The following is a 57,046-nucleotide window of genomic DNA, read 5'->3' as shown; positions in this document are numbered from 1 at the left end:
CCCGCTTCCTCGACTTCCTGCTGCGTCCGCGCAACATGGCGCGGCTCGCGCTCGGTGACTGGATGCTGCCGACCGGCACCGGCGCGCTGCGCGACCGGGCGCTGCACACCACCGAGCACGGCTGGGCGACCGGCACGGCCCTGGCCGCCCAACTGCGCCCGGCCCCCGCCCTGTCGGTGCGCGGCTACCCGGAGTGGAAGGACAAGGTGGCCACGCCCGCGCTCCAGGAGTACTACAGCGGTGCCATAGGAATGGAAGGACTCAGGAAGCGGCTGATCAAGGACGGGGGTCTGGTGCTCGCCCGGTACCAGCGCTAGGGCCCGGCTGGAACCCTGGCGGGGTCAACTCCCGTACGAGCGACACCCATTGCCACGGCGCCACCTCGGCCACCACCACGTCCCGCGCCAGCCCCGCCCGCCGGAACGCGGCGGCCAGCCGCCGGGCGGGACAGGCCCGCCGCAGTGACGCGTAGAGCGACCCGCCGACCCCCGAGAAGCCCAGCTCCACCAGGCGCGCGTACGCCGCCCGCTGGTCCGGGTCGGTCAGCAGCGGCCCCGGGCGCCGGGTCAGCCGCAGAATCCCGCCGTCCACCCCCGGCACCGGCCGGAAGGCGGTCCGCGCCACCCGCCCGCACAGCCGCCACTCCACCTCCGGCCAGGTCCGTACGGTCAGCAGACTCCACCGGCCGAAGTCCCCGGTGCGCTTACGGGCGTACTCCAGCTGGGTGAGCAAGGTGGCGGAGGTGAGCCCGGGCGCCCGCAGGGCCCAGCCGACGATCTCGGCGGTGCGCGCGTAGGGCACATTGCCCACCAGGGCGAACGGCTCGCGCGGCGGCGCGGCGGTCAGAAAGTCCTGGTGGACGACGCGCACCTGGGGATACGGGGTGAGCCGCCTCCGCAGCCCCGGGACGAGATGGCGGTCGATCTCGTAGCTGATCAGCGCACGGCAGCGCGGGGCCAGCGCCTCGGTGAGCGCCCCCTTGCCCGCGCCGACCTCCACCAGCAGATCGGCGGGGCCGGGGCGGGCGGCGCGGACGACCCGGGCGACGGCGCCGGGGTCGGTCAGGAAGTTCTGCCCGTACGCGCGCCGCGCCTCATCGCGCGCGGTACGGGGGTGATGGTGTCGGTTGCGGGCCACGGCCACGGTCCTTTCGGAGCCGGGCGGGCGGCGAGGGCACACGGACGAGCGGGCCCGGCCGCCCGTCCGGAATGTGTGATTCCTGGACTGGCGGGGGCCCTGGCCACGGGCACGCGAAAGCGGGTGAACGAAGACAAGCGGAGACTGAGGACGAGCGGTTGGACCGTGAAAGCAGCGGTCAGCGGCTCGGCGTCAGAAGGGGCGCGTCCGGTCCGGCCAGGGCACCGGGGCCGCGCCGCGGGCGGCGGATGAGCGGGACATACGCGAGCACACGCGCCGCCGCGGCACAGCCGCGGGTGGTGAGGCGGGTGAACACGCCGATGCCGGGACTGCCGCCCATCGGTGTACTCCTCCCGTGCGCGCGTACGCGAACGACACGTATGCGGATCTCCGCTGTTTCCCCGGCACCGTACGGACGGGTCGGCGCGGGCCGCAACGGGTTTTCCCGGCGGGCCCGCCGCCGTACGGTCGCCGCACAACGCGACCGGCCGCGCGGCTCATGAGGAAGCCGCGCGGCCGGTTCAGGTCACGGAAGACGGAAGACGGAAGACGGAAGGAGCGAGGGCGTCAGACCCCGGCGTGCCGGTGCCGGTCGTCCAGGCCCGCGCCGGGCACCGCACCCACCGGGACGGGGGCGGGCGGTGTGGCGAGCGCCGCCTCGTCGTGGGTCAGGTCGGGCAGCCACCGCAGCCACTTCGGCAGGTACCAGTTCCGCTCGCCCAGCAGGGCCATCACGGCGGGCAGCAGCACCCCGCGGATCACGGTGGCGTCGATGAGGACGGCGGCCGCCAGCCCCACGCCCATCTGCTTCATGGACTGCATCGACAGCGTTCCGAAGATGGCGAACACCGCGACCATGATGACGGCGGCGCTGGTGACCACGCCCGCCGTGGTGACCACGCCGTGCACCACCGCGTCCCGCGTGGTGCGCCCGGCCAGCCGCGCCTCGCGGATCCGGGAGACCACGAACACGTGGTAGTCCATGCTCAGCCCGAACAGGATCACGAAGAGGAACAGCGGCAGCCACGACACGATCGCGCCGACGCCCTCCGCCCCGACCAGCCCCGCGCCCCAGCCGTGCTGGAAGACGGCGGTGAGGATGCCGTACGCGGCGCCCACCGACAGCAGGTTGAGCACGATGGAGGTGACGGCGATGGTCAGCGACCGGAACGACATCAGCATCAGCAGGAAGGCGAACACGACGACGAAGGCGAAGACCGGCGCGATCGCCGAGCCGAGCTTGTCGTTGAAGTCCTTGTTGGCGGCGACGGAGCCGCCGATCGGCGCGTCCACCCCGTCCACCGTGCCGAGCGTCGCCGGACGCACCTCGTCCCGCAGGATGTTCAGGCTCTTCTCGGCCTTGCCCTCGTCCGAGCCGCCGGTCAGCGGGACCGACACGATGGCCAGGTTCTGCTTCTCGTGGAAGGCCACCGTGACCGGGCCCGTGGAGGCGCCCTTGGTGACGGCCTCGGTACGGAAGCGGGCGATGGCGCCACGTACGGGCGCGGCGTCGATGTCGTCGGCCTTGACCACGACCTGGGCCGGGTCCGGTCCGCCGGGGAACGCCTTGTCCATGTGCTGGTATGCCTGGACGATCGGCATGGAGTCGCCGAATTCCTGGTCCAGCGTCAGGTTCGCGGTGTTCATGCTGACCGCCGGAGCGGCGATGGCGATCAGCGCGCCACCGGCCAGCGCCAGCGACAGCTTCGGCCTGTGCAGCACCCGGCCGAGGACCGCGCGCCACACCCGGCTCTCGCCGTTGCCCTTCCGCTTGGCGCGGGACACGAACGGCAGCTTGCCCTTCTCGACCCGCTCGCCCAGCAGCGAGAGCAGCGCGGGCAGTACCGTCACCGAGCCGACCATCGCCACGGCCACCACCATCAGGGTGGCGAGGCCCATCGCCTGGAATTCGGTGAGGCCGGTGAAGAGCATGCCCGCCATCGCCACGATGACCGTGACACCGGAGACCAGGATGGCCCGGCCGGAGGTCGCCGCCGCGATCCGCAGCGCGGTCTCGGCGTCCCGCCCGGCGGCCCGCTCCTCGCGCTCCCGGCGCAGGTAGAACAGGCAGTAGTCGACGCCGACGGCCAGACCCACCAGCAGCATCACCGAGTTGGCGGTGTCGTTCATGGGCATCCAGTGGCTGACCACCGCCACCAGACCGGTGGTGGCCAGGAACGCGGTCATCGCGAGCGCCACCGGCAGCAGCGCGGCCACCAGCGCGCCGAAGGCGATCAGCAGGATGCCGAGTGCCACCGGTACCGCCGAGTACTCCGCCTGCGCGAAGTCGGAGCCGAACGCGTCGTCGAACGCCTTGTCCCCGCTCGCGTCGCCGAACTCCTCGATCCTCAGGGCCTGATGGTCCCGCTGCGTCTTCTCCACCGCGTCCAGCACGGGCTGGATGCGGTCCGAGGCGGACTCCGCGTCGCCGCGCAGGTCGAACCGGACCAGCGCGGACCGCCGGTCGGCCGAGATCGCCTTCGTCGCGTACGGGGACTTGACCTCGGTGGCCTCACCGGTGCCGCGCACCGCGGAGAGCACCGCTTCGACCGCGCCCCGGAACTCCGGGTCGTCCGCGCTCACTCCGCCGCTCAATGCCTGGATCAGCACGGTTTCCCCGGCTGGTTCGACGATGCCCGCGTCGTCCAGAATCTTCACGACCTGCCCGGACTCTCCCGGGCGCTCCTCACTGCTGGTCGAATCGACCCGGCCCGTCATCGACCCCACGGCCAGCGCGAGGACGACCAGCAACAGCCAGCCTCCGACCGCCGTCCAGCGGTGCCGGGCGCTCCAGCCTCCGGCACGGGCGGCCAGCCCCCGTGGCCTGTCCAGTCGTCCTGTGTCCCCCACGACGTCCCCTTTTTCCATGGTGGCGACCCCATGCCGCGACCTTGGGACGACGCTAGGGCGCGGGTGTGTCCGGGCCCATCCTGCTGGCCGGTGATCCGGGGGGCGGCGCTCTCCACCCCGGGGAGGGGGCTAGCCCTACCCTCCCGGTTCCAAGCCCCTTACAGGTAAAGGGACTTGTCGTGATCGGGCCACGATGACGTTGCATATGTCACACATGGACCAGGATCTTGAATTGCCCGGTTCGATCCGCCAGGGTTTCGTCTCAGCTCGGAGTGATCCGAACACGCTCCGGTGCCATCGCGACCGTGTGCGAAAGCACGCGTGCGTGAAATCCCCCCACAATCGCACGAGGAGGATCCCTCGTCATGGCAGTACACAAGCAGCGCAACGCGCGTCGACTCACTCTGGCGATAGCCGCGGCGGGTGCCGTCACCGCCGGTGCCTTCGTGGCCGTCCCGGCCGGGGCCGCCACCGCGAAGCCCGCCGAGGGCACCGTCTACGGAACCCAGGCCACCAACGCCGTCGACGGCAGCTACATCGTCATGCTCAAGGGCGGACAGACCGTCAAGGCCGCCGCCGAGGGCAAGGACCTGGCCCAGAGTTACGGCGGCAAGGTGAGCCGCAGCTACGACTCGGCCGTCAACGGCTTCTCCGCCACCGGCCTCAGCGAGACCGAGGCCAAGCGGCTGGCCGCCGACCCGTCGGTGGCCAAGGTCGTCCAGAACCACCGGTACTCCATCAAGACCACCCAGGCGGACCCGCCGTCCTGGGGCCTGGACCGGATCGACCAGGACGACACCAAGGGCGACAAGAAGTACACCTACCCGGACAGCGCGGGTGAGGGTGTCACGGCGTACGTCATCGACACCGGTGTCCGCGCCACGCACAAGGACTTCGACGGCCGCGTCACCTCCGGCTTCGACGCCATCGACAACGACGATGACGCCGACGACGGCAACGGCCACGGCACCCATGTCGCGGGCACCATCGCCGGTACCGACCACGGCGTGGCCAAGAAGGCCAAGGTCGTGGGCGTCAGAGTCCTGGACGACCAGGGTTCGGGCACGACCGAGCAGGTCGTGGCCGGTATCGACTGGGTCACCAAGAATCACAAGGGCCCGTCCGTCGCCAACATGAGCCTCGGCGGCACCCCGGACGAGGCCCTGGACGCGGCCGTGCAGAAGGCCATCGACTCCGGTGTCACCTTCGGTGTCGCGGCGGGCAACGAGTCCGCCGACGCGAGCGGGAGTTCGCCCGCCCGGGTCGAGGACGCGATCACCGTCGCCTCCAGCACCGACGCCGACGAGCAGTCCGACTTCTCCAACTTCGGCAAGGTCGTCGACATCTACGCCCCCGGCTCGGACATCACCTCCGACTGGAACACCGGCGACGACGCCACCAACACCATCTCCGGTACGTCGATGGCCACCCCGCACGTCGTGGGCGCCGCCGCCGTCTACCTGAGTGGCCACCAGGACGCCAAGCCCGCCGACGTGGCGAAGGCGCTCACCGACGGTGCCACCGCCGACAAGATCTCCAACCCGAGCGAGGGCACCCCGAACAAGCTGCTGAAGGTCGTCGAGTAAGTCTCATAAGACGCACCTGACACACCCGGCCGCCGCGCCCACCCCACTGGACGCGGCGGCCGGTCGCATTCACCGGGTACCGCGAGCAACTGGCTGACGCCTGGGGCCCGTTGTCCGAGTCGGCTGATAGAACATCGCGCACAGCTGTTCGGACGCGGAGCCTCGGGAGCGCGATCTTGTCGTACGTGGAACACGCCCAGACCTTCTACGGATTGCCGGTGCTGACCGTGCCGCCGTACACCCCCGCCACGCTGCTGCCCGAGGCGGCTTCGGTCGCGTGGCGGCTCGAGGCCGGGCCGTACTCGAACGACGAGGACTACGAGGTCTGCTGGGACCGCTTCACCAGCACGGTGGAGCTGGAGAAGGTACGGGCGCTGGTCCTCGGCCACGGCCTGCACTACCTGCCCGACGAGAGGATCATCGACCTCAGCTCCCGGCTGACCGGACTCGAAGCGCTCTTTCTCGGCGATCTGGAGTACGAGGAAGAGATGATCTCCTCGATCGACCAGGCCGATGTCGGGCCCCTCCTGGCGGCGTTCCCCGGGCTGCGGGAGCTGGTCGTCCGGGGCGGAGAGGGGCTGGACTTCCCCGTGACGGGGCACGCGGGGCTGCGTTCGCTGCGCATCGAGTCCGGCGGGCTGCCGCCCGGCGCGGCGGCGCATATCGCCGCCGCCGACCTGCCCGCGCTGGAGCGATTGGAGCTGTGGCTCGGGGACGACAACTACGGGGGCGGCACCACGGTCGAGGAGCTGGCCCCGCTCCTCGCGGGCGACGGCAAGCCCGCCCTGCGCCACCTCGGGCTGCAGAACAGCCCGATCCAGGACGAGCTGGCCGCCGCGCTGGCCTCCGCACCGATCGTGCCGCAGCTCAGCTCGCTGAGCCTGGCCATGGGCACGCTCTCCGACGAGGGCGCGGCGGCGCTGCTGGCCGGGCAGTCGCTCACCCACCTCGACGCACTCGACCTGTCCCACCACTTCCTCAGCGACGCCATGATGGTGCGGATATGGACGTCGCTGGAGCCCGCGGGGGTCCGGGTGAATCTGCGCGGGAGGCAGGAGGCGGAAGCGAAGGAGGAGTGGGGAGGGGACGGTCGCTACATCGCGGTGGGCGAGTGAACCCTCCGACCCGCCGTGTGCCGTATCCACTCCGCTCCCGAAAGGCCCGCTATGTCGAACCGCTCCGCATCCCAGGACTCGGAGGAGCGCCGGATCACCCGCCTTCGGGTGGGACGTGAAACCTCCCGGCTGAAGCCCGACCGGCCGGTGCCCTTCGGGCATGTGCTGTACGCCGCGGCCACCCTGGAACGCACCCCCGCCGACATCGTGTCGTGGCTGACCGCACTGGGCTACGCCGACATCGAGCTGCCCGGCACCCCGCTGCCCGCCACGGTGGACCCGGGCGACGCGATGCTGCTCAAGGCGGATACGTACAACGTCTCGTGGCTCGACACCGGCAAGCCCGTGCCCCTGCGGGACCTCCTCGCCGTGGCGGGGCGGCAGGGCCGGAGTCCCGCCGATGCCGCCCGGCGGCTGACCGCCTTCGGCTACACGGTCCCGGCGGGCCATCCGCTGCCCGAGTCCCCGGACACCCGGGACATCATGCTGGTCCGGACGGCTTCCGGGGGCAGTGGCGAGTGGCTGGACTGGGGCGCGGAGGCTACGGCGCATCATGTGCTCCAGGTGGCCGTCACATTGCGGTGCAACCCGCACGCCGTCGCCACCCGGCTGACCGCGCTCGGCATCCGGCTGCCGTACACGCCGGAACCCGGGGACGAGCGGATTCTCGAACACCTCGGCGCGCCCCTCGGGCACATCCTCACCGTCGCCCAGGAGACCGGCCGCCGCCCGGCGGACATCGTCGCCCGCCTGGCCGAGCTGGGGGTCCGCCACCAGGGCGCCGTGCCGGACCCCTGGGACGCGGACGATCTGCGCGTCCTCAGCCAGGAACTCGACGGCCGACAGCCCTGGTTGGAGCGGAACACGGTCGTGGGAGTGCAGTTGCGGCACATCCTCCGCGCAGCGCTCGCCACCGGGCGCACCCCCGCGGACATCACCGCGCGGCTGGCCGTGCTCGGGCATTGGCTGCACGAGAACGCGCGGGTGCCCGCCGTCGCGAAAGAGGAGGACATCCGGCTGCTGGAGACGGTCGAGCGCTCGTACCTGGACGGCGTCCACCTGGAACACGTCCTGCACAGCGCGAGCCTGACCGGACGGAGCCCGGCCGATGTCGCGTCGCGGCTGACCGCCCTGGGCTACCGGCTCCCCGACGAGGTGGACTACCCGGAAGTGTGTGCCGCGCTCAGGCGGTGAGCAGGACCCGCCGTGCCGCGCGGGACTCGTCGTAGCGGGTCAGCAGCAGGCGGGCCAGCTCGGGGGCCGGGCCGAGGACGTCGGCCAGGGTGTCCGCGCCCGCCGCCTCCGCGCCGTGCGCGATGCGGTCGGGGAGGCGGCCGGGGGCGATGACGTACGGGGCCACGGCCACCCGTTCGACGCCCTCGGCGCGCAGGGCGCGGACCGCGTCCTCGGTGCGGGGCAGGGAAGCGGAGGCGAACGCGGGTCGCACGGCGCACCATCCGGTGTGCCGCCACTCCCGCGCGATTTCAGCGATCACCGCGATCGCCTCCGGGTCGGTGGAGCCCGCCGAGGCCAGGACGATGCCGGTCCGGTGCCGGTCGGCGGGGCTCAGCCCGGCCTCGCGCAGCCGCCGTTCCAGGGCGTCCACGAGCAGCGGGGAGGGGCCCAGGACCTCGGCCTGGCGGACGGTCAGGCGGGGGTGGCGGGCCGTGGCCTCGCGCAGGACCGCCGGGATGTCGGCCTTCGCGTGGAAGGCGCGGGTCAGCAGGAGGGGGAGGGCGACGACGTCGTCCGCCCCCTCCGCGGCGAGCCGGTCCACGACCTGGCCCACCCGTGGTGCGTTGAACTCCAGGAAGGACGCTTCCACGCGCAGCCCCGGCCGCAGCGACCGCACGCGCGCACACAGCGCGCCGACGGTCGCCGCGTGGCGGGGATCGCGGCTGCCGTGGGCGACGACGAGGAGGGTCGGGGGAGACATCATGGGGTCCGTTCGGGGGTGGTTCAGGGCGCGTTCGCCAGCAGGCCCCGGCTGCGCAGCACCCGGCGCTCGATCGGCGCGAAGATCAGCAGCTCGATGCCGATGCCGACGACGAGGATGAGCAGGATCGCGGCGAGGACGAGGGACATGTCCTGGTCGACGCGGGCCTGGTCGAGGAGCTGGCCGAGACCGGTGCCCAGGTCGGGGGAGGTCGCGATGAGTTCGGCGGCCATCAGGGAGCGCCAGGAGAACGCCCAGCCCTGCTTGAGCCCCGCGATGTAGCCGGGCAGCGCGGCCGGGAGCAGGATGTGCCGGATCCCGGCGATGCCGGTGGCGCCGATCGTACGGCCCGCGCGCAGGTACAGCGGCGGGATCCGGTCGACGCCGGAGACCAGGCCGTTGGCGATGGAGGGGACCGCGCCGAGCAGCACCACCGCGTAGATGGTGGAGTCGGTCAGCCCGAACCAGATGATCGCGGCCGGCACCCAGGCCACCGACGGCAGCGACTGCAGCCCGGACAGGATCGGGCCGATGGCCGCCCGTACGAACTTGACGCGCGCGACCAGCAGGCCCAGCGGTGTACCGATGACCAGCGACGCGGCGAAGCCGAGCGCGCCACGCGAGATGCTGTTCCACACGTAGCCCAGCAGCGTGCCGTCCAGCCACTTCTCCTGCAGCGAGTGGCCGACGTCGACCGGGCTGGGCAGCTGGTAGTGCGGCTTCAGCTCCAGGACGTAGGCGAGCTGCCACAGCCCCAGCACGATCACGATGGCGACGACCGGCGGCAGCACCTTGTCGAGCAGGATCCGGCTGACCGGCACCCGGTCCTTGGCCCGGGTTTCCAGGGCGTCCAGGCCCGCTTCGAGCCCCGCCAGCTGGTCGGGGGCGTCCTCGGCGTCGGCCGGGGTCTTTACGGAGGCGTCCTGCTGAGCCTCAGTGCTGGCCATGTCGGCGGATCTCCCCACGGAGCTGTTCGGTGATTTCGACGGACAGGTCGGCGACGGCCGCGTCCTCGATCCGGCGCGGCTGCGGCATCTCGACGTCCCACTCGCGGGCGACGCGGCCGGGCCGGGAGGACATCAGGACCACGCGCTGGGCGAGCCGCACCGCCTCGCGCACGTTGTGCGTGACGAAGAGGACGGAGAGGTTGGTCTCCCTCCAGATGCGGGTCAGCTCGTCGTGCAGCACATCGCGGGTGATGGCGTCGAGCGCGGCGAACGGCTCGTCCATCAGCAGCAGCCGGCTGTCCTGCGCCAGCGCGCGGGCCATCGCGACCCGCTGCCGCATACCGCCGGACAGCTCGTGCACCCGCTTGCCGTACGCGCCCTTCAGCCGCACCAGCTCCAGCAGCCGCTCGGCCTCGTCGCGCCGCTCGGCGCGCGGCACCCCGCGCATGCGCAGCGCGAGTTCGATGTTCTTGCCCGCGGTGAGCCACGGGAAGAGCGCGTGCTCCTGGAACATCAGGGCCGGGCGTCCGCCGGGGACGTCGATGCTGCCGCCGGACGGCTTGTCGAGACCGGCGACGAGATTGAGGAGCGTGGACTTGCCACACCCCGAGGCGCCCAGGAGACAGACGAACTCGCCTGGGGCGACATCGAGCGTGATGTCGTCCAGCACCAGCTGCTGCGCGCCGGGGCGGCCGAACGACTTCGACACGTGGTCGAAGCGCGCGGCATAGGTACCCGTGCCATTCTTCTCGACGGGCTTCTGGGTGAGCGTAGCGGTCATGGCCGTCACCTCCTGAGGACTGGGTTTGCTGACGGGACCCAAGGTTTCCGGGTCCTACTTGCTGCCGAGCCCGGCGGAGTCGACCTCCGGCTTGCCCTGGGCCTTGAGCACCTTGTTGAGCAGCGTGAGGTCGTAGATGTCCTTCAGCCGGGGGTTCTCCAGCAGACCTGCCTTGACCGCGTGCTGCGCCTCGTCCTGGAGCGTGGAGGCCAGCGGGTCGTTGGTGACGTCGATGTTCTTGAACGCCGGGTCGAGCACGTTGGGGGGCAGATCGCTGCCGGTGATCTGCTTCAGCGAGGCGTTGATGTCCTGGGCGGCCTTGTCCGGGTTGGCCTTGATCCAGTCGTTGGTCTTCACCGAGCCGCGCAGCACGGCCTCGACGACCTTCGGGTGCTCCTTGAGGAACTGCTTGGAGACGATCATGTTCGTGATGACGAACTTGCCGTCCTTCCACAGCTTCTTCTCGTCCAGCAGCTCCTTGCCGCCCTGCGAGACGATCTTGGACGCGGTCGGCTCGGGCACCCACGCGCCGTCGATGCCGCCCGTCTTGAAGGTCGTCGGGATTTCCTTGTTGTCCTGCCGGAGGACGTTCACATCGCCCTTGCCGGTCTGTGCGTCGACCTTGTAGCCCTTCTCGGCAAGGTAGTTGAGAAGGGCCACGTCCTGCGTGTTGCCCTTCTGCGGTGTCGCGATGGTCTTGCCCTTGAGGTCATCGACGGACTTGATCTTGTCGGGGTTGACCACGAGCGATACGCCACCGGAGGTCGAACCCGAGATGATCTTGAGGTTCTGGCCGCCGGACTTGGTGTAGCCGTTGATGGCGGGGGACGGGCCGATCCAGCCGATGTCGATGGACTTCGCGTTGAGCGCCTCGATCTCGGAGGGGCCCGCGTTGAAGATGAACGGCTTGACCTTCGTGCCGCCCAGCTCCTTCTGGATCAGACCTTCCTGGCGGTCGACCATCGGGGTGGCGTGGGTGACGTTGGCGAAGTAGCCGACCTTCACGTCGTCGAGGCCGTCGACCTTCTTGCCCTTCGCGGCGACCTTCGGTCCGTCGTCGGTCTTCTTCGAGCCGTAGCCGCAGGCGCCGAGCGAGCCGATCAGCAGCGGGAGGACGGCGGAGGCCGCCAGCAGGCGGGTGGTACGGCGGCGCGATCGGGATATCGCGCGGGGAGCGGCAGACGGCACGGGAGGTGTTCCTCTCGGAGGGCCGGGCGGCCCGATGTCAGGGGACGCCCGGCAGTTCAGACGGTCTTCGGGGGGAGTGGTGCGAAAGAGCGGGGAGGGCGCGCGTCAGCGCACACATCGCCCGACTCCGCCCTGACCACTGCCCAGGGCGCCGCTGCCTACGCGGCCGCCCTCCTTCGCGAACGTCGAGAACACCTCACCGGCCATCGTCAGAAGTCCCAGCCCTCGTCGTCGCCCGTGGCCTCGCCGTCCGCCGCCGGTGCCTGCTCGGCGAACGAGTCGCCCGCCATGCCCGCGGTGAGCGTCGTGCCGTCCGCCGGGTCGATCAGCAGGAAGGACCCGGTGCGGCGGGAGGCGGCGTACGCGTCCAGCGCCAGCGGCTCCGACGTCCGCAGGACGACCCGGCCGATGTCGTTGGCGGCCAGCTCGCCCGGCGCCGGGTGGTGCGACAGATCGGCCAGCGTCAGCCGGGACGGGATGTCCTTGACGATCGCCTTCACGGTCCGGGTGGTGTGCTTGAGCAGCACCCGGTCCCCGACCCGCAGCGGCTGGTCGTGGAGGTGGCAGACGGTCGCCTCGACGTCCTGGGTGGGGGCGGGCGCGTGGGCGCTCGGGGCGAGCACGTCGCCGCGCGAGATGTCGAGGTCGTCGGCGAGCCGGATCGTCACCGACTGCGGCGCCCAGGCCAGGTCGGCGGACTGGCCCAGCGCGTCGATCTCGGTGATGGTGCTCGTACGGCCGGACGGCAGCACCGTCACCTCGTCCCCGACCCGCAGCACACCGGAGGCCACCTGGCCCGCGTAGCCGCGGTAGTCGGGGTGCTCGGCGCTCTGCGGACGGATCACGAACTGCACCGGGAAGCGCGCCGGGTCCTGCGACGGGTCGATGCCCACCGGCACCGTCTCCAGGTGCTCCAGCACCGTCGGGCCGCCGTACCAGTCCATGTTCGCGGACGCGGTCACCACGTTGTCCCCGGCCAGCGCCGAGATCGGGATCGCGGTGATCTCGGGGACGCCCAGCGAGGCCGCGTACGTCGTGAACTCCTCGGCTATCGCGGCGAACACCGGCTCCGCGTAATCCACCAGGTCCATCTTGTTGACGGCGAGGACCACATGCGGGACCCGCAGCAGTGCGGCGACCGCGGCGTGCCGCCGGGTCTGCTCCACCACGCCGTTGCGCGCGTCCACCAGGACGACCGCAAGCTCCGCGGTGGAGGCGCCGGTGACCATGTTGCGGGTGTACTGCACATGGCCCGGGGTGTCGGCGAGGATGAACCGCCGCCGCGGGGTGGCGAAGTAGCGGTACGCGACATCGATGGTGATGCCCTGCTCGCGCTCCGCCCGCAGCCCGTCGGTCAGCAGCGCCAGGTCCGGCGCCTCCTGGCCACGGCTGCGGGAGGCGTGCTCGACCGCCTCCAGCTGGTCGGCCAGAACCGACTTGGAGTCGTGCAGCAGCCGCCCGACCAGGGTCGACTTGCCGTCGTCCACCGAACCGGCGGTCGCGAAGCGCAGCTGGGAGGAGGCCGCGGACTGCTCCACCGCGGTCACCACGGCCTGTTCCTCGGCACTGAGATTGCTCGTCATGGCTAGAAGTACCCCTCGCGCTTCCGGTCCTCCATCGCGGCTTCCGACAGCTTGTCGTCGGCGCGCGTCGCGCCCCGCTCGGTCAGCCGGGACGCGGCGATCTCGTCGATGACCTGCTCGATCGTGACCGCGTCCGACTCGACGGCACCGGTGCAGGACATGTCGCCCACCGTGCGGTAGCGCACCTGGACCCGCTCCACCGTCTCGTCGTCCTTCGGGCCGCCCCAGTCACCGGGGGCCAGCCACATGCCGGCGCGCCGGAACACCTCGCGCTCGTGCGCGTAGTAGATCTGCGGAAGCTCGATCTTCTCGCGCTCGATGTACTGCCACACGTCCAGCTCGGTCCAGTTGGACAGCGGGAACACCCGGACGTGCTCACCGGGGGAGTGGCGGCCGTTGTACAGCTGCCACAGCTCGGGGCGCTGACGGCGCGGGTCCCAGCCGCCGAACTCGTCCCGCAGCGAGAACACCCGCTCCTTGGCGCGCGCCTTCTCCTCGTCCCGACGGCCGCCCCCGAAGACCGCGTCGAAGCGGCCCTTCTCGATGGCGTCCAGCAGCGGCACGGTCTGCAGCGGGTTGCGGGTGCCGTCCGGGCGCTCGCGCAGCCGCCCGTCGTCGATGAACTCCTGCACCGACGCCACGTGCAGCCGCAGCCCGTGCTCGGCGACCGTGCGGTCCCGGTACTCGATGACCTCGGGGAAGTTGTGCCCGGTGTCCACGTGCAGCAGCGAGAACGGCACCGGCGCGGGCGCGAAGGCCTTGAGCGCCAGGTGCAGCATGACGATGGAGTCCTTGCCGCCGGAGAACAGGATCACCGGCCGCTCGAACTCCCCCGCCACCTCGCGGAAGATGTGCACCGCCTCGGATTCCAGTGCGTCCAGGTGGGAGAGCGCGTAGAGGTCGCCCTCGTCCGAACCGGACCCGGTTCCATTGATCGGAGCCACGGTCGTCATGCCAGTCCCCTCTCGCTCAGAAGTGTCCGGAGTGCGGCTGCCGACTCCTGCACGCCCTGCTCGTGTGCCGCGATCCGCAGATCCGGGTCGGCCGGGGCCTCGTACGGGTCGTCCACCCCGGTCAGCCCCTTGATCTCGCCCGCCGCCTGCTTCGCGTACAGCCCCTTGACGTCGCGCTCGGAGCACACCTCGACCGGCGTCGCGACATGCACCTCGACGTACGCGGTGCCCTCGGTCTGGTGGCGCTTGCGCACCGCCTCCCGGCTGTCCGCGAACGGCGCGATCACCGGCACCAGCACCTTGACCCCGTTGGAGGCCAGCAGCTCGGCGACGAAGCCGATCCGCTGCACATTGGTGTGCCGGTCCTCGCGCGAGAAGCCGAGCCCGGCGGAGAGGAACTCGCGTATCTCGTCGCCGTCCAGCACCTCCACCCGGTGGCCCTCGCTGCGCAGCCGCTCCGCGAGCGCGTACGCGATCGTCGTCTTTCCGGCGCTCGGCAGACCGGTCAGCCACACGGTGGCCCCGGTGTGTATCGGCGCGCTCATCTCGTTCTCCTGGTCGACAGCCATCAGCCGTGCAGTCCGCATTCCGTCTTGTTGCTCCCCGCCCAGCGGCCCGACCGGGCGTCCTCGCCCTCCAGCACCCGACGGGTGCAGGGCGCGCAGCCGACGGAAGGATATCCGTCCATGAGCAGGGGGTTGGTCAGTACACCCTGTTCGGTGACGTACGTGTCCACGTCCGCCTGAGTCCAGCGCGCTATCGGCGATATCTTCACCTTTTGCCGTCGGTTGTCCCAGCTCACGACCGGTGTGTCGGCGCGGGACGGGGACTCGTCGCGGCGCAGTCCGGTGGCCCACGCGTCGTACGCCTTCAACCCCTCCTCAAGCGGCTGTACCTTGCGCAGCGCGCAGCACAGGTCGGGGTTCCGGTCGTGCAGCTTCGGTCCGTGCTCGGCGTCCTGCTCGGCCACTGTCTGACGCGGCGTCAGGCTGATGACGTTGACGTCCATCACGGCCGCCACCGCGTCCCGGGTGCCGATGGTCTCCGGGAAGTGGTATCCGGTGTCGAGGAACACCACGTCGACACCGGGGAACACCCGGGAGGCGAGATGGGCCACCACCGCGTCCTCCATCGAGGAGGTGACGCAGAACCGCGGCCCGAACGTGTCGGCCGCCCAGCGCAGGATGTCGAGCGCCGGGGCGTCCTCAAGGTCGCGGCCCGCCTGGGTGGCGAGCGCTTCGAGGTCGGTGTGCTGCTGAAGCTGGGTCATTTCGCTGTGTCCCCTTCTCCGGCTTGGTCGCGCCGCAAGCCCTTGGCGAGCAGCCCGAGGAACGCCAGACGGAACGCCCGATTGCAGGACGCGCATTCCCAGGACCCGTGGCCCTCCTCGGAGGGCCGCAGGTCCTCGTCCCCGCAGTACGGGCAGTAGAACGGCGCGGCGCGCTCGCTCATTTGAGAGCATCCTCACTGGCGCGACCGGCCCAGGTGGCGAACCGCTCGCCCTCCTCGCGCTCCTCCTCGAAGCGGCGCAGGACGCGCTCGACGTAGTCGGGCAGTTCGTCGGCGGTCACCTTCAGACCGCGCACCTTGCGGCCGAAGCCCGGCTCCAGGCCCAGCGCGCCGCCCAGGTGCACCTGGTAGCCCTCGACCTGCTCGCCGTTGTCGTCCATGACCAGCTGGCCCTTGAGGCCGATGTCCGCGACCTGGATGCGGGCGCAGGCGTTGGGGCAGCCGTTGAGGTTGATGGTGAGCGGCTCGTTGAACTCGGGCAGCCGCCGCTCCAGCTCGTCGATGAGCCAGGAGCCGCGCCCCTTGGTCTCGACGATCGCGAGCTTGCAGAACTCGATGCCGGTGCAGGCCATCGTGCCGCGCCGGAACGGGGACGGCTTGACCTGGAGGTCCAGCGCCTCCAGCCCGGAGACCAGCGACTCGACCTGCTCCTCGGTCACATCGAGCACGATCATCTTCTGCTCGACGGTGGTGGTCAGCCGCCCGGAGCCATGGGCCTCGGCCAGGTCGGCGATCTTGGTGAGGGTGGTGCCGTCCACCCGGCCGACGCGCGGGGCGAAGCCGACGTAGAAGCGGCCGTCCTGCTGGCGGTGGACGCCGATGTGGTCACGCCACCGCTGGACGGGGTCGGCGGGCGCCGGGCCGTCGGACAGCGGGCGCTTGAGGTACTCGTCCTCCAGCACCTGGCGGAACTTCTCGGGGCCCCAGTCGGCGACCAGGAACTTCAGCCGGGCGCGGGTGCGCAGCCGCCGGTAGCCGTAGTCGCGGAAGATCCCGACGACTCCGGCCCAGACCTCCGGGACGTCCTCCAGCGGCACCCAGGCGCCGAGCCGGACGCCGATCTTGGGGTTGGTGGACAGCCCGCCGCCGACCCACAGGTCGAAGCCGGGGCCGTGTTCGGGGTGGCGCACACCGACGAACGCGACGTCGTTGATCTCGTGCACGACGTCGAGCACCGGGGAGCCGGAGACCGCGGTCTTGAACTTGCGCGGCAGGTTGGAGAACTCCTTGCTGCCGATGTAGCGCCGGTGGATCTCGTCGATGGCGGAGGTGCCGTCGATGATCTCGTCCTCGGCGATCCCGGCGACCGGGGAGCCGATGATCACGCGGGGGGTGTCGCCGCACGCCTCGGTGGTGGACAGACCGACCGCTTCCAGCCGCTTCCAGATCTCGGGCACGTCCTCGATCCGGATCCAGTGGTACTGGACGTTCTGCCGGTCGGTGATGTCGGCGGTGCCGCGCGCGAACTCCTGCGAGATCTCGCCGACGACCCGCAGCTGCTCGGTGGTCAGCCGCCCGCCGTCGATCCGGACCCGCATCATGAAGTGCTCGTCGTCCAGCTCCTCCGGCTCCAGGATGGCGGTCTTGCCGCCGTCGATCCCGGGCTTGCGCTGGGTGTACAGACCCCACCAGCGCATCCGGCCGCGCAGGTCGGCGCCGTCGATGGAGTCGAAACCGCGATGGGCGTAGATCGTCTCAATGCGTGTCCGCACATTGAGACCGTCGTCGTCCTTCTTGGTCTGCTCGTTGCCGTTTAGCGGGGTGAAGTGACCCGCGGCCCACTGGCCTTCGCCGCGATGGCGTCCGGCCTTGCGGCGGGGCGTGGCTGCTGCGCGTTCCGGTGTGGCGGGCATGGCGGTGGTGTCCTTCTGAGCGGCTCGGTGCGGCGGATGATCTCGCGCGCACGCTCTGACCTGCGCAGGAGCGCAGGCGGGCACGGCGCTGCGGCGAATACCGGTGCGGGTGGTTACGACGGGGAAAGTGTCGAGGCGTGCGCGCTCGCCCACGTCATCGGGGGCGGCGGGAAGTGCGGTGGGGGCTGTCCGGGGGCCGGTACGGGCCCTGCTGAGTGCGCCCTGCTGAGTGCGTCAGCTCGCCGGACAGATCGCGCTGGACATGCGGCCGAGGTCGACGTGGCGTCGACTCACCAAGGCAATTCCAGCTCGAGACATGAGGGAAGCGTGGCACGCGCATCTTCGGCGAGTCCACCGTTGTCCACTATCCGGACGTCTCAGTCTCGTTCTGTGGGATGGTGTGGTGTTGGTCACCCCTCCGCCCCGGTCGTGACCTCCGCTTCGGTCCTGACGTCGAAGACCTTGAAGCCCCGGCGGCGGTAGTTGTCGAGCGCGTACGGCCCGTCCTTGCTGCACGTGTGCACCCACAGCCGCTTGGTCGGCGGCCTGCCGGGCCAGCGCTCGGCCAGGTCCCAGGCGCGGCGGGCGCCCCAGGTCAGCAGGTGCCCGCCGATGCGGCGGCCCCGGAAGGCGGGCAGCAGCCCGAAGTACGAGATCTCCACGACGCCCGCGTCCTGCGGGTCCAGCTCGATGTACCCGGCCGGGGTGCCGCGCTCGTACGCGACCCACGTCTCCATCCCGGGCCGGTCCAGGAACTCCAGCCACCGCTCGTGCGACCACTCCAGCCGGTCGGTCCAGTCGTTGTCCGAGCCGACCGCCGTGTAGAGGAAGCGGCTGAACGCCGGGCTCGGCACCTCGGCCCGGACGATCCGCACCCCCGCCTCGGCCCCGGGCTCCCGCGCCGGGCTGACGTCGGCGGACGCGGTCTGCTCCAGGGACCAGGTGGTCACGTCGATGGTCATGGGGAAAGCCAACCATGGATGCGGCCGTGGTGGGGGTGAGGGGTGCGCCGTGCAACGCGACGCAACCTTTGCCCTCCGGCGCGCCGGGCGCGGACACTGTCCGCAGCGGGCGGAGGGCGGTGCCGAGTCGGCGCGGCGTCCCCTCCGCCGACGCGTTCCGGCCGTGTGAGCCGGTGAGCGTGCAGGCCGCGCCGTACGTGACGGATACGGTTGGGGCGTGCAGCCAGCAGAAGACATCCCCAAGCCGTCCGGGCGGCTGAACAAGGCCCGCGCCATGTACCGCAATGTGTCCAAGCGCAGGATGGCCTGGCTGCTTCTCAAGGACACCATCAACTCCTGCATGGAGTACCGGGTCACCGGCCTCGCCGCCGAGGCCGCCTTCTTCACCCTGCTGTCGCTGCCGCCGCTGCTGCTCGGCCTCATCGGGCTGCTCGGCTACTTCGACGCGTGGACCGACACCGGCACGGTCGCCACCATCCGGCAGAACATCCTCGACGCGTCGGGCACCGTGCTCTCCGACCAGGGCGTCAAGGAGATCGCCCGGCCGCTCCTGGACGACGTCATCGAGGGCGGCCGCCCCGACGTCATCTCGCTGGGCTTCGGCATCGCGCTGTGGTCCGGCTCGCGCGCGGTGAACGTGTTCGTGGACACCATCACCATCATGTACGGGCTGGAGGGGCGCCGCGGGATCGTCCAGACCCGGCTGCTCGCCTTCCTCCTCTACCTGGTGGCCCTCATCATCGGGGCGGTGGCGCTGCCGCTGATGGTCATCGGCCCGGAGACCTTCGTGGACCTGGTGCCGTCCAGCGCCACCCTCGTACGGTTCCTGTACTGGCCCACCGTGATCCTGCTGTCCGTCGCCTTCCTCACCACGCTGTACCACGTGTCGGTGCCGGTGCGCTCGGCGTGGCGGGAGGACATCCCGGGGGCGCTCGTGGCGCTCACCATGTGGGTGCTCGGCAGCTTCTTTCTGCGGCTCTACCTCATCCACACCGTGGAGGGCCCGACGATCTACGGCTCGCTGGCGGCGCCCGTCGCCGTCCTGCTGTGGATCGGTGTGTCCGCCTTCGCCGTGCTCGTCGGCGCGGCCGTCAACGCCGCGATCGACCGGGTGTGGCCCTCGGTGGCCACCGCCGCGGGCCGCGCCCAGCGGGCGGCCTGGACCCGGGAACAGGCCGCCTTCGAGCGCGCCCGGGACCAGCGCACGGCCGACGACGGCTCCGCCGAGATCAGCCCGCCGTCGGAGTTCCCCGAGCGCTGGGCCCAGTTCCTGCCCCACGCGGACATACGGAGTCGGCTGCACCACCCCGGCAAGCGCGAGCCGAAGCGGGCGGAGGCTCCCGACCCCAAGTCCCCCGACCCCAAGTCCCCCGAGCCCCAGCCCGCCGAGGTGCGGAACTCCGAGGCCAGGCACCCGGAACCCCGCCACCCCGAGGTCAGCGCCGCGGAGGACGGCGCCACGCGGGACGGGGCACCCCCGGTGTAAAACCCGTCGCGCCCCGTATCGGCGGTCGCCGATACTTCGGCGCATGGTTCACTTCTCCGACTTCGACACCCGCGGATACCGCATGGTCGACGTCGCCACCGGCTATGGACAGTGGGTCGAGACCTACGAGCAGACCGTCGAGGACGTGATGGACCTCGCCCTCCTCGACGACCTCACCGAACCCCGCTGGCCCTCCGTCCGCCGCGCCGCCGACCTCGGCTGCGGCACCGGCCGCACCGCCGCCTGGCTGCGCCGCAACGGGGTGGCCGCCACCATCGACGGCGTCGACCTCACCCCTGAGATGCTCGCCCGCGCCCGCGCACGTGGCGCCCACGACCGCCTCACCGAAGGCGACGTCCGCGCCACCGGCCTCGACACGGGCGCGTACGACCTGGTCATCGCCTCGCTCATCGACGAACACCTGCCCGAGCTGCGCCCGTTCTACGACGAGGCCTGGCGCATCGCGGAGCCCGGCGCGGCGTGCGTGGTGGTGGCGTTCCACCCGCACTTCATCATGACGACGGGCATGCCGACCCACTTCACCAGCGACACCGGTGAGTCGGTGGCCATCAGCACCCATGTCCACTTGCTCAGCGAACACATCACGGCGGGCCTGGGCGCGGGCTGGACACTCGCCGAGATGCGGGAGGGCGTGGTGGACGAGCGCTGGCTCGCGGTCAAGCCGAAGTGGGAGCGATTCCGCCACCACCCGGTGTCGGTGGCGATGGTGTGGCGGAAGGGCACTTGACCTGGGCATATGCCGCTTCGGGACTACTGCAATCGGGGTGTATGGTCAGGCGCGCTTGGTGATCAAGGGTGTCCTGTCCCCGTAACTCCGCTCCCGCAGAGGGGTCTTGTGAGCAGTGCAAGGCGCGTTTCCGTCGTCATGGCTACCGCAGTCGTATTCGTCATGACACTTGCGTCGGCGGCTTCAGCCGCACCCTCGCAGTGGATGTGGTGAGCCGAGAAGCGCCCGCAACCGCTCCGCCTCGGCGCCCGCTCCCAGGCGCTCGTACAGGGTGATCGCCCGCCCGCCGTGGTGGCGGGCGCTCTCCTCGTCGGCGGCGGACAGCGCGGTGCGGGCCAGGCCCGCGAGCGCGTGGGCGCGGCCGAGCGGGAAGCCGGTGTCCTCGGCCAGGGCCAGCGCCTGCCGGTAGACCTCCGTGGCGGTGGCGAGGTGGCCCGAGCGGTGGTGGGCGTCGGCCGTGCCGATGAGCGCCCGCTGCCGTTCGTACGCGTTGTCGATGCTGCGGGCCGCCCGCTCCGCCAGGGCGAAGTGGCGCAACGCCTCGTCCGTGCGGCCGCTTTCGGCGTACGCGGTCCCCATGCTGATCAGCACGTTCGCCTCGCCGAGGGTGTCCCCGCCCGCCCGGTGGCTCTCCAGGGCGCGCCGGAAACACCGCAGCGCCAGGGCGGTGTTCCCGGTGGCCTGGTGGACGGCGCCGAGGTTGGTGTCGAGGATGGCCAGCTCCTGACGGCCGCCGAACTGCCGCACGAGGACGAGGGAGCGTTCGTAGTGTTCGCGGGCGTCGTCGTAGCGCCCTTGGAGGAACTGCAGCTCGCCCAGGTTGTTGAGCGCCTTGGCCTGCCCGGGGAGGTTGCCGAGCGCTTCGTGGACGCTGAGCATGACCCGTACCCGCTCCAGCGCCTCGCCGTACCGGCCCGCGAAGTGCAGCGCCGCGCCCTGGATGTTGAGGCAGTCCGCCTCCCCGCCTCGGTCGCCGACCTGCCGGTAGCGTGCGATGGCCCGGTCCAGGACCCGCAGGGCCGTTTCGCCGTGGCCCGCGGCGAGATGGGCGCGCCCGGACTGGAGGAGCGCGTCGGCGCAGCCGTGCGGGTCGCCGAGGCCACGGAAGAGGATCAGGGCTTCGGTGGCGCAGCCCTGGGCCTCGTCGTGGCGCTTCTGGGCCAGCACCTCCGCGCGTTCCACCAGGGTTCTGGCGAGGGCGGGCCGGTCGTCGCGGGTGCGCAGGACGGTCAGGGCGGCGCCGTACAGCTCGGTGGCGATGTCCCATGTCCCCCAGGTCTTCAGCGCGTTGGCGAGGATGTGCGGGAAGAGGGCGGCGTACGAAGGGGACCGGCCGGGCGCGGTGCGGGCCGCGGCCAGCAGGTTGGCCCGTTCGAGGGTGAGCCACACGACCGCCTCGTCGGCGTCGGCGAACTCGGGCGCGTACGGGGACTCCTGGAGCGGACCGGGCGGCGGGGGCCGACGGTGCGGATGGACGAGGCGGTCGGCGCGGTGCGCGGCGGTGAGGTGGTAGCCGAGCAGCCGCTCGACGGCCTCGTGGCGGGCGGATTCGGGCTCCTCCCGGGCGCATATCTGGAGGCCGAACGCGCGGCCGAGGTCGTGGAACCGGTAGCGGTCCTGCACGGATTCCTCCAGCAGATGGCTGTCCAGCAGCTCTTCGACCACCCGCCGGATCCGCGCGGGGCCCGTTCCGGCGAGCGCGGTGGCCGCGCGGAGGGTGATGTCGGGGCCGGTGTGCAGGGCGAGCCTGCGGAACAACCGCTGGGCGGGGGCGCTGAGTTCGGCGTACGAGAGCTGGAAGGCCGAGGCCACCGCGGGGTCGAACTCGTCCAGCGGGTCGGTGGCCTCCGCCAGCAGGTCGAGGAGATGGTGCAGATCCCAGGCGTCCCGGTGCCGGAAGCGGCTGGCGAGCAACTGGACGGCAAGGGGGTGGCAGCCGCACGCGGCCACCACCTGCCGCAGCGCCTCGGCGTCGGAGGCGGACGGGGCGGCGGCGAGCCGGGCGGGGCCCGCGATCCGGGTGAAGAGCGCGATGGCCTCCGCTTCGGAGAGGACGTCCAGATGGAGCGAGGTGGCGCCGTTCAGCCCGACCAGCCGGTTGCGGCTGGTGACGATCGCGCGGCAGTCGGGGGAGCCCGGCAGCAGCGGGCCGACCTGGGCGGCGTCCCGGGCGTTGTCGAGGATGACGAGCACCCGGTGGCGCGCGGTCCAGGCCCGCCACCGGGCCGCGCGCTGGTCGAGCGAGTCGGGGAGCGGGCCGGGCGCGCCGGACGCGTGCAGCAGGACCGCGAGCGCCTCGGCGGGGTCGCAGGGCTGCTGTCCGCCGTAGGCGTGGAGGTCCACGTAGAACTGCCCGGCCGGATACGCGCCGCTCAGCCCGTTCGCGGCGCGTATGGCGAGCGCCGTCTTGCCGACGCCGGGCATGCCGTGGATGAGGGTGAGGGGCAGCCAGCCGTCGTCCCCGTCGTCCCCATCGTCCCCGTCGTCCCCGGCGGTCGTGGTGGCCGGGGTGGCGGCACAGGCGGCCAGCAGGATGCGCAGTTCGCTCGTCCGCCCGGTGAACTCCCGGACGTCACGCGGAAGGGTGTTGCCGGGCTCGCGCACCGCCGGGGGCGGCGCGTGGGGCGCCATGGGGGGCGCCAGCGGGGGCGCTGCCGGGCTGTCGGCGTCCATCAGCGCACGGTCCTGATCGAGGATGCGCTGATGCAGTTCGCGCAGTTCCGCCCCGGGTTCGATGCCCTGCTCCTTGCGCAGCAGCCGCCGGGTGTCCCGGTAGACCATGAGCGCCTCGTCGTCCCGTCCGCAGCGGTAGAGCGCCAGCATCAGGGAGGCGATCACCTTCTGGGCGTACGGGTTCTGCGCGGCCAGCTCGCGCAGCTCGCCGATGAGATCCGCGTGCTGCCCCAACTCCAGCTGCAGCCGGATGCGTTGCTCCCGTACCCGCCGGTGGTCCTCGACCAGCCGGGTGCGGGCCGCCGCCGCCCAGGCCCCGGTGAACTCCGTCAGCGGCTCGCCCCGCCACAGCTCCTCGGCGGCCCGCAGCAGCCCCACGGCCCGTTCCCGCTCGCCGCGCGCTCCCGCCGCGCCCGCCTCGTTGCGCAGCCGCTGGAAGCACAGCAGATCGATGTCCTCCGGAGCGGCCCGCAGCCGGTACAGCCGGGGGGACGGCCGCTCGACCCCGGCCCGGTCCCCGATGGCCTCGCCGAGCCGTCCGCGAATCCGGGACAGATAGCTCTGCAGCGTGTCCAGGCCGCTCGGCGGCGGCTCACCGTCCCAGACCCGCTCCATCAGCGTGTCCGCGGTGACCGGCTCGCCACGGGCGTGGACCAGCACGGCGAGCACACAGCGCTCTTTCACCGAGCCGAGCGTGTGGCGGCGCTCGCGATGCCATAGTTCGAGGGGTCCCAGAGCAAGAAGTTTCACCGACGGCCCCCGATGGGTGTGCTTCTTCCCGCCGTTCCGGCGGCCCGCGCACGTTCGTACGGCACTCACTTCACTTTTGCCGTGAAGTCGGGGGTTGCGGACAGAGGCGCACGGGTGCGTGGCGGGCGCACGTCCTTGACCCTGTGATCAGCTCGTTCGGCACCGCAGGCGGCGTGCAGGAAATCTGCAACCCCCGCATCCAGTCCCCAGGGCACCCCCTCCTCCGGCGGCCGACCGGGTCGCCGACCGGAATCGGGCGCACGGCACGCGCCGGGAGCCCGAAGGGAAGACCGGGGGAAGTCGAACCGATGAGCGTGACCATGCTGGAAGCTCACCCACGCCATGTGCCGGTGCGTCCGGACGTCGAGTACTGGGCCACCCGGGAGATACGCCGGAGGGTCCTGGCCGTGGTGCACACGGTGACCGCCGGACAGCGGCTGCTGGACGCCATCCGGCTGCTGGAGGGCGACGTGCGGGTACAGGTGTTCTTCACGGCGGCGCCCGATGTGTTCAGCAACGGCGTCGCCGCGTTCCTGGACGGGCTGCGGGGGCTGGTGCTGCCCTGGAGCCAGGCGGTGCAGACACCGTTCGACCTGGCGCTGGCCGCGGGCCACGGCGGCCTGCACGAACTCCACGCGCCCGTCATCGTGCTGCCGCACGGCGCCGGACACAACAAGATCGTGCCCGGACGGCGGCGGGGGCGCGCGGTGGCGGCGCAGCGCAGCGTCTACGGGCTCAGCAGGCAGCGGCTGGTCCGGGACGGGGCCGTGGTGCCCGAGGCCATCGTCCTGGCGCACCAGGAGGAGCTGGCCCGGCTGGGCCGGGAGTGCCCCGAGGCGCTGCCGGTCGCGGAGGTGGTCGGCGACCCGTGCTTCGACCGCATCACCGCGAGCCTGCCCGCCCGCGCCCTGTACCGGGAGGCGCTGGGCGCCAGGCCCCGGCAGCGGCTCGTGCTCGCCTGCTCCACCTGGGGGCCGAACTCCCTGCTGGGGCGCACACTTGAGGTCCTGGAGCGGCTGGTGGAGGAGCTGCCGCGCGAGGAGTTCCGGGTCGCCGCGCTGCTGCATCCGCACGTGTGGAACGGCCACGGCGAGTGGCAGGTGCGCAGCTGGCTCGCCCGGCTCGGCCGCTCCGGGCTCACCGTGCTCAGCCATTACGCCGACTGGACGGGGGCGCTCGTCGCGGCGGACTACATCGTGGGCGACCACGGCTCGGTCACCCTCTACGGCTCGATGACCGGGGTGCCCGTCCTGATGGCCACCCTGCCCGACGCCGATGTCGACCCCGGCTCGCCGCTGGCCGAACTGGGCTCGTTCGCGCCCCGGTTGCACGGGGACCGCCCGCTGCGGGAGCAGTTCAAGCGCAGCTCGGCGACGTACCGCGCGCAGCGCCACCAGCGGGTGGCGGCCCGGATCACCTCGGAGCCGGGCCGGTTCGCCCGCAAGATGCGCGCGCTCCTCTACCGCAAGCTGCGGCTGCGCGCCCCCGCCGGGCGGCCGACCACCGAGCCCGCGCGGCTGCCGTTCACGGTGCCGTACGACGAGCCGGGCAGCGTGGCGCCGGGCGGTATGCGGCCGGGGGCCGTGTCATGACGCCGGTTGCGCTGGCGTCTCCGGTGACCTCGGTGTCTCCGGTGACCGCCGTGGTGACCGAGCCCGCGTGCGGGGTGGTGACGGGCCGCGTCCACGTCGTGCTGCTGCGGCCGGGGAGCGGTGTGCGGGTCCGCCGGACCGTGGATGAGCACCTGCGCGTCCTGCTGCCCGCGCCGGTGTCCTCGCTCTCCTCGCTGGCCTCGCTGGCCTCGCTGGCGGATGTGCTGCTGGCGGGGGCTGACGTGGGGGTCGACGCCGGGGTGTCGCCGCCGCACCGGCAGACCGCCGCGCTGGCCGCCCGGCACCCCGGTGCCCTGGTGGTGGCGGTGCACCGGGGGCACCGCCTCTGGATGCGGCTGGGCCCGGACGGGCTCGCGCTGACGCTGCGCGCCCGGCGCCCGGCGGCCCGGCCGCCCTGGGCGGTGTGGGCCTCGGTGGCCCACACCTGGCTGGTGGCCGGGCTCCCGGCCGAGGAGCTGGGGGCGACGCCGATGCGGCTGGTGTGGCGTCAGCCCGCCGTGTCCTCCGTCCCGCCGGTCTCCGGGGTGTCCAGACGCCCGAGCCGGGCGCGTACGGCCTCGGCGTGGGCCGACTTCGAACGGCCCACAGCCGAGTAGAGGCCCAGCGCCTCCTCGTAGCGCTCCCGGGCCAGTTCCGTCTGGCCACGCCGCTCGGCGAGCGTGGCCAGGCTCTCCACGGCACGCGCCGTCTCATAGTGCGCGGCCATGCCGCGCAGGGTGGCGAGCGCCGCCGACAGCCACTCCTCCGCGAGGCCGTGCCGGTCCCGGCCGAGGTGCGCTCGGCCGAGCAGGGTGGCCGCGCGGGCGGCGTTGTACGCGTCGCCCGCCTCGTCGAGCGTGGTGTGCGCGGCGTCGGCGTCCGCCACCGCCTGCTCCCACCGCTCCCGCTCCAGGGCGATGTCGGCGAGGTTGAGCCGGGCCAGCCCACCGGCCCGCGCGTCGCCGACCGTGGGTAACTCCGCGGCGGCCCGGGCGAACAGCTCGGCCGCCCGGTCCAGGCGGCCCAGCCGCTGATGGGCCAGGCCCTGGTAGTTGAGCGTACGGGCCTGGCCGAGCGCGTTGCCGCTCGCGTGGAACGTCCGCGCCGCGCGCTCGAACATCTCCAGGGCCCGTTCGTGGCCGCCCATCCCCAGCTCGCCCATCCCGCCGGAGGTCAGCATCCGGCACTGCGCGACCGGGTCCGCCAGCTCCTCCGCCGCGAGCAGCCCTTCGCGGTGGGCGGCCCGCCAGTCCTCGTAGAACTTCCGGCGCAGGAACAGCGGCCACAGGGCGTCGGCGAGCTGCCAGGCGACGGCCGGGAAACCGGCGGGGCGGGCGACGCGGATCACCGCCATCAGATTGGGCAGTTCGCTCTCCAGCCAGTCGAGCGCCGCGTCGCCGCCCTCCCCGAAGTCCGCGATGACGGGATCTGTCGCGTCGGAATCCCGGTCGAGTGTCCGATGCTGCGGATCGACGATCGCCTCGGCGCGCGTGGCGGTGGCCAGATAGTGGTGGGCGATGCGGCGCAGCGCCGCCGCCCGCTCCTCCGGGGCCTCGTCCGCCTCCGCCTTCTCGGCGGCGTGCAGTCGTACGAGGTCGTGGAAGCGGTAGCGTTCGTCCCCGGCGTCGATGAGCAGGTTCGCGTCGTACAGCAGATCCAGCGGCCCGGTCGCGTCCCGGCCGCCGCCCAGCGCCGCGTCCGCCACCGCGCTCCCGAACTCGGGGCCCGGATGCAGGCTGAGGCGCCGGTACAGCCGGGCGGCCTCGTCCCGCAGCCCCTGGTACGACAGGTCCAGAGCGGCCCGTACGTTGTGGTCCCCTTCGATGGCCAACGCCTCCAGCCGGCCGCGCTCTTCGGTCAGGGCGCGCACCATCGTCGTGATGTGCCGTCGCGGCCGCGCCGCGAGCCGGGCCCCGGCCACCCGCACCGCCAGCGGCAGCCCGGCGCACAGCTCGACCAGGGCCCGCGCCTCGGCGGGCTGCGCGGCCACCCGGTCGTCGGCGAGCGTGACCCGCAGCAGCTCGACCGCCGCGTCCGTGGCCAGCGGGTCGAGATGCACCGCGTAGCACCCGTCGACCGTCAGCCCCGGCATCCGCCACCGGCTGGTCACGGCCGTCACGTTCGGGCCGCCCGGCAGCAGCGGGCGGACCTGCGCGGCGGTCGCGGCGTCATCCAGCAGCACGACCAGCCGCCGGTCCGTGGTCAGCGACCGGTACAGCGCCACCCGCTCGGCGGGCGCCGTGGGTATCTGCCCGGTCGGCACCCCCAGCGCCCGCAGAAACCGCCCCACCACCTCTTCGGGCGATACGGCCCCGGCCGCCGACTGGGCGCCGAGGTGGGCGTAGAGCTGCCCGTCCGGAAACCGCTCGCGCAGCCCGTGCAGCCACGCGAGCGCCACCGCCGTCTTCCCGACCCCGCCCAGCCCGCTGACCGCCGCCAGCGTCCCGTACCCCTCCGCGGCCGCCCGCTCCCGGTGCCCCTCCAGCGTCCGCAGCTCCGCCGTCCGGTCGGTGATCCGCACCGACGGCGGCAACTGCCACGGTACGTGCGCCCGTTGCCCTTCGCCGGTATCCCCGGCCCGGATGTGAATCCCCCCGTACACCGCCCCCGCCTGCACGGCCCCGCCGTGCACCGTCCCGCTCAACTCGTTGTGGTCACCGCGCGGTTGCCCCTGCACCCGTCCCCCTCCGCACTTCTCGTGATGAGGTTACGTGCAAAATGCCTCTGTCATATGCCTCCGTGGCAATTCGGAATGACTGTTCGTGGTCTCGACCGATCGATGCCCGCCGCGCCGCAGCGTCAAGCTTGTCCACGGGTGTCGTCGGTGGCGGACAGGTGGGCCGAGAGGTCGTCGACCATGCGGCCGAGGAGGCGGCCGAGGTCCTGGCGGTCCTGGGCGGGCCAGTGGGCGAGGGCGTCCGTGAACCAGCCGAGCACGGTGCGCATGTAGCGGTCGGCGGTCGACGCGCCCTCCGGGGTGAGGTCGATCAGGCGGGCGCGCTGGTCGTGGGGGTCGGCGATGCGGTGGACCAGGCCGCGCTGTTCGAGGCCCTGGACCTGGCGGGTGGCATGGGGGCCCGCCACCTGCATGCGGTCGGCGATCTCGCCGATCCGCAGGGGCTGACCGGCCATCTTGAGGATGCTGAGCACCGCCACCGCCGGTCGCTCAAGCGAGATTCCGGCGGCCGTGGCGGCCTGCTCGAACATGCGGCCGCGGTTCAGCACGTTGCTGAGCTGGGTCAGCCGGGGGAGCAGCTCTGCGAGCAGGTCGTCGTCATCCATGCGATTGATTACCTAACTTAGGTATATAGTTTGGTGCGGGAGGTGCGGCAATGAGGAAACTACCGAAGCGGAAGATCCTGATCTCCGGCGCCAGCATCGCGGGCCCCACCCTGGCCTACTGGCTTCACCGGTACGGCTTCGAGGTCACGGTCGTGGAGAAGGCGGACGCGGTGCGCGGGGGCGGGTACCCCATCGACATCCGTGGCACGGCGCTGGGGGTGATCCGGCGGATGGGGATGTGGGACCGGATCCTGGCCGCGCACCTCAACACCCGCGCCCTCACCTTCGTCAACGGCGCGGGGAAGCCGGTGGCGTCGCTGAAGCCGGAGGTGCTGACCGGCGGCGTGGAGGGCCGGGATGTGGAGCTGCCGCGCGGGGAGCTGGCCGCGGCGCTCTACGGCGCGGTGCGGGACGACGTCGAGTTCCTGTTCGGCGACTCCATCGGCACGCTCGACGAGACGGGCGACGGCGTGGACGTCACCTTCCGCGGTGGTGCGCGGCGCACCTTCGACCTCGTGATCGGCGCGGACGGACTGCACTCGCACACCCGAGGTCTCGTCTTCGGTCCCGAGGAGCGGTACCACCGCTACCTCGGCTACTGCTTCGCCGGGTTCACCATGCCCAACCGGCTGGGGCTCGCGCGCGAGGGCGTGGCCTGCAACACCCCGGGCAGGGCGGCGATCCTCTACGCGCCCACCGACGACGGCCCGCTGCACGGGTTCCTCACCTTCACCCGGGACACCCCGCCCTTCGACGCCTTCACCGACCCCGCCGCCCAGCGCGACCTCGTCGCCTCGGTCTTCGCCGACGGCCGGTGGGAGACGCCCCGGATGGTCGAGGCCATGCGGACGGCCGACGATCTCTTCTTCGACGTCGTCAGCCAGATCCGGATGCCCCGGTGGTCGCACGGCCGGGTCGCCCTCGTCGGCGACGCCGCGTACGCGCCCTCCTTCCTGTCGGGGCAGGGGTCGAGCATCGCCCTGGTCGGCGCGTACGTCCTCGCGGGGGAGCTGGCCACCCGCACCACCCGCACCGGCCACACCGCCGCGTTCGCCGCCTACGAGCGCGGCATCCGGGCGTTCGTCGCCCAGAACCAGGCCATCGCCGACGGCGGCGGCGCCACCCTCGTACCACGCACGGCCCACGGCCTGTGGCTGCGGAACCAGGCGCTGCGCGCGGCGCCGCTGCTGGCCCGGACGGGGCTGTCCGGCCTGGCCCGGCGCAAGGCCCGGAGCGCCAACTCCGCGCTCACACTGCCCGGTTACGCGTACGAGGAAAATCGGTGGAGCCGCGTCCCGGGATAGGGGTACGGTCTCCTCGTTCGCGTCGAGAACGCTCGTGAGGACGAGAGAAACGGGAGGTGTGACCGATGGCTGTCTCTGTGCTGGGCGCTGCCCGCAACCAGAAGTTCATCCACTTCACCTCCGTGGTCTCCGGCTGACGCTTCGCGGTTTTCGCGATGTCCCTATCGCGCCGGGGACCGCCCTTCGAAGGGCTTTCCCTTGAGCTTGAGCAACGCACTTTTCGACGCCTACGGCTGGGACCACCGCTGGGAGGCCGAGTTCGTCCCGTACGCCCGGCAGGGGCTGATCCCCGGCCGGGTGGTGCGGGTGGACCGTGGCCTGTGCGATGTGGTGACGCCCGACGGCACCGTCCGCGCCGACACGGAGTTCGTCGTTCCGCGCGACCCGATGAAGGTCGTGTGCACCGGCGACTGGGCCGCCGTGGACGGCGCCGACGCGGGCGAGCCGCGTTACGTACGGGCGCTGCTGCCGCGCCGTACGCAGGTGGTCCGCTCGACCTCCTCCAAGCGCTCCGACGGCCAGGTGCTGGCCGCCAACGTCGACCACGCCGTGATCGCCGTATCGCTCGCCGCCGAACTGGACCTCGGGCGGGTGGAGCGGTTCGTGGCGCTCGCCTGGGAGAGCGGGGCACAGCCGGTGGTGGTCCTCACCAAGGCGGACCTCGTGGCCGATCCAGGCACCCTGGCGCATCTCGTCACCGACACCCGGACCGCCGCGCCCGGGGTCGAGGTCCTGGCGGTGAGCGCCACCACCGGGGACGGGATGGACGTGCTCGGCGCGCTGCTCGCGGCCGGGACCGCCGTCCTCCTCGGCCAGTCGGGCGCGGGCAAGTCCACCCTGGCCAACGCCCTCGCGGGCGAGGACGTCCAGGACGTACGCGCCATCCGCGACAGCGACGGCAAGGGCCGCCACACCACGACCACCCGCAACCTGCTGCCCCTCCCCTCGGGCGGCGCGCTCATCGACACCCCCGGGCTGCGCGGGGTCGGGCTGTGGGACGCGGAGGGCGGGGTGTCGCAGGCGTTCGCCGAGATCGAGGCGTACGCCGAGGAGTGCCGCTTCCACGACTGCGCGCACGAGGCCGAACCGGGGTGCGCGGTGCTCGCCGCCGTCGAGGACGGCGCGCTGCCGCCCCGGCGGCTGGACAGCTACCGCAAGCTGCTCCGTGAGAACGCCTACCTCGCGGCCCGCACCGACGCCCGCCTGCGGTCCGAGATGCGCCGCGAATGGAAGCAGCGCCAGGCCCTGGGCCGCCACATGACCGAGCGCAAACGCGGCCCCCAGCGCAAGCCGTAACGCCGCGCGGCGGTGGTGGGGTGGGGTGGGGTTTTCCGGGCCAGTGTGGCCAGGAAAACCCCACCCCAGCAGGCAGGCTGTTCAGGGGGAGCCGCGATATCAGTCTCTGGCGTTACTGGCCGCTGAGAAGGGCAGTGGCGTCCTCGGCCGCGGCTGCGAGGGCCTGGTCGAGGTGTTCGGGATAGCGTCCGCCCGCGCTGGCGAGGGCTCCGGTGCCGCCACCTCCGCCGCTGACCGTCGTGGCGGCGCGGCTGATGACCTGCGCAGCCTGAACGCCGCCGCCGAGCAGGTGCGGCGAGACGGCTGCGACGAGCAGGGCCTTGCCGGAGTGTTCCAGAGTCAGGACTACGACCGCGGGTCCGGCGGGCAGGTGGGTCAGCGTCTCGGCGGCCAGCTGTCGCAGCTCATCGGGTGTGACACCGGTGATCTTCTGCGCGACGAGTTGTCCGCCGCCGGTCGGGCGGGCCGTGTCGGCGAGCCGGGCGGCCTGGGCACGCAGTTCAGCGGTCCGCATCTGTGCCAGCTTGGCCTGCGCGGTCGCGAAGACGTCCAGGCGCTTGCGCAAGGCGTCGGGGGCCTCGGAGGGCCGGGTGCCGAGTAGTGCGGCGAGTTCGTTCAGCAACCGCCGTTCGGTGTCGAGATGGCGGAGCGCACCGTGGCCGGTGAGGGCCTCGACGCGGCGGAGGTTGGAGCCGATCGAGGACTCGCTGAGCAGGCGGAAGGCGCCGACCTGGGAGCCGTGGGCGACGTGGGTTCCGCCGCAGAGTTCGCGGGAGAAGTCGCCGATGTCGACGATGCGGACCCGCTCGCCGTACTTCTCTCCGAACAGCGCGATGGCGCCCGCGGCTTCGGCTTCGGCGCGGTCGGCGTGCCAGGTTCGTACGTACGGGTCGTCGAGGACGTGGCCGTTGACGGCCGCCTCGATCCGGGCCAGTTGGTCGGGGGTGAGGGCGGTGAAGTGCGCGAAGTCGAATCGGAGCCGGTCGGGTTCGACGAGTGAGCCCTGCTGGCGGGCGTGGTCGCCCAGGGTGGCCATGACGACGGCGTGCAGGATGTGGGTGGCCGAATGCGAGCGCATCAGATCTGATCGGCGGGTGGCGTCCACGGACGCTGCGCCGACGGCGGCGGGTCGGATCTCGCCCTCGACAACGCGTCCGGTGTGAACGCGCAGTCCTGCCAGGCCCCATGTGGTGTCGGTGATCTCGATCAGGGCGCCGTGTTCGGTGCGGAAGGTGCCGGTGTCCCCGATCTGCCCGCCTGCCTCCGCGTAGAAGGGCGAGCGGTTGAAGATCAGCTCGACGGCATCGCCCTCACCGGCCGAGTCGACTCGCTGGCCGTCCTTGAGAAGTCCGAGCACGGTGACCTCGGCCGAGAGGCGTTCGTAGCCGAGGAACGGCGCGTCGGCGCCGGTTTCGGCGAGCACCGAGCGGTAGATGTCCATCTTCCTGAGGGCCTCGGCGGTCTTGGCCTTGCCACCGGCCTTCGCCCGCTTCTTCTGCTCGTCCAGCAGCGCGGCGAACCGGTCCTCATCAACGGTCAGCCCGGCGTCGCGGGCGGCCTCGACGGTCAGCTCAAGGGGGAAGCCGTAGGTGTCGGCCAGCTCGAAGGCGGTCTCGCCGGGCAGGGCGGCCGAACCGCCGCCCCGGGTGCGGCTGATGGCCGCGTCCAGCAGCCGGGTGCCCTGGGCCAGGGTGCGGGTGAAGGACTCCTCCTCGGCGGCGACGACCTGCTCGATCAACGCGGCCTGGGCCGTCAGCTCCGGCCAGACGCTGCCGAGGTTGCCGATCACGCTGGCAGTCGCGGCGGGCAGCACGGGCCCGTCGATACCGAGCAGCCGCGCGTGCCGGATCGCGCGGCGCATCAGACGCCGCAGGACGTAGCCGTGTCCGTCCTTGGCGGGCAGGACACCGTCGGCGATCAGGAAGGCGATGGAGCGGGCGTGCTCGGTGACTACCTGGAAGGACACCTTCTCCTCGCCCTCACCGGGGCAGGCCCTCCCGGCAAGGCCCTGGACGGTGCGGAAGGTGGGCAGCAGCAGGTCGGTGGTGCAGACGTTCTGGGCGTCCTGGAGGATCGCGGCGAGCCGGTCCAGACCGAGGCCGGTGTCGACACCCTTGCGGGCCAGCTCGCCGAGGATGGGGAAGTCGCCCTTCTTGTCGCCCTCACCGCGCTGGAACTGCATGAAGACCAGGTTCCAGATCTCGACGTAGCGTTCGCCGTCGACGGCGGGGCCGCCCTCCTTGCCGAAGGCGGGGCCACGGTCGTAGTTGACCTCCGAGCAGGGCCCGCAAGGGCCGGGGACGCCCATGGACCAGTAGTTGTCCTCCATGCCGAGGCGCTGGATGCGGGAGGCGGGGACGCCGATGCGGCGCCAGATGTGCTCGGCCTCGTCGTCGTTCTCGAAGACGGTGATCCAGAGCTTGTCCTTCTCCAGCCCGTAGCCCCGCGTGAGGAGTTCCCAGGCGAAGGCGATGGCGTCTTCCTTGAAGTAGTCGCCGAAGGAGAAGTTGCCCATCATCTCGAAGAACGTGGCGTGCCGGTTGGTGCGGCCGACGTTGTCGATGTCCGAGGTGCGGGCGCACTTCTGGATGCTGGTGGCGCGGGGGAAGGGCGGGGCGGTTTCGCCCAGGAAGTAGGGCTTGAACTGGTTCATCCCGGCGTTCGCCAGCAGCAGGGTCGGGTCGTCCGGAACGAGCGGGCTGGACGGGACCGGCTGGTGGCCACGGGAGGTGAAGAAGTCGGTGAACGTCTGACGGATCTGCGTCGAGCGCATCGCGGCATGGCCTCACGGAAGAGTCGTGGAAGGTGGTGGGGAGATCACACGCCGAGCCGGGCCGAGAACAGGGACTGAGAGAGTTCTCAGTTCTCCAGCTCGACGCGGATAGCTCGCGCCCCCATGGGCCGCACCTTGACTCCAGATCCGTTGACCACATCGGTGGTGCAGCAGGCCGCAAGAACGACTGTCCTGGTCTGCCGCACCACTGACTGTAGCGGGCCCGGGGTCAAGATCGCTTAGCGTGTGCGGGTCGACACCGTGAGGGCGGTCGGCGGACAGGACGCGAAGTCCAGCAGTCCGGGCCCGATCCGGGCCGCGTCGTCCAGGACGGCTGCGGCCCCGGCCGCTGTGAGGGCGGTGGGTCCGGCATACCCCCATCCGGCCCCGAGCGGGGTGATGTCGGCCGCGCGGGCGGCGGCGATGTCCCCGGTGGTGTCGCCGAGGAACACCGCCTCGGACGGGGCGGCGCCGAGCTTGCCCAGGGCGAGCAGCAGCCCGTCCGGGGCCGGTTTCGGTTCGGCGTCCTCGCGGCAGACGGTGACATCCAGCAGGGCGAGGACGGGCGGAGGCAGCAGCCAGGACAGCCGGGTCCGGGTCTGCAGGGTTACCAGGCCCGTGGCGATCCCGGCGTCCTTGATCGCCATCAACCCTTCCAGCACCCCGGGAAACAGGGTGGTGCCTGTGGCGGTGGCCAGGGCCGGGTCCCACCAGATCTCGCAGAGCGTGTCGGGCTCCGTGACGCCGAGCCCGGCCAGCACCTCGACCCTGGGGCTCGTCAGAGCGTCTGGAGGCAGGTCGGCGACGGTGACCCGGCGCCCCAGGGCGGCGGTCGCCACACCCGCGAGGGTGGCCAGCATCGCCTCCCGGCTGTCCAGAAGGACCCCGTCCAGGTCGAACAGCACGGCCCCCGTCACGACGCCGCCCCGGTGGTGGGGAGGTCGGCGTCTGCCAGCAGCGGGTGCAGGGTGACGCCGTACTCGTGGAGCAGCGGCCGTCCGCCGAGCGGCCTCTCCAGTACGCAGAGCGCGTCGGCGACCGGGGCGCCGACGACCCGCAGTATCCGGGTCATGGCCAGCAGCTGCCCGCCGGAGCGGACCACGTCGTCGACCAGGACGACCCGTCGTCCCTCGACGCCGGTGCCCTCGATCTGCCGTCGGGAGCCGTAGCGCTTGGGCAGCCGCCGCAGGAACGCGGCCGGTAGTCCGGTGGCCGCGGACAGGGCGGTGACCAGCGGGACGCCGCCCAGCTCGATCCTGGCCAGCACCTCGGCGTCCTCGGGGACGAGGGCCGCCAGGGCGTCGGCGACATCGTGCAGCAGTCGCGGGTCGGCGGCCAGCCGGTACTCGTCGAAGTACGAGTCCAGCACCTGCCCGTCAGGCAGGGTGAACGCATCGCGGACGCAAGCGATCCCGGCGATCCGGGCGGCCAGGGCGCTCGCGGTGGTGACGGTCATGCGTCAGCCTCCTTCCGGCTGGTGAGGTCGTGAAGCCGGGCGGCGAACGCCGACGCCGACGCGATCGGGCTGAGGAAGCCCAGAGGGCGGGTGGGCGTCTCGAACAGCCACCTCTCCCGCAGCAGGAAGACCAGCAAGCCGAGCGCGGTGGGGCCGGTGACCCAGACGGGGACGGGGCGGATGTTGCCCGCGTAGTAGAGGGCGGCGGTCAGCTCGTGCAGGGTGCCGACCCCGCCGCCCATCGCGACCACCAGGTCCGCCGCGTCCAGGTAGTGGTTGAGGCGGGCGCCGAGGTCGGGCAGGTGGACCTCGTCGGTGATGTGCGGATTGAAGGCGCCCCACTCGGCGTGCTTGTCGGCCAGCGTCACCGCGGTGACCGTGCCGCCCTTGGCCCCGGCCCCGCGGGCGGCGGCTTCCATCAGCCCGTTGTAGCCGCCGTGCAGCAGGGTGAACCCGGCGTCGGCCAGGGCCATGCCGACTTCCTCCGCGAGCCGTTCCTCATCCGGAGAGGCGGGGACGACCCCGCCGAAGAACACCGCCGTCAACCGCCGGACCTGGGCCCCCTCCCGACCGGCTGCTGGGGGCTTCACACCAGCTCCAGGTAGGTGCGGTAGGCGGTGATCGCGTCCGCGAGGCCGTCCAGGGCGTTCGGGCAAGCCCGCGCGGTGAGTACGAGGACCCGGTCCAGGGCGGCGTTGACATCGGCGGCCTCGGGGACGGCCGGGGAGGTGACCGCCGCGTCCAGGTCGGCCAGGCAGGCCCGGCCGATCGGTGTGAGCGCGAGCTCTTCCCGCAGCTGATACCAGCCCCAGAACCGTGAGGCCGGTGCGAGGGCGGTCTTGATCAGGTCCTTCGTCGCGGTGTGCAGCATGTGCCATTCGGCGTAGGCGACGAACCGGTGCCCGCGCTGGATGCGCTTGTGCAGCAGCACCGCCAGCACCAGGTGCTCGATCAGCAGCTCGGTGCACGACCTCGGCCGGGCCGTCAGCTCGGCGACACAGGCCCTGGCCTGTTCGATCTGCGAGGTGGTGATCTCGGCCGGAGGCCTCTCCAGCAGCACCTTGCCACCGACCGTCCGCCTCAGGTCCGTGATCTGGGAGGCGGGCGCGAGGTAGAGGTCGACCTGCTGGAGCGTGCCCTCGTGCTGGACGAGGAAGACGAACCCGATGCCGCTCAGGTCCGCGACGATGGTGTCACGCCAGCCGGGCAGCAGGGCCCCGCCCGCGACCGTCATCAGGTCGTCCAATGCGGAGGTGAAGGCGGGCAGGTACTGGTCGTGGACGCCGACGACGAAGTCCACGTCCGAGAGCCGGTCGGCGGTGCCGGAGGCGAGCGAGCCGCGGACCAGCAGGTGGGTGACCGCCGCGGAGGCGGCCAGCAGCCCGGCGATGCGGGTCAGCAGCGGCAGCTGGGCAGGCCGGTTGGCCTCGGTGAGTTCGGCCAGGCGCAGTTCGGCCGGAGCCAGGGGCAGAGCGTTGGGCATGAACGGTCCTTCCGGGCTGGGGAGGGCGCGGACGAGAGCGAGAGTCGCGGGCGGCTTCATGAGACGAGGGCGAGGAGCTTGGCCTTCGCGGCCGTCCAGCGCTCGTTCCCCTCGATGTCGCCGAGCGCGGTGTGCAGGTCGACGATCAGGTCGTAGGCGGTGCCCTCGGGGAGGGCGAAGGAGTAGAACAGCCGCAGCAGCAGTTGTTCGGCGGCGGCGGTGTAGCCGAGGTCGGCCAGGCGCCGGGCGGCGGCGAGACGGTCGGCCAGCTCCGCTTCCGACGCGGTCGGCAGCCGCTCTGCGGACGATGGCTCTTCCGCCTGCCGGGCAAGGCGGGTGTAGGCGTCGTCCGCGTAGACGTCCGCGATCAGGTGGATCCGGTCCGGACCGAGGAGGTTGCAGACCCCGTGAGCGAAGGTCGGGGTCAGTCGCCAGACCCGCCCGCCGCCCATGTGGACCTTGGCGCCACCGGTGACCAGGAACGCGGAGGAGTTGGTGTGCAGCGGGATGTGGAGGCGGTGGCGCTCGACCCGGTCGAGTTCGTCGTAGTCGCGGTGCTCCCAGAGGAACGCGTTCGCCTCCAGCCGGGCAAGCCGTACCCACATGTAGTTCAGGCCAAGCCCGGCCAGCAGACTGGCAGTGACGGGCATGTGCTGGAGCAGGGCGGTGGGCCTGGCGGCGCCGTCGGTGATCCTTACGTCGGCGGCGTCACCAGAAGCGTTCATCAGCGACGTGGTCCACCAGCCGCCGGACTGGAACTCGCCGTACTCGGCCTTCCAAGGCGCAGGGACGGTCAGGGCCTCGTGCCGCATCCGCTCGACCAACTGCCCTTCTAGTCGCTCCAACTGGACAATCTGCCCGGACAGGGCAGCAGTTGCCTGTGCTTCTTCCATGGCGTGCCTCTCGAACTCCCGCCCAGGGCCAAGGCCCGAGGCATGCGGATAGGGGTGGAAGGCTCCGCGTCCGGCCGGATTCCCCTGCTCTCACCGTTGGGGAGCCGTGGGAATCGGGGTCCGTCGGCCGGACGCGGCGCCGACATCAGAGTGATCCGCCCGCGTTGCCGCAGGTAGTGAGAGGCGGCCGCCTCTTCTGGGCGGTGCGGCCGCCCGCTGTGGGCGGCCACTCCGCCCCCGCGCCACAGGTTTGACCGCGTGCCCGGACAGGCAGGAGGTCGTTGGTCAGCATCAGCGGCGCAATCCGGCGCCGCCGTGTGCCCGCGGGGAGGCAGCCCGGTGTCAAGCCAGGCAAGGCAGCAACCGAGGACAGTCCACGACATCACCTGCGGCAAGGCCCTGCGCGAACGTGCCTTGGGCCGAGCAGGCTGTCCCGACCCCGTGCCACCGGTCCTGGTCGCGGGAATCGCCGCAGAGATCGAGGCACACTGCGGGCACCGCCGCCTCAAGTGCCGCCGTTTGGCGAGGGGGTGGACCGTCGTTCAGGCCGTTGCTGCCGCCCACCAGACTGTCGAAGACGAGCACTTGGCCAAGGTGGGGATGTCCGAGCGGTCATGGAAGGACTGGGAGGCGGGCGTCCTGCCCAGCGCCGACTACCAGGACCTGCTGTGCCGCCTGTTCGTCACCGGCCCCGTCGAGTTGGGCTTCGCCCGCGACTACTCACCCGTCCCCGCAGCGGACGAGATCGCTCCGCCCTGGAACGGGGACAGTCCGGATGGAACACTTTGCGAAGGGGAACCCGCCCGAGCAGGTGAGGGCTCGCGTACCTGCACGGAGGTGGAGGCAACGAAGCGTCGGAACGCGGTGAAATTCGCCGGACTGGCCATGGCGTCCCCGGCTGCCGCCGCACAGATCCTCGAACAGGCCGCCGCCGAGGCCATGGAGTTCACCCGGCAGGCTGAGGCCTCCTCGCTCGGCTCGGGAACCCTGGACCACCTCGACCTCGCGGTCGGCGAGTTCAACCACGCGTACTCGATCAAACCGCCCAGGGTCGTCTTCGACGGGGTGATGGACTACCGGCGCAAGGTCGACGCCCTGCTCAAGTCCCCGCACACTCACCGTCAGGAACGCGAACTGCTGGCGTTCGCCGGGTGGCTGTCGGAGCTCTTGGCCTGGCTCGCCCATGACCTCGGGGACGCCCGCACCGGTCTGGCGTTCGCCACCGACGCGTTCGTCCACGGTCGACAGGCCGGACACGGTGAGCTGTGCGCGTGGGCGATGGACGCCGCCGCCTCCATCAACCTGTACGAGCACCGGCCCGAGAAGGCCCGCGACGCGGCGCTCAAGGGCCTCACCGAGGCCCCGGCCACCCATCCGCTGACCGTGCGGCTGCACGCCCAGGCCGCCCGCGCTGCCGCTGCTGATGGTGACGCGGACGGTTTCACCACCGCCTTCCGGGCCGCCAAGGACGCCTATCATCTTCTGCCGCCCCGCCCGCCCCGCTGTTTCGGTATCGATGTGCTGCCGTTGGCCGACTACGCCCTCACCTCGTATCCAGCGACCTCGTTCATCTGGCTCGGCCAGGCGGAACAGGCCCGTCAGCATGCCGAACACGCGCTAGCGGCCTATGAATCGGCGCCCGAGGCATCCCGCTCACCGAGCCGGGAGGCCATCGCCCGGATCGACCTGGCCCTTGCCCATGCCCAGCTCGGAGACCCCGACGACGCCGTCGCGCTGGGGCATCAGGCCCTCGACTCCGCTCGCGTCGTGGACTCCGTCCGCCACCGGGCCGGTGATCTCACCGCGTTTCTCGCCCGCCGCTATCCCCGCCAGGCGGCCGTGGAGGGCCTTCGCGAACGGCTGGCCGCCCACGGTGTGGTCTGTCCGCAGCCCCCCGGAGCATGAACCAGAAGGAGGCATGACGTGACCGGCGCCCAGCAGCCTGCCGAGCACTCTCTCAATATCCGCAAGCCGTACTTCGACCTGATCGCCAGCGGTGCGAAATCCATCGAGGTCCGGGTCGGCTATCCCAAAATCCGCAAGATCAACGCTGGCGACACCCTCCGGATCACCTGCGGGGAGGAGTCCCTGGAAACCCGCGTCACAGCGGTGAAGGAGTACGCGTCCTTCACCGCGATGCTGGCCGCCGAGGACCCGGCCGCGATCGGCGAACCGGGCATGAGCCACGACGAGCTCGTCGCCGCGATCCGCGAGATCTACCCTCCCGAGAAGGAAGCCCTCGGCGTCTTCGCTCTCCACCTCACCCTCACCCAGGCGGGCGCCTGACGGTATGCGTCGGGCCGTACGGGACGCGGGACGACCTCGGCGGCCGGGTGTCTGGTTCGGGTGGCCGTTGGGGGTGACTCGACGGGAGGATGGGGGAAGCGTCATCCCACGTCGGGCACACCGTCGGCGGTCGGTAGGCGGCTGTCGGCAGAGAGCGGGTCGCGATGAATTCCGGTACGGATGAGTACGACGTCGTTGTCCTGGGTGCGGGTCCGGTCGGGGAGAACCTGGCCGACCGGGCCCGTGCGGCCGGGCTCTCCACGGCGATCGTGGAGAGCGAGCTGGTCGGCGGCGAGTGCTCGTACTGGGCCTGCGTCCCCAGCAAGGCGTTGCTGCGCTCGGTCATCGCGCGCGCCGAGGCGCGGCGTACGCCCGGGGCGCGGCAGGCGGCGGCCGCGCCGCTGGACGCGGGTGCCGTCCTGGCCCACCGGGACGCGTTCGTCTCGAACTGGAAGGACGACGGCGCGGTCGGCTGGCTCGACTCGGCGGGCATCGACCTGGTCCGTGGCTACGGGCGGCTCGTCGAGCCGCGCCGTATCGCGGTCACCCAGCCGGACGGGCAGGAGCGTTTCCTGACCGCCCGGCACGCCGTGGCCATCTGCACCGGCAGCCGGGCCGCGCTGCCGGATCTCCCCGGCCTCGCGGAGGCCCGCCCGTGGACCAGCCGGGAGGCGACCAGCTCGTCCACGGTGCCCCGGCGGCTGGCCGTGGTGGGCGGTGGGGTGGTGGCCGTCGAGATGGCCACCGCGTGGAACGCCCTCGGCTCCGAGGTGACCATGCTGATCCGTGGCTCGGGGCTGCTGGAGCGCATGGAGGCGTTCGCTGGCGAGCTGGTGGCGGAGTCGCTTGCCGAGGCGGGGGTGAAGATCCGTACGGGGACGTCCGTGACGGCCGTACGGCGCGACGGCACGGACGGCGCGGTGACGCTCACGCTGGACGGCGGGGAGACCGTCGAGGCCGACGAGGTGCTGTTCGCCACCGGGCGCGCGCCGCGTACCGATGGCCTCGGCCTGGAGACGGTCGGGCTCACGCCCGGCGGCTGGCTGGACGTGGACGACACCCTCCGGGTGCGGGACGTGCCGGGCGGCTGGCTGTACGCGGCGGGCGACGTCAACCACCGCGCGCTCCTCACCCACCAGGGCAAATACCAGGCGCGGATCGCGGGCGCGGCCATCGGCGCCCGCGCCCAGGGCGTACCGCTCCTGGAGACCGACCGCTGGGGCGCCCACGCGGCCACCGCGGACCACGAGGCGGTGCCGCAGGTCGTCTTCACCGACCCGGAGGTCGGCGCGGTCGGGCTGACCGCCGAACAGGCCGAGGCCGCGGGCCGCAGCATCCGGGTCGTCGACTACGACCTCGGCCAGCTCTCCGGCGCCGCCCTGTACGCGGACGGCTACCGCGGCCGCGCCCGCATGGTCGTCGACCTGGACCGGGGCCATCTGATCGGCGTGACGTTCGTGGGCCCGGGCGTGGGGGAACTGCTGCACTCGGCGACGGTGGCGGTGGCCGGTGAGGTGCCGATCGAGCGGCTATGGCACGCGGTGCCGTCGTTCCCCACGGTGAGCGAGGTATGGCTGCGGCTGCTGGAGGCGTACCGGGGATAGGAGCGGCGCGGCGTCCGCATGGTCGGGTTGGGCCAGCCCGCGGGCACCTCTCGGCGGTAGCCGGGGCGGCGTGCGGTCGCGAGGCGGGGCCATCCTCGCGGGCGCGGCGGTCTTGGCGGCCCCCCAGAGGGTGGCTGGACGCGGTGCTGCTCGGGCGGCCTTCGTGACTACACCCACGGCGCCCTGTGCCGGGCGGCTTTGGCGCGGAGGCTGGTCGTTCGGCGGTAGTGGGGGCTTCGCTGCGGGGCGAGCGGGACTGGGACTTGGCGGAGACGACCCAAGGGGCGTCTGGACGCTGCCTCGCCCGCAGTCGGGCTCCTGCTCGGGCCCCCTTAGCGGCTTGGTTCACGGTGCCCCGTCCCGGGGCGCGCGCCTGCGTGAGCTGGGGGACTTTGCCGTGGAGGGGCGCTCGGCCCTGCGGTGGGCTGCCTGCCCAGGGGAGCCGGAGCCTTGCTGCGGTCGGTTGCTGGCCTGTGGTGGCGGAGGGCTGCTCGCTCGGCGGCAGGCTGGGGCTTCGCTGCGGAGGGGCGCTCGCTCGGGTGGGGGCGTCCGGACGCGGGCCCGCGTGTGGCCGAGGCCCCGCCCGGGGCGGCCTTCGCGGCTCGGCCCACGGCGCTCCGTGGGGGTGGCGTCCGGCGGCTCGGGGCGCCCGGAGGCGGTCGCGTCGGGAGGCTCGGCGGGAATCGCGTGGTGTTCCCGTGAAGCTCCGCTGTGGACAATATGGGGATGAGCCAGCAGGGGGACGACCGACGCCGTCAGGAAAACGACTGGTGGGGGGAGTTGTACGACCCTGCCCGGGCCGATGCCGGGCCCGCCGCGGCGGCCGATTCGGTGGACGACCGTTTCGACTCCGCGACCCGCACGCTCGGCGGCAGACGGCCGACTGGCGGGGAGCAGATGCCCGCTGCGGGGGCGCCCTGGGGCTCGTCGGAGCGTGAGCCGGGTGGAGACGCGCCGGGGCCGGAGGGTGGGTCGGGTGGTGCCGGGCCGTCCCCAGCCGCCTCCGCGTCGGGGCCGGGCGGGGGCGCGGGTGGTGGTCCGCAGGGGTGGCGACCTCCCGGAGGTGGCGACGGGTCCGGTGCCGCAACGTCCGCGCCGGGGCCGGGCGGGGGTGTGGGAGGTGGTCCGCAGGGGTGGCGATCCCCCGGGGGCGGGTCCCCGTCCGCCCCCGCGCCCCGGCGGCCCTGGCGGGCTGCCGGGGCCGGGTTCGTGGGCGACGGGCAGCCCTTCTACGAGCCCGAGCCGACCACATTGCCCGTGGCCGACCCGGAAGAGCCGTCCAGCACGGTGCCCGACACCGTGCTCGACGGCGCCCGCTACGGGACGTTCACCCTGCGCGCCGTATCGCTGCGCGGCGACGCGGCGCGCTCCGGGGGCGAGCCCCGGCGGGACACGCTGCTCACGGCCCGGTTCGGGACCGGGAACGGCGCCCTGGTCCTGGTCGCCGTGGCGGGCGGGGCGTCGCCCGAGGCCGCGCGGGAGCTGTGCGGCTGGATCGGCGCGGCCGTCGGCCGCAGCCACGCGCGGCTCGCGCAGGACATCCACGCCGCCCGGCGCGGCGCGCTCAAGTCCGGGCTGCACCGGCTCACCGACCGGGGCTACGGGCGGCTGCGCACCCGCGCGGCCGAACTCGGCCTCGACCCCGCCGCGTACACCGCCCCGGTGCGCTGTCTGCTGCTGCCCGCCCACCCGGGCTGCCGGGTGCGGGTGTTCTTCGGGGCCGGTGACGGCGGGCTGTTCCGGCTGCGCGACGGCGCCTGGCAGGACCTCGAACCGGACCCGAGGGAGGGCGACACCGTCGGCGGGCCCGTGCTCGCCTTCGGCGACGGGCGGCCGTCAGCCCCGGAACTGCCCGCCGAATGGGAACGCACGCCGGGCGGCGCCCCGCAGCCGGAGCCCGCGCCGGAGCCCGCGCCCGCGCCCGCGCCCGCGCCCGGCCCCGAGCCCACCGGCGCCTTCCGCTTCCGCGCCTCCGTCGCCCGACCGGGTGACACCCTGCTGCTCTGCGGCACCGGCCTCGCCGAGCCGCTGCGCGCCGAGCCCGCGCTCGCCGCGCACTTGGCCGAACGCTGGGCCGGGGCCGAGCCGCCGGGCCTCGCCGGGTTCCTCGCCGACGCCCAGGTGGGGGTCAAGGGGTACGCCGACGACCGTACGGCGGCGGCCGTCTGGGAGGCGTGAGCGTCCCGTTCATGGGTTGATGGTCCGTGAGGGAACACGGCAACCCGGGACGACAGGGACGATAAGGAACGAAAGGCGCCGCGATGGGCAAGCAGACCGTGGCCGAGCAATTCGTGGACATCCTGGCCCGCGCCGGGGTGCGGCGGCTGTACGGGGTGGTCGGCGACAGCCTCAACCCCGTCGTGGACGCGATCCGCCGCAACTCCGCCATCGACTGGATCCAGGTCCGCCACGAGGAGAGCGCCGCGTTCGCCGCGGGCGCCGAGGCGCAGCTCACCGGCAAGCTCGCCGGGTGCGCGGGCTCCTGCGGGCCCGGCAATCTGCACCTGATCAACGGGCTGTACGACGCCCACCGCTCCATGGCCCCGGTCCTCGCCCTCGCCTCGCACATCCCCAGCAGCGAGATCGGCACCGGCTACTTCCAGGAAACCCATCCCGACCAGCTGTTCCGCGAGTGCAGCCACTACAGCGAGCTGATCTCCAGCCCGCAGCAGATGCCGCGCGTGCTGCAGACCGCGATCCAGCACGCGGTCGGCCGCCGGGGCGTCAGCGTCGTCTCGCTCCCCGGCGACATCGCCGCGCGCCCGGCGCCCGAGCGTGCCGAGGAGCACGCGCTGGTGACCTCACGCCCCACCGTGCGCCCCGGCGACACCGAGATCGACACCCTCGCGCGCATGGTGGACGAGGCGAACCGGGTGACGCTCTTCTGCGGCAGCGGCACCGCCGGGGCGCACGCGGAGGTGATGGCCTTCGCCGAGCGGGTGAAGGCACCGGTGGGGCACGCGCTGCGGGGCAAGGAGCATATTCAGTATCAAAATCCTTTTGACGTCGGCATGAGCGGACTGCTCGGCTACGGCGCCGCGTACGAGGCCACCAACGAATGCGATCTGCTGATCCTCCTCGGCACCGACTTCCCGTACAACGCCTTCCTCCCCGACAACGTCCGCACCGTCCAGGTCGACGTCCGCCCCGAGCACCTGGGCCGCCGCTCCAAGCTCGACCTGGCCGTCTGGGGCGACGTCCGCGAGACGCTGCGCTGTCTGACCCCGAAGGTGCGCCCCAAGACCGACCGCCGGTTCCTGGACCGGATGCTGAAGAAGCACGCGGAGGCGCTGGAGGGCGTGGTCAAGGCGTACACCCGCAAGGTGGAGAAGCACGTTCCGATCCACCCGGAGTACGTGGCCTCGATCCTGGACGAGGAGGCCGCCGACGATGCGATCTTCACCGTGGACACCGGGATGAATAACGTATGGGCGGCCCGCTATCTGACCCCCAACGGCCGCCGCCGGGTGATCGGTTCGTTCACCCACGGCTCGATGGCCAACGCACTCCCGCAGGCGATCGGCGCCCAGTTCCTCGACCGCCGCCGCCAGGTCATCTCGATGTCCGGCGACGGCGGGTTCACGATGCTGATGGGCGACTTCCTCACCCTCGTCCAGTACGACCTGCCGGTGAAGGTCATCCTCTTCAACAACTCCTCCCTCGGCATGGTCGAACTGGAGATGCTGGTCTCGGGCCTGCCCGCGTACGGCACCGGCAACCACAACCCCAACTTCGCCCAGCTCGCCCGCGCCGCCGGCGCCTACGCCGAACGCGTCGAGAAGCCCAAGCATCTGCGCTCCGCGCTGCGCACCGCCCTCCACCACAAGGGCCCCGCCCTGGTCGACATCGTCACCGACCCCAACGCGCTGTCCATCCCGCCGAAGATCAGGGCCGAGATGGTGACGGGGTTCGCGCTGTCGGCCAGCAAGATGGTGCTGGACGGCGGTGTCGGCAGGATGGTCCAGATGGCCCGCTCCAACCTCCGCAACGTCCCCCGCCCCTGATCAGCCGGACTTCTGCCAGGCGCAGCTGCCGAGCGTGGCACGCCCCTTCTCCACCAGCGGATCGGCGACCTCGGCCGGCGGCATGGCGCTGTGCCCCCGGTAGCAGACGACGGTGCGGCCCGGGTACCCGGCCAGGTCGACGAGGATCTGGTCCCAATGCCGGTACTGCACGTCATGCCCCGCGTCGGCATAGCTGCGCACGGCCGGATCACCGGGCAGATGCTCCTTCCAGGTCCCGACCGTGCTGGGCGGCACGGTCGTGTCCTTCTTCCCGCTGTAGAGGATGACGGGCGCCTTCAGCTTCGACAGATCCGGTCCGGGCCGCCCGCAGTACAGCTTCTGCTCGTGCACCTGCGGCGCGGGGTCGGCCTGCTGCCCCCGCTGGTTGTAGGTGCGGGCGCCGTCCTCGTACGCGGTGTCGGCGAACCCGGGCACCCGCTTGGTCGGGCTGTCCTCCGGAAGCGCCCACCAGATCCGCGGATCGGCGATCTGCTTCTCCAGCGACGCGCCCAGCTCCTCGTCGGACATCGAGCAGTACGACGGCTTGGCCCCGTACGGCGGCAACGCGGCGGCCAGATGCAGGGACTGGACGCGGTCCGGCGCCAGGGAAGCCAGCTCGGCGGCGTAGGGCCCGCCACCCGAAATGGCGATCACGCTGACCTTGCGCACTCCGACGCGGTCCAGCACCTGCAGCGCGTCCTTCACGAAGTCGGCCTTGCCCAGGCCCTTGTCGAACTCCGTGTCCCCGAAGCCGTTGCGCTCGACGGATATCAGCCGCAGCCCGAGGGACTCCCGTGTGCTCCGCAGAAAGTCCGTCATATGCGCCGCCCTCGCGCTGGTCCCCGTGCCGCCGATGTAGAGCACCGGCTTCCCGTCCCGGGGCCCCTCGTCGATGTAGTGCGCGGTGCGACCCGAACCCAGCCTCATCGCCCGCACCTCGGGCCCGAGCGAGTCGAACTCGTCCTGAATGCGGACCTGATGAACGCCGGTGGCGCGGGGCTCACGCGGCGAGGTGGCGGTGGCGCTGCCACCCACCGCCCCGGAGCCGGAGAGCAGGAGGGTCGCGGCGGCGGTGGCGGCGATACCGGTGACGAGCGATCTGGGCACGTGTCTCTCCTGGCCGTATGCGGTGTGGATGACCGCCTGCTTACCCGTCCCGGTCGGAAAGACTCCTCATGCACCTGCCGTAGCCGTCAGTCCGTGAAGTCGTCGGTCAGGACGCAGTCGTCGACGAGGGCGGGGGCGGTGCTGGTGTCGCCGGTCGGCTGGTAGTTCGGGTTGCAGTTGAGGACGAGGAGATGGGACGAGGACAGATCCCGGAGCGTGTCGGGGTCGGCCGCGATCACGGCGAAGTCCTTGCCGACGCCGAAGCCGCCGTCGATCCCCGCGTTCGGGGAGTTTTTGATCCGCTTGGCGAGGTCGGCGCGGTAGGCCTTCTGGAACGTCTTCATGCCGTCGCCCGGACCGGTCCAGAAGACGCGGATGTAGTCGCCCCCGCCGTCGTCGCAGGTGCCGCGGAAGCGGACGCCCCAGCTCTCGTCGAACGTGGCGTCCATGGGGTAGTAGCGGGTGTCGGACGGGTCGATGCTGTACGTCTCGCAGGTCGTGAACCGCTGCAGGTACTCACCGGCCGCCATGACCGCCCCGGACTCCGGGAGGTTGTCGAGCATCAACCTCTGGCGCGTGGTGAGTCCGTCGGGCAGCACGCCGTCATCACCGGCGCCGCCGTTGCGCCCGCCCTCGGAGATCGGCGGTGGTTCCTCCGAGCCGTCGGTGCCACCGGCCAGGCCGGAGGCGCCGATCGCGGCGGGGGTGTCGCCGCCGCTCTTGCCCTTGTTGTCGTCCTCGCATCCGGTCAGCGACGCGGTCAGCACACCCGCGATCACCGCCGCCACCAGCACCCGCATCCTAAGTATGGTCATCCCCGTTTGCCCCCGTCGTGCCCTGATCCAGCTCAGCTCAGGGAATCTACACCGCCCTCAGCGTTCCGCGCGCCGGAAGAGCCGGGCCCCGGCGGCGAGGCACAGGGCGGCCAGGGCCAGGGTGACGGCGGCGCCGAGGGCGACGGTGCCGTCCGCGTAGTGGCCCAGGTACGCCTGGCGCACGGCGTCGACCGTGTAGCGGAACGGCACGGCGTGCGAGGCGCCGTCCAGCCAGCCGGGGGCCAGGGACATCGGCAGCAGCAGCCCGGACAGCAGCATCAGGGGCATGCCCGCCGTGTTGGCGATGGCGGCGAACTCGGGTGTGGTCCGTACGCGCATGGCCAGCCCGTACGAGAGGGCGGCCAGCGCCGCCGACAGTACGGCGACGAACAGCAGCCCGAGCAGGATTCCGGCGAGCGGCGCGCGCAGCCCGAAGGCCAGCCCGAGGAGGACGAGCAGCACCGACTGGGCCACCAGCTGGACGACATCGCGCAGCACCCGGCCGAGCAGCAGGGCCAGCGGGCTCACCGGGGTGACCCGCATCCGGTCGATGACCCCGAGGTTGCGGTCCATCAGCAGGCCGAGCCCCACGTACGAGCCGCCGAGCAGGGCGAGCTGGACGAGCACCCCGGGGACCAGGGTCTGCCAGGACGAACCGCTCACGCCGAGGCTGAGTTCGGTCAGCAGCGGTCCGAAGAGCGCCAGGAAGAGCAGCGGTTGGAGCATGCCGAAGAAGAGGTTGGTCTTCGAGCGGAGGGTGGACCGCAGAGAGCGGCCGAAGACGACTCCGGTGTCGGCGAGCAGGGTCATGGCGATGCCTCAATGGTGTGGAAGGTCAGATGGAGAGTGGAGCGTCGGTCGTGGGCGCGCGGCCGGTGATGGCCAGGAACGCGTCCTGGAGGCTGGCGGTGGGATCGCCCGCGTGGCGGGCCTTGAGGTCGGCCGGGGTGCCCTCGGCGACGATCACCCCGGCGTCCACGACCACGATCCGGTCGGCGAGCGCGTCGGCCTCGTCCAGATAGTGGGTGGTCAGGAAGACCGTGGTGCCGTGCTCGGCGCGGATGTGCCGGACCAGGTCCCACAGTTCGGCGCGGCTGCCGGGGTCGAGCCCGGTGGTCGGTTCGTCGAGGAAGACCACCTCGGGCCGGTTGATCAGGCCGAGCGCGATCTCCACCCGGCGGCGCTGACCGCCGGAGAGCGCGCCGGTGGGGCGGTCCAGCAGGGTGGTGAGGCCGAGGTCCCGGGCGAGTTCCCCGGCGCGCTCGCGCGCCTCGGCCCTGGGCAGCCGGTGCAGCCGTCCCTGGGTGACCAGTTCCTCGCGTACGGCGCAGGCGGGGTCGAGGCCGCCGGACTGGGCCACGTAACCGATCCTGCGGCGCACCCCCGCCGGGTCGCGGCGCAGATCGTGCCCGGCGACCGACGCCTCGCCGCCGCTGGGCGGCAGCAGGGTGGTGAGCATGCGCAGGGTCGTGGTCTTGCCCGCGCCGTTGGGGCCGAGGAAGCCGAGGATTTCGCCGCGGTCGACGGTCAGGTCGATGCCACGGACGGCGTGCACCGGTCCCGCCGGGAGCGGATAAGTCCGGGTGAGCCCCCGGGTGCGGATGGCCGGGGGAGGGGTGAGGGGTGTGGACATGGCTGCGATAAAAACATAGTCCGCTGCAAAACTGCAATGCATTTCAAGTTTGCAGTGCGGTTAGACTTCAGGGCATGGCAGAAGGGCTACGGGAGCGCAAGAAGCGGGAGACGCGGCAGCGCATCAACCGGGTCGCGATCGAGCTGTTCGTGGAGCGGGGCTTCGACCGCGTCACGATCGCCGAGGTCGCGGCCGCGGCGGAGGTGTCGGTCAACACCCTCTACAACTACTTCGAGTCGAAGGAGGACCTGGTGCTGCCGCCGGACCAGGCGTCCTCGCGGCGGCTCGCCGACCTCGTACGGGACCGCGCCCCCGGGGAGTCGGCGGCCGACGCGGTGCTGGTGCGGCTGCGCGACGAGGTGCGGCGGCGGGACCGCTCGCTCGGGCTGACCGAGGGCTTCGGGCGGGTCTTCGCGATGATGCGGGCCGCGCCCACGCTCATCGCCCGGCTGGAGGACCTCGGCCGGGAGATGACCGACGCGCTGGCCGCCGTGCTGGCCGAGGAGACCGGCGCCGCGCCGGACGATCCGCTGCCCCGGGTGGTGGCCACGCAGCTGGGCGCGTTCCACGCGCTGGTCTTCGCCGAGATCGGCAGGCGGACCGAGGCGGGGGAGGGGCCCGACGCGATCGCCGAGGCCGTGACCGGTCTGCTGGACGCGTACCAGGAAGTGCTGGGCGAGCCGCTGGCCACCTATGCCACGCGGGAAGAGGGGTGACCGTGTTCCGGGTGACGATGCGCGGGGTGTTCGAGGGGCTGGCCGAGGAGGACCGTGCCGCGCTGCTCGCGGAGGTCGACGCCTTCCGTACGGCCTACACCGAGGAGGGCACGTTCACGTACGACCGCGGGCTCTCCGCGTTCACCTTCCGCTGCCAGGTGCCCGTGGAATCCGAGGCCGACGGCGAGGCGGAGGCGGCCGAGCGGGCCGGGGCGGCGCTGGTGGCGCACGGCTATCCGCACCGGATCCTGCGGGTCGGGGTGACGGACATGCGCGCCATCAAGATCCGCCGCAAGGGGCGCGGAAGGTGAGGGGGCGCCCGGCGGGGTGGGGGACACCGCCGGGCGCCCGGGCGATTACGCGGGCACCGGCCGCAGCCGCAGCGTGACGATCTGATGCGGCCGCAGGGCCAGGCTCAGCCCGGCCGGGCCGGTGGCGGCCGGGTGGAGCGGGCGCTCCAGCAGATCGGTGACGTCCGCCGAAAGGACCGGGAACCCGGCGATGAGCGTGCCCGCCGCGCGGCCGCCGTGCGACTCGTACAGCCGCACCACCACATCCCCGCTGCGGTCCTCGGCGAGCTTGACCGACTCCACCGTGATCGCCGGGTTGTCGACGGAGAGCAGTGGCGCGGGCCCGGTCGGGCCGCTGGGCAGGGTACGGAGCGGCAGGTTCAGGGCCAGGCCCCCGGCGACCGCGTCGCCTACGCTCGCGCCCGGCAGCAGCGCGTAGCGGAAGTGGTGGGTGCCGAGGTCCGTTTCGGGGTCGGGGGAGTGCGGGGCGCGCAGCAGCGTCAGCCGTACGGTGGTGCCGAGCACGTTCCCGTCGGCTGAGTCATCGTCGGCGGAGTGCGCCGTACGCGTCACATCGTGGCCGTACGTCGAGTCGTTGAGCAGCGCGGCCCCGTACCCCGGCTCGGCCACCCGCAGCCAGCGGTGGGCGCAGATCTCGAAACGGGCCGCGTCCCAGCTGGTGTTGGTGTGGGTGGGGCGCTCCACATGGCCGAACTGGATCTCCGCCGTGGACTCCCGGGCGTGGACGTCCAGCGGGAACGCCGCCTTGAGGACCTTCTCCGACTCCTGCCAGTCCACCTCGGTCGCGATGTCGAGGCGCCCGCTGCCCGCCGCCAGGGTCAGTTCCTCGACGATCCGCGAGGCGCCGAAGACCCGGACGACGCGGACGGTCGCGCGCAGCGGACCGGACTCGGTCAGCTCGACGGACTCGGCGGCGGTGAGGTCGGTGTGGCTGCGGCGGTAGTGGCGGTCGATGTCCCAGGCGTCCCAGTGGTTGGGGTGGTCGGGGTGGAGCTGGAGGAGGTTGCCGCGCGCGCCCGGGGCCAGCACCTCGCGGCCCGCGCTCAGATCGAGGACGGAGGTGAGCAGCCCGTCGCCGTCGATGGTGACCCGCAGCAGATCGTTGTCGAGGACGATGGCGTGGCCGTCGCTCAGCGAGGTCACCGGCGGCGCGCTCCACGCCGTACCGGCGAGGGTCGCCGTACCGGCGAGGGCCGCCGTGCCCAGCCCGCCCACCCGGACCCCGGCCGCCGCGCGCCCGTCGCTCAGCGGCTGCACCGGGGCGTCGGCGGGCAGGGCCGCCGCCGTCTCCGGGTCCAGGACGGCGACCTCCTCGCGCTCGTACGGCGAGGCGTTGAGCACGGCGGGAGAGCCAGGACCGCCGGTGGTGCTCAGCGCCCGGAGCGCGTCCGTGACGATCCCCTCCAGCTCGGTGCGCACCCGCGCGTACGTCTCGCGCGCCTCGCGGTGCACCCAGGCGATCGAGGAGCCCGGCAGGATGTCATGGAACTGGTGCAGCAGCACCGTCTTCCAGATCCGGTCCAGATCGTCGTACGGATACGCGTACCCGGGCACGTGGAGCGCGGCCGCCGTGGCCCACAACTCGGCCTCCCGCAACAGGTGTTCGCTGCGCCGGTTGCCCTGCTTGGTCGCCGCCTGGGTGGTGTACGTGGCGCGGTGCAGCTCCAAGTACAGCTCGCCCGACCACACCGGCGCCTTCGCCCCGTACTCCCGCTCCGCCTCGGCGAAGAACACCGACGGCTTGTGGATCTCGACGCGCGGCGAGCCCTCCAGGGAGCCCAGCCGCCGCGCCTTCTCCAGCATCTCGCGGGTGGGACCGCCCCCGCCGTCGCCCCAGCCGAAGGGGACGAGGGAGCGGGTGGCCAGGCCCTTGTCGGCGAAGTTCTTCTCGGCGTGGGCGAGTTCGGCCGCGCTGAACTGGGCGTTGTAGGTGTCCACCGGTGGGAAGTGGGTGAAGACGCGGGTGCCGTCGATGCCCTCCCACCAGAAGGTGTGGTGCGGCATCTTGTTGGACTGGTTCCAGGAAAGTTTCTGGGTGAGGAACCACTTCACCCCCGCCAGCTTGGCGAGCTGCGGGAACGCGGCGGTGTAGCCGAAGGAGTCCGGCAGCCAGATCTCCTCGGTGTCCACCCCCAGCTCCTCCAGGAAGAACCGCTTGCCGTGCACGATCTGCCGGGCCAGGGCCTCGCCGCCGGGCATGTTGGCGTCCGACTCGACCCACATCGAGCCCACCGGCGCCCAACTGCCCTGCGCGACCGCCTTCTTGATCCGCTCCCAGATGTGCGGCTGGTTCTCCTTCACCCAGGCGTACTGCTGCGCCTGTGAGCACGCGAACACCAGCTCCGGGTAGTCCCCCGCGAGCGCCGTGACGTTGGCGAACGTACGGGACGCCTTGCGCACCGTCTCGCGCAGCGGCCACAGCCACGCCGAGTCGATGTGGGCGTGCCCGGTCGCCGAGACCCGGTGCGCGCTGGCGTGCGCGGGGCGCTTGAGCACCTCGGTCAGCTCGGCGCGCGCGGCGGCCGCGGTGGCGGGCACATCGTGCAGGTCGAGCGCGTCGAGCGCGTTCTCCAGGGCGCGCAGGATCTCGTGGCGGCGCGGCCGGTCCGCGGGCAGTTCGCGCATCAGCTCGGACAGCACCTCGATGTCCAGGACCAGATGCCATACGTCCTCGTCGAGAACGGCCACATCGGCGGACGCGAACCGGTACAGCGGCCGGTCCCCTGCGGTGAGGACGTCGCCGAGCGGGGTCGGGGTGAAGCCGTCGCGCAGTACGTGCGGATTGGCGGCCGCCTCCAGCAGCAGCCGTACGGGCTCGCCCCCGGCGGCCGGGGCCGCGAGCGGGATGTGGCGGTTACGGGGGTGGATGCCCTTGATCGGCACGCCGTGCGCGTCGTACACCAGCCCCTCGGCCTGGAAGCCAGGACCGTCGTCGGTGAAGCCGGGGTCGATGACGGCCTCGACCCGCCGCCCCGCCCACTCCGGCGGCACCGCGCCCTCCAGCCGGAACCACCAGGTCGACCACGGCTCGCCCCACTCCGTACCGGCCTCGAACCGCTCGTAGGTCCCATCGAGCGCGTCGGCGACCGGGACCGGCTCACCGGGGGCGCGCCAGGCGTAGAGGGACAGCGGAACGCGCGCCGGGTACTGGGCGGGCCGGATGAACTGGTGCAGCGCCCGTTCCAGGCGCCCCTCCACCAACAGTCGGTCGTCGTGCATCACGGCTCCTCGGGCTCGGCGCTCAGCGGATCACTCGGGAGGTGTCTTCCCCCGGTGTGTGGCGCGGCAACAGGCGGGAATGCATTCCGTGAGCGTGTTCGACGGCTTTCGACGCTGGCCGCGCCGAGGCGGCGGCCGGGGCGGGGGAGGATGAAGCGTCAGCCAGTACGGCAGGGCCGGATGACCAACCGGCCGGACTCTGGGGCGGTGGCCATCGAAGGGGAGCGGGGCCGGGCCCTCAGCAAGCGACTGAGACATGACGACTACGCGGCGGTGGCGGACGTCCGCGCCGCGCTGCGCGAGATGCTGCGGCACTGGGGCGAGCCCGGCCGGGCCGATCTCGCCGAGCTGCTGACGAGCGAGCTGGTGACGAACGCACTGGTGCACACCGACCGGGGTGCGCGGGTCAGGGCCACCCTGGGTGGCGGGAGCGCCGGACCGGTGGCGGGCCGATTACGGGTCGAGGTGCGGGACTTCGTGTCCCGTCACCCGACGCTGCGCGGCCACCCCCCGGAGGACAGCACCTCCGGGAGGGGCCTGCTGCTGGTGCACACGCTCGCGGACGCGTGGGGCGTACGGGCCCACGGCGTGGGCAAGGCGGTCTGGTTCGAGCTGGAGGCGGGCGGCTGACCTCGGGCTTGGCCTCAGGTTGGCCTCAGGTTGGCCTCAGGCTCGGGCTCGGCTCAGCCTCAGCCTCAGCCGAACTGCCGCTCGATCTGCGCGAGCTTCTCCTCAAGGGAGTCCAGCCGAGGGATCGTCAGGGTGTCGTCCTCGGCGGTGAGGTCGACGGTCCGCGCCCGGTCCGTGTCCTTGCCGTCCTTGGCGTCCTCGTCCTTCGCCTTGGACTTGTCCTGGTCGGCTTCGGTGGCGTCGGCGTCACCGAAGCCGAAGCTGAAATCCAGGTCACGGCTCCAGTCCCGGCCGCGGTCCTCGCGACGGTCGTCGCGGTAACTGGACTCAGCCGCGTCCGCGGACTGCAAGGCGGGCCGAGCTGAGGGCGCTGGCAGCTCGGCCGCTTCGGCTTTTCCCAGCGCGTTCTCCTCAAGGGAGGAGTCGGCCGTGAGTTGCGGCGGTTGGGCCGCAGGGGCGATGTCCACCTGGCGGCCGCCCCGGCCCCACGCCCGGTGCTGCCGGTTGAGCGCCCGTATCCGCGCCTTGTCCAGCTTCTCCTTGTCCCGGCGGCGGTCGCGCTTCTGCTCCTTCTCGCGCCGGTCCTCGCGGACCTCCTCGACGGCCTCGTCCAGCGTCCGGACGTTCTCCAGCAGCATCAGCGACCACGCGCCGAAGGTCTCGCGGGGTGCGCGCAGCCAGCGGACGATACGGATCTGCGGCAGCGGGCGGGGCACCAGGCCCTGTTCGCGCAGCGCCGCCCGGCGGGTCTGCTTGAGCGCCCGGTCGAAGAGGACCGCGGCCGACAGCGACATGCCCGCGAAGAACTGCGGGGCGCCGTCGTGGCCCATGCCGCGCGGCGCGTGCACCCAGTTGAACCAGGCGGCCGCGCCCGCGAACAGCCACACCAGCAGCCGCGAGCCGAGCGCCGCGTCACCGTGGCTGGCCTCGCGCACCGCGAGCACCGAGCAGAACATCGCGGCGCCGTCGAGCCCGAACGGCACCAAGTACTCCCAGCCGCCCGAGAGGTTCAGGTTCTGCTGCCCGAAGCCCACGAGGCCGTGGAAGGAGAGCGCGGCCGCGACCGCGGCGCAGCAGAACAGCAGGACGTACGAGGCCATCCCGTAGATGGCCTCCTTGCGCCGGCGGCGCTCCTCGCTGCGCTCCCAGGAGTCGGTGATCCCGCCCTCCTCCTTCTTCCCGTTACGGCCGCGCGCGAGGACAACTCCCGCCCCCACGACTCCGACGAGCGCTATGACGACTGGCAGGGCCCAGCCCAGCGATATGTCCGTCAGTCTCATCCGGTGCCCCTTGCCTCGCTTCCGTGAAGTTCTGGCCGCAGTACGGCCCTACTCGCGCGACATCCTGGCGGAATCGTGCCGGGCCTCAAGCGGTTTCTGGACAAGAGGCCGCCAAGTGGGCGGGGGGACACGCGGATAGGTGCGATACGGTTCGAACGCTCGCTCGTTGCAAGCGGCTTGATTCTATTCACGGAACCCGAGCGCGGGTAAATCCGATCGGTCGGCTTACCGTCGGCTTGTTGTCGGATCGCCGTCGGCCGTTCGAACCGCTTGGTGATCTTTCCCCGCCGCTGTCCGGTAGTGGGTGCTTCGGGGCCCCGTATCCGTGGCTGAAACGTATCGATCGCCGGTTCCGGTCCGGCCGGGGAGTGTGGTCAGGGTCATGCCGGTTTTCCTGTCCACTGTGTGTGGGCTTTGTCCTTGGGCGCCATCCGCATATCGTTCGATGGGATGTCAGGAGGACCCGAGTGGAGCAGGCCAAAGCCGAGGCGGCGACGGAGCCGCGGGACCCGTCCGGCGTGCCCGCGCCGCGCCGGTCCCCGCGCCGCCACTCCGTGCGCGGGCAGATCCTGGACGCCCTGCGGGACGCGCTGGTCGGCGGTGAGCTGACCCCGGGCGAGGTGTACTCCGCCCCGGCCCTCGCCGACCGCTTCGGCGTCTCGCCCACCCCCGTACGCGAGGCGATGCAGCAGCTCGCGGGCGAGGGCGCGGTCGAGGTCGTGCCGAACCGGGGCTTCCGGGTGGCCCGGCGCAGTGCGCGCGAGCTGGCCGAGCTGGCCGAGGTCCGCGCCCTGCTGGAGGTCCCGGTGATGCTCAGCCTGGCCCGGGCGGTCGCGCCCGAGCGCTGGGCGCGGCTGCGGCCGTTCGCGGAGGCGACGGCGGTGGCTGCGGCGAAGGGGGACCGGGCGGCCTATCTGGAGTCGGACCGTACGTTCCACCAGATGGTGCTGAGCCTGGCGGGGAACCAGCAGCTGGTTGTCGTGGCCGACGAGCTGCATCGGCGGGCGCAGTGGCCGCTGGCCTGCGGTCGTGCCGTGCGCACGGCCGACCTCGTCGCCGACGCGGCCGAGCACATGGCCCTTCTCGACGCGCTCGCCGCCCGCGACCTGGACGTGGTGGAGTCGCTGGTGCGCGAACACTTCACCTCAGGCGCCTAACCGCCCCGGCCGCGAGTCCGGGGCCCTGCCCCGGCCCCCGGGGCACCTACGGTGCGCCCCTACTCCGCGCCTTGCCGGACCCGGCCCGGGCGGTTGCGGTGCGCGGGTGGTTCGTCCCCCACCCCGCCCCTTCCCGAAACCGGGGCGCTGCCCCGGGCCCCGGGCGGTCCCGTGCCTTGCCGACCCCTGGCCCTCGCCCCGGCGGTTGCGCGCCCGGCCGGTGGTTTGTCCCCTGCCCCGCCCCTTCCCGTAACCGGGGCGCTGCCCCGGGTCCCGGGCGGTCCCGTGCCTTGCCGACCCCTGGCCCTCGCCCCGGCGGTTGCGCGCCCGGCCGGTGGTTTGTCCCCTGCCCCGCCCCTTCCCGTAA

48 protein-coding genes (1 of these 48 only partly in view) are annotated in these 57,046 nt (G+C 72.2%); 19 read left to right on the top strand and 29 right to left on the bottom strand.

The window, feature by feature from the left end; translation table 11 throughout:
* Window positions 1-317 carry the 3' portion of an ABC transporter substrate-binding protein gene (locus ACWC5C_RS18920; protein ID WP_450876609.1) on the top strand. Its footprint begins 964 nt before the window's first position, so only the last 317 of its 1,281 coding nucleotides appear in the window; its start codon lies off the left edge, out of view; it ends in the stop codon at window positions 315-317.
* Here ACWC5C_RS18920 and erm read toward each other — a convergent pair.
* The 3 genes from erm to ACWC5C_RS18905 form a co-directional block, all read right to left on the bottom strand.
* Window positions 277-1,137 (bottom strand): ErmE/ErmH/ErmO/ErmR family 23S rRNA (adenine(2058)-N(6))-methyltransferase, encoded by an 861-nt coding sequence (gene erm, locus ACWC5C_RS18915; protein WP_450876607.1) that lies wholly within the window; start codon window positions 1,135-1,137, stop codon window positions 277-279. The genes ACWC5C_RS18920 and erm overlap by 41 nt on opposite strands.
* 178 nt (window positions 1,138-1,315) lie before the next feature.
* Complete coding sequence (locus ACWC5C_RS18910; protein ID WP_385445011.1) at window positions 1,316-1,477, bottom strand: hypothetical protein; 162 nt, start codon at window positions 1,475-1,477, stop codon at window positions 1,316-1,318.
* 227 nt (window positions 1,478-1,704) lie between these two features.
* Window positions 1,705-4,005 (bottom strand): MMPL family transporter, encoded by a 2,301-nt coding sequence (locus ACWC5C_RS18905; RefSeq protein WP_450876605.1) that lies wholly within the window; start codon window positions 4,003-4,005, stop codon window positions 1,705-1,707.
* Window positions 4,006-4,352: 347 nt separating this feature from the next.
* On the opposite strand from ACWC5C_RS18905, the gene ACWC5C_RS18900 reads away from it, so the two are divergent.
* From ACWC5C_RS18900 to ACWC5C_RS18890, 3 genes are all read left to right on the top strand, one after another.
* Window positions 4,353-5,573, top strand: a complete 1,221-nt coding sequence (locus ACWC5C_RS18900; protein ID WP_450876603.1) for a S8 family peptidase — start codon at window positions 4,353-4,355, stop codon at window positions 5,571-5,573.
* Between the two features lie 185 nt (window positions 5,574-5,758).
* On the top strand, window positions 5,759-6,688 hold the full coding sequence (locus ACWC5C_RS18895; RefSeq protein ID WP_450876969.1) for an STM4015 family protein: 930 nt from the start codon (window positions 5,759-5,761) through the stop codon (window positions 6,686-6,688).
* A 108-nt stretch (window positions 6,689-6,796) separates the two neighbouring features.
* Entirely contained in the window at window positions 6,797-7,882 is a 1,086-nt protein-coding gene (locus ACWC5C_RS18890) for a wHTH domain-containing protein (protein ID WP_450876601.1), read from the top strand.
* Here the strand turns inward: ACWC5C_RS18890 and ACWC5C_RS18885 are convergent.
* The 11 genes from ACWC5C_RS18885 to ACWC5C_RS18835 form a co-directional block, all read right to left on the bottom strand.
* Window positions 7,872-8,624, bottom strand: coding sequence for a sirohydrochlorin chelatase (locus ACWC5C_RS18885; RefSeq protein WP_450876599.1), 753 nt, complete (start codon window positions 8,622-8,624; stop codon window positions 7,872-7,874). The two genes, ACWC5C_RS18890 and ACWC5C_RS18885, sit on opposite strands and share 11 nt — an antisense overlap.
* Before the next feature lie 23 nt (window positions 8,625-8,647).
* Window positions 8,648-9,571, bottom strand: a complete 924-nt coding sequence (locus ACWC5C_RS18880; RefSeq protein WP_450876597.1) for an ABC transporter permease — start codon at window positions 9,569-9,571, stop codon at window positions 8,648-8,650.
* Window positions 9,558-10,352 (bottom strand): ABC transporter ATP-binding protein, encoded by a 795-nt coding sequence (locus ACWC5C_RS18875; RefSeq protein WP_385445026.1) that lies wholly within the window; start codon window positions 10,350-10,352, stop codon window positions 9,558-9,560. Before ACWC5C_RS18875 ends, ACWC5C_RS18880 begins: the two co-directional genes overlap by 14 nt.
* A gap of 54 nt (window positions 10,353-10,406) precedes the next feature.
* Window positions 10,407-11,540 carry an aliphatic sulfonate ABC transporter substrate-binding protein gene (locus tag ACWC5C_RS18870; RefSeq protein WP_450876594.1) on the bottom strand — a complete coding sequence of 378 codons (1,134 nt, stop codon included), beginning with the start codon at window positions 11,538-11,540 and terminating at the stop codon, window positions 10,407-10,409.
* Window positions 11,541-11,749: 209 nt separating this feature from the next.
* On the bottom strand, window positions 11,750-13,123 hold the full coding sequence (locus ACWC5C_RS18865; RefSeq protein WP_385445030.1) for a sulfate adenylyltransferase subunit 1: 1,374 nt from the start codon (window positions 13,121-13,123) through the stop codon (window positions 11,750-11,752).
* Window positions 13,124-13,125: 2 nt separating this feature from the next.
* Window positions 13,126-14,076 carry a sulfate adenylyltransferase subunit CysD gene (gene cysD / locus ACWC5C_RS18860; RefSeq protein WP_450876592.1) on the bottom strand — a complete coding sequence of 317 codons (951 nt, stop codon included), beginning with the start codon at window positions 14,074-14,076 and terminating at the stop codon, window positions 13,126-13,128.
* Window positions 14,073-14,645, bottom strand: coding sequence for an adenylyl-sulfate kinase (cysC, locus tag ACWC5C_RS18855; RefSeq protein WP_385445034.1), 573 nt, complete (start codon window positions 14,643-14,645; stop codon window positions 14,073-14,075). The genes cysD and cysC overlap by 4 nt, the downstream gene beginning before the upstream one ends.
* A complete protein-coding gene (locus tag ACWC5C_RS18850) occupies window positions 14,645-15,346 on the bottom strand; it encodes a phosphoadenylyl-sulfate reductase (RefSeq protein WP_450876590.1) in 702 nt (233 codons plus the stop codon). Before ACWC5C_RS18850 ends, cysC begins: the two co-directional genes overlap by 1 nt.
* Window positions 15,343-15,528 carry a hypothetical protein gene (locus tag ACWC5C_RS18845; RefSeq protein ID WP_450876588.1) on the bottom strand — a complete coding sequence of 62 codons (186 nt, stop codon included), beginning with the start codon at window positions 15,526-15,528 and terminating at the stop codon, window positions 15,343-15,345. Before ACWC5C_RS18845 ends, ACWC5C_RS18850 begins: the two co-directional genes overlap by 4 nt.
* A complete protein-coding gene (locus ACWC5C_RS18840; protein ID WP_450876586.1) occupies window positions 15,525-17,219 on the bottom strand; it encodes a nitrite/sulfite reductase in 1,695 nt (564 codons plus the stop codon). The genes ACWC5C_RS18845 and ACWC5C_RS18840 overlap by 4 nt, the downstream gene beginning before the upstream one ends.
* A gap of 410 nt (window positions 17,220-17,629) precedes the next feature.
* The gene (locus ACWC5C_RS18835) at window positions 17,630-18,181 is read right to left on the bottom strand and encodes a GNAT family N-acetyltransferase (RefSeq protein ID WP_450876584.1); all 552 of its coding nucleotides are present in this window, start codon (window positions 18,179-18,181) and stop codon (window positions 17,630-17,632) included.
* Between the two features lie 217 nt (window positions 18,182-18,398).
* Here ACWC5C_RS18835 and ACWC5C_RS18830 point away from each other — a divergent pair, with 217 nt between their 5' ends.
* Both ACWC5C_RS18830 and ACWC5C_RS18825 read left to right on the top strand, forming a co-directional pair.
* On the top strand, window positions 18,399-19,667 hold the full coding sequence (locus ACWC5C_RS18830) for a YihY/virulence factor BrkB family protein (protein WP_450876582.1): 1,269 nt from the start codon (window positions 18,399-18,401) through the stop codon (window positions 19,665-19,667).
* A 43-nt stretch (window positions 19,668-19,710) separates the two neighbouring features.
* Complete coding sequence (locus ACWC5C_RS18825; RefSeq protein WP_450876580.1) at window positions 19,711-20,415, top strand: class I SAM-dependent DNA methyltransferase; 705 nt, start codon at window positions 19,711-19,713, stop codon at window positions 20,413-20,415.
* Between the two features lie 183 nt (window positions 20,416-20,598).
* Here the strand turns inward: ACWC5C_RS18825 and ACWC5C_RS18820 are convergent, their stop codons facing one another.
* A complete protein-coding gene (locus ACWC5C_RS18820) occupies window positions 20,599-23,772 on the bottom strand; it encodes a BTAD domain-containing putative transcriptional regulator (RefSeq protein ID WP_450876578.1) in 3,174 nt (1,057 codons plus the stop codon).
* 374 nt (window positions 23,773-24,146) lie between these two features.
* Between ACWC5C_RS18820 and ACWC5C_RS18815 the strand changes: the two genes are divergently transcribed.
* Complete coding sequence (locus tag ACWC5C_RS18815; RefSeq protein ID WP_385445046.1) at window positions 24,147-25,430, top strand: hypothetical protein; 1,284 nt, start codon at window positions 24,147-24,149, stop codon at window positions 25,428-25,430.
* Window positions 25,427-26,047, top strand: coding sequence for a transcriptional regulator (locus tag ACWC5C_RS18810; RefSeq protein ID WP_450876576.1), 621 nt, complete (start codon window positions 25,427-25,429; stop codon window positions 26,045-26,047). The genes ACWC5C_RS18815 and ACWC5C_RS18810 overlap by 4 nt, the downstream gene beginning before the upstream one ends.
* Here ACWC5C_RS18810 and ACWC5C_RS18805 read toward each other — a convergent pair.
* Window positions 25,939-28,107 carry an ATP-binding protein gene (locus tag ACWC5C_RS18805; RefSeq protein ID WP_450876574.1) on the bottom strand — a complete coding sequence of 723 codons (2,169 nt, stop codon included), beginning with the start codon at window positions 28,105-28,107 and terminating at the stop codon, window positions 25,939-25,941. The two genes, ACWC5C_RS18810 and ACWC5C_RS18805, sit on opposite strands and share 109 nt — an antisense overlap.
* Before the next feature lie 122 nt (window positions 28,108-28,229).
* Window positions 28,230-28,712, bottom strand: a complete 483-nt coding sequence (locus ACWC5C_RS18800; protein ID WP_450876572.1) for a MarR family winged helix-turn-helix transcriptional regulator — start codon at window positions 28,710-28,712, stop codon at window positions 28,230-28,232.
* A gap of 50 nt (window positions 28,713-28,762) precedes the next feature.
* Between ACWC5C_RS18800 and ACWC5C_RS18795 the strand changes: the two genes are divergently transcribed.
* Window positions 28,763-30,016: an FAD-dependent monooxygenase gene (locus ACWC5C_RS18795; protein ID WP_450876570.1), complete on the top strand. Its 1,254-nt coding sequence runs from the start codon at window positions 28,763-28,765 to the stop codon at window positions 30,014-30,016.
* Window positions 30,017-30,220: 204 nt separating this feature from the next.
* The gene (gene rsgA, locus ACWC5C_RS18790; protein ID WP_450876568.1) at window positions 30,221-31,312 is read left to right on the top strand and encodes a ribosome small subunit-dependent GTPase A; all 1,092 of its coding nucleotides are present in this window, start codon (window positions 30,221-30,223) and stop codon (window positions 31,310-31,312) included.
* A 112-nt stretch (window positions 31,313-31,424) separates the two neighbouring features.
* Here rsgA and alaS read toward each other — a convergent pair whose 3' ends face one another.
* The 6 genes from alaS to ACWC5C_RS18760 all read right to left on the bottom strand — a co-directional run bounded on the left by alaS (window position 31,425) and on the right by ACWC5C_RS18760 (window position 37,917).
* Window positions 31,425-34,085 carry an alanine--tRNA ligase gene (gene alaS / locus ACWC5C_RS18785; protein ID WP_450876566.1) on the bottom strand — a complete coding sequence of 887 codons (2,661 nt, stop codon included), beginning with the start codon at window positions 34,083-34,085 and terminating at the stop codon, window positions 31,425-31,427.
* A gap of 239 nt (window positions 34,086-34,324) precedes the next feature.
* Window positions 34,325-35,002, bottom strand: a complete 678-nt coding sequence (locus ACWC5C_RS18780) for an HAD family hydrolase (protein ID WP_450876564.1) — start codon at window positions 35,000-35,002, stop codon at window positions 34,325-34,327.
* Window positions 34,999-35,541 (bottom strand): orotate phosphoribosyltransferase, encoded by a 543-nt coding sequence (locus tag ACWC5C_RS18775; protein WP_450876562.1) that lies wholly within the window; start codon window positions 35,539-35,541, stop codon window positions 34,999-35,001. Before ACWC5C_RS18775 ends, ACWC5C_RS18780 begins: the two co-directional genes overlap by 4 nt.
* Window positions 35,538-36,131 carry an SLOG cluster 4 domain-containing protein gene (locus tag ACWC5C_RS18770; RefSeq protein WP_450876560.1) on the bottom strand — a complete coding sequence of 198 codons (594 nt, stop codon included), beginning with the start codon at window positions 36,129-36,131 and terminating at the stop codon, window positions 35,538-35,540. The genes ACWC5C_RS18775 and ACWC5C_RS18770 overlap by 4 nt, the downstream gene beginning before the upstream one ends.
* Window positions 36,128-37,024, bottom strand: a complete 897-nt coding sequence (locus tag ACWC5C_RS18765) for a nucleotidyltransferase domain-containing protein (protein WP_450876558.1) — start codon at window positions 37,022-37,024, stop codon at window positions 36,128-36,130. The genes ACWC5C_RS18770 and ACWC5C_RS18765 overlap by 4 nt, the downstream gene beginning before the upstream one ends.
* A gap of 56 nt (window positions 37,025-37,080) precedes the next feature.
* Window positions 37,081-37,917: an aspartyl/asparaginyl beta-hydroxylase domain-containing protein gene (locus tag ACWC5C_RS18760; protein ID WP_450876556.1), complete on the bottom strand. Its 837-nt coding sequence runs from the start codon at window positions 37,915-37,917 to the stop codon at window positions 37,081-37,083.
* Window positions 37,918-38,517: 600 nt separating this feature from the next.
* On the opposite strand from ACWC5C_RS18760, the gene ACWC5C_RS18755 reads away from it, so the two are divergent.
* The 5 genes from ACWC5C_RS18755 (at window position 38,518) to ACWC5C_RS18735 (ending at window position 45,811) form a co-directional block, all read left to right on the top strand.
* Complete coding sequence (locus tag ACWC5C_RS18755; RefSeq protein WP_450876554.1) at window positions 38,518-39,822, top strand: tetratricopeptide repeat protein; 1,305 nt, start codon at window positions 38,518-38,520, stop codon at window positions 39,820-39,822.
* A gap of 18 nt (window positions 39,823-39,840) precedes the next feature.
* Window positions 39,841-40,203, top strand: coding sequence for an ASCH domain-containing protein (locus ACWC5C_RS18750; protein WP_450876552.1), 363 nt, complete (start codon window positions 39,841-39,843; stop codon window positions 40,201-40,203).
* A gap of 164 nt (window positions 40,204-40,367) precedes the next feature.
* Window positions 40,368-41,807, top strand: a complete 1,440-nt coding sequence (locus ACWC5C_RS18745) for a dihydrolipoyl dehydrogenase family protein (protein WP_450876550.1) — start codon at window positions 40,368-40,370, stop codon at window positions 41,805-41,807.
* A gap of 1,209 nt (window positions 41,808-43,016) precedes the next feature.
* On the top strand, window positions 43,017-43,985 hold the full coding sequence (locus ACWC5C_RS18740; protein ID WP_450876548.1) for a protein phosphatase 2C domain-containing protein: 969 nt from the start codon (window positions 43,017-43,019) through the stop codon (window positions 43,983-43,985).
* A gap of 83 nt (window positions 43,986-44,068) precedes the next feature.
* Window positions 44,069-45,811: a pyruvate dehydrogenase gene (locus tag ACWC5C_RS18735; protein WP_450876546.1), complete on the top strand. Its 1,743-nt coding sequence runs from the start codon at window positions 44,069-44,071 to the stop codon at window positions 45,809-45,811.
* Here the strand turns inward: ACWC5C_RS18735 and ACWC5C_RS18730 are convergent, their stop codons facing one another.
* The 4 genes from ACWC5C_RS18730 to ACWC5C_RS18715 form a co-directional block, all read right to left on the bottom strand.
* Entirely contained in the window at window positions 45,812-46,918 is a 1,107-nt protein-coding gene (locus ACWC5C_RS18730; RefSeq protein ID WP_450876544.1) for an alpha/beta fold hydrolase, read from the bottom strand.
* A gap of 86 nt (window positions 46,919-47,004) precedes the next feature.
* Window positions 47,005-47,733, bottom strand: coding sequence for a hypothetical protein (locus tag ACWC5C_RS18725; protein ID WP_450876542.1), 729 nt, complete (start codon window positions 47,731-47,733; stop codon window positions 47,005-47,007).
* Between the two features lie 57 nt (window positions 47,734-47,790).
* Window positions 47,791-48,543 (bottom strand): ABC transporter permease, encoded by a 753-nt coding sequence (locus ACWC5C_RS18720; protein ID WP_450876540.1) that lies wholly within the window; start codon window positions 48,541-48,543, stop codon window positions 47,791-47,793.
* Window positions 48,544-48,568: 25 nt separating this feature from the next.
* Entirely contained in the window at window positions 48,569-49,366 is a 798-nt protein-coding gene (locus ACWC5C_RS18715) for an ABC transporter ATP-binding protein (protein ID WP_450876538.1), read from the bottom strand.
* A gap of 74 nt (window positions 49,367-49,440) precedes the next feature.
* On the opposite strand from ACWC5C_RS18715, the gene ACWC5C_RS18710 reads away from it, so the two are divergent.
* Together ACWC5C_RS18710 and ACWC5C_RS18705 are read left to right on the top strand one after the other, a co-directional pair.
* On the top strand, window positions 49,441-50,082 hold the full coding sequence (locus ACWC5C_RS18710) for a TetR/AcrR family transcriptional regulator (protein WP_450876536.1): 642 nt from the start codon (window positions 49,441-49,443) through the stop codon (window positions 50,080-50,082).
* Window positions 50,079-50,393, top strand: coding sequence for a DUF6204 family protein (locus tag ACWC5C_RS18705; RefSeq protein ID WP_450876534.1), 315 nt, complete (start codon window positions 50,079-50,081; stop codon window positions 50,391-50,393). The genes ACWC5C_RS18710 and ACWC5C_RS18705 overlap by 4 nt, the downstream gene beginning before the upstream one ends.
* A gap of 45 nt (window positions 50,394-50,438) precedes the next feature.
* On the opposite strand, the gene ACWC5C_RS18700 is transcribed toward ACWC5C_RS18705, so the two are convergent.
* Window positions 50,439-53,612 (bottom strand): glycoside hydrolase family 38 N-terminal domain-containing protein, encoded by a 3,174-nt coding sequence (locus ACWC5C_RS18700; RefSeq protein WP_450876532.1) that lies wholly within the window; start codon window positions 53,610-53,612, stop codon window positions 50,439-50,441.
* Between the two features lie 150 nt (window positions 53,613-53,762).
* On the opposite strand from ACWC5C_RS18700, the gene ACWC5C_RS18695 reads away from it, so the two are divergent.
* Window positions 53,763-54,242, top strand: coding sequence for an ATP-binding protein (locus ACWC5C_RS18695; RefSeq protein ID WP_450876530.1), 480 nt, complete (start codon window positions 53,763-53,765; stop codon window positions 54,240-54,242).
* A 65-nt stretch (window positions 54,243-54,307) separates the two neighbouring features.
* Here the strand turns inward: ACWC5C_RS18695 and ACWC5C_RS18690 are convergent, their stop codons facing one another.
* On the bottom strand, window positions 54,308-55,522 hold the full coding sequence (locus ACWC5C_RS18690; RefSeq protein WP_450876528.1) for a DUF2637 domain-containing protein: 1,215 nt from the start codon (window positions 55,520-55,522) through the stop codon (window positions 54,308-54,310).
* Between the two features lie 467 nt (window positions 55,523-55,989).
* On the opposite strand from ACWC5C_RS18690, the gene ACWC5C_RS18685 reads away from it, so the two are divergent.
* A complete protein-coding gene (locus tag ACWC5C_RS18685) occupies window positions 55,990-56,679 on the top strand; it encodes a GntR family transcriptional regulator (protein ID WP_450876526.1) in 690 nt (229 codons plus the stop codon).
* Window positions 56,680-57,046 lie beyond the last annotated feature (367 nt).

This window comes from Streptomyces sp. NPDC001700 (assembly GCF_053596435.1).
The sequence above is the reverse complement of the archived record's forward strand: the minus strand, read 5'-3'. Positions and strand labels throughout refer to the sequence as shown.

Bases quoted from the DNA above. Each gene is read 5' to 3' on its own strand.
- ACWC5C_RS18910 (WP_385445011.1), bottom strand. From the start codon at position 1,477: ATGGGCGGCAGTCCCGGCATCGGCGTGTTCACCCGCCTCACCACCCGC.
- ACWC5C_RS18905 (WP_450876605.1), bottom strand. From the start codon at position 4,005: ATGGAAAAAGGGGACGTCGTGGGGGACACAGGACGACTGGACAGGCCA.
- ACWC5C_RS18900 (WP_450876603.1), top strand. From the start codon at position 4,353: ATGGCAGTACACAAGCAGCGCAACGCGCGTCGACTCACTCTGGCGATA.
- ACWC5C_RS18885 (WP_450876599.1), bottom strand. From the start codon at position 8,624: ATGTCTCCCCCGACCCTCCTCGTCGTCGCCCACGGCAGCCGCGATCCC.
- ACWC5C_RS18880 (WP_450876597.1), bottom strand. From the start codon at position 9,571: ATGGCCAGCACTGAGGCTCAGCAGGACGCCTCCGTAAAGACCCCGGCC.
- ACWC5C_RS18875 (WP_385445026.1), bottom strand. From the start codon at position 10,352: ATGACCGCTACGCTCACCCAGAAGCCCGTCGAGAAGAATGGCACGGGT.
- ACWC5C_RS18865 (WP_385445030.1), bottom strand. From the start codon at position 13,123: ATGACGAGCAATCTCAGTGCCGAGGAACAGGCCGTGGTGACCGCGGTG.
- cysD (WP_450876592.1), bottom strand. From the start codon at position 14,076: ATGACGACCGTGGCTCCGATCAATGGAACCGGGTCCGGTTCGGACGAG.
- cysC (WP_385445034.1), bottom strand. From the start codon at position 14,645: ATGGCTGTCGACCAGGAGAACGAGATGAGCGCGCCGATACACACCGGG.
- ACWC5C_RS18850 (WP_450876590.1), bottom strand. From the start codon at position 15,346: ATGACCCAGCTTCAGCAGCACACCGACCTCGAAGCGCTCGCCACCCAG.
- ACWC5C_RS18845 (WP_450876588.1), bottom strand. From the start codon at position 15,528: ATGAGCGAGCGCGCCGCGCCGTTCTACTGCCCGTACTGCGGGGACGAG.
- ACWC5C_RS18840 (WP_450876586.1), bottom strand. From the start codon at position 17,219: ATGCCCGCCACACCGGAACGCGCAGCAGCCACGCCCCGCCGCAAGGCC.
- ACWC5C_RS18835 (WP_450876584.1), bottom strand. From the start codon at position 18,181: ATGACCATCGACGTGACCACCTGGTCCCTGGAGCAGACCGCGTCCGCC.
- ACWC5C_RS18825 (WP_450876580.1), top strand. From the start codon at position 19,711: ATGGTTCACTTCTCCGACTTCGACACCCGCGGATACCGCATGGTCGAC.
- ACWC5C_RS18815 (WP_385445046.1), top strand. From the start codon at position 24,147: ATGAGCGTGACCATGCTGGAAGCTCACCCACGCCATGTGCCGGTGCGT.
- ACWC5C_RS18810 (WP_450876576.1), top strand. From the start codon at position 25,427: ATGACGCCGGTTGCGCTGGCGTCTCCGGTGACCTCGGTGTCTCCGGTG.
- ACWC5C_RS18800 (WP_450876572.1), bottom strand. From the start codon at position 28,712: ATGGATGACGACGACCTGCTCGCAGAGCTGCTCCCCCGGCTGACCCAG.
- ACWC5C_RS18795 (WP_450876570.1), top strand. From the start codon at position 28,763: ATGAGGAAACTACCGAAGCGGAAGATCCTGATCTCCGGCGCCAGCATC.
- alaS (WP_450876566.1), bottom strand. From the start codon at position 34,085: ATGCGCTCGACGCAGATCCGTCAGACGTTCACCGACTTCTTCACCTCC.
- ACWC5C_RS18775 (WP_450876562.1), bottom strand. From the start codon at position 35,541: ATGACCGTCACCACCGCGAGCGCCCTGGCCGCCCGGATCGCCGGGATC.
- ACWC5C_RS18765 (WP_450876558.1), bottom strand. From the start codon at position 37,024: ATGCCCAACGCTCTGCCCCTGGCTCCGGCCGAACTGCGCCTGGCCGAA.
- ACWC5C_RS18760 (WP_450876556.1), bottom strand. From the start codon at position 37,917: ATGGAAGAAGCACAGGCAACTGCTGCCCTGTCCGGGCAGATTGTCCAG.
- ACWC5C_RS18755 (WP_450876554.1), top strand. From the start codon at position 38,518: ATGTCCGAGCGGTCATGGAAGGACTGGGAGGCGGGCGTCCTGCCCAGC.
- ACWC5C_RS18745 (WP_450876550.1), top strand. From the start codon at position 40,368: ATGAATTCCGGTACGGATGAGTACGACGTCGTTGTCCTGGGTGCGGGT.
- ACWC5C_RS18735 (WP_450876546.1), top strand. From the start codon at position 44,069: ATGGGCAAGCAGACCGTGGCCGAGCAATTCGTGGACATCCTGGCCCGC.
- ACWC5C_RS18725 (WP_450876542.1), bottom strand. From the start codon at position 47,733: ATGACCATACTTAGGATGCGGGTGCTGGTGGCGGCGGTGATCGCGGGT.
- ACWC5C_RS18720 (WP_450876540.1), bottom strand. From the start codon at position 48,543: ATGACCCTGCTCGCCGACACCGGAGTCGTCTTCGGCCGCTCTCTGCGG.
- ACWC5C_RS18715 (WP_450876538.1), bottom strand. From the start codon at position 49,366: ATGTCCACACCCCTCACCCCTCCCCCGGCCATCCGCACCCGGGGGCTC.
- ACWC5C_RS18710 (WP_450876536.1), top strand. From the start codon at position 49,441: ATGGCAGAAGGGCTACGGGAGCGCAAGAAGCGGGAGACGCGGCAGCGC.
- ACWC5C_RS18700 (WP_450876532.1), bottom strand. From the start codon at position 53,612: ATGCACGACGACCGACTGTTGGTGGAGGGGCGCCTGGAACGGGCGCTG.
- ACWC5C_RS18695 (WP_450876530.1), top strand. From the start codon at position 53,763: ATGAAGCGTCAGCCAGTACGGCAGGGCCGGATGACCAACCGGCCGGAC.
- ACWC5C_RS18690 (WP_450876528.1), bottom strand. From the start codon at position 55,522: ATGAGACTGACGGACATATCGCTGGGCTGGGCCCTGCCAGTCGTCATA.